We start from the raw sequence: 53,346 nt of genomic DNA, 5'->3' as shown, positions 1-53,346 counted from the left end.
GGCGCATCCGCTCGGGATCGCGGAAGCCGGTGATCTCGGCGACGCGCTCGATCGCCTCGCCCGACGACTGCACGCGCTGCCGCGCGACTTCGATCCTGAGCCGCTCGACCGCTTTCGACGGCGTCGTGCCGGTCTCCGCGATGAAGGCGCGGGTGAAATGCCGCGAACTCATCCCGGCCTTGTCGGCGAGGTTCTCGACCGTCAGCGGCGCATTGAGATGCTCGCGCGCCCAGGCGAGCAGTGGCCCGAACCGGCCGTTCGGCGTCTTCAATTCCAGCAGCGAGGAAAACTGCGACTGCCCGCCGCTGCGCCGATGATACAGCACGAGTTGCCGCGCGGTATTCTGCGCGACCTCGTCGCCATAGTCCTCGGTGATCATCGCGAGCGCGAGGTCGATGCCGGCGGTGATGCCGGCCGAACTCCAGATATTGCCGTCACGCACGAAGATCTGGTCCGGCTCGAGCTTGATCTTCGGATAAGTCTTCACGAAATGCGGCGTGCGCTGCCAATGCGTGGTGGCGCGGCGGCCGTCGAGCAGGCCCGCCTCGGCCAGCACATAGGCGCCCGAGCAGACGCTGGCGACGCGAATGCCGCGGCCGGCCATCCGCCGCACGAATGACAGCGTGGCTGGACAGGTCGCCGGCGTGCGCACACCGTTGCCGCCGGCAATGATCAACGTCGTGATCGCCGTCGATGGCTTGAAGCCGCGTGCGAGCATCTCGACACCGGACGAAGAGCGCACCGGTCCTGCCTTCACCGCAAGCGTCCTGATCGCCGGCGCGTTGTTGGCGAAGCGCGCCGCGATCTCGAAGGCCGCGATCGGCCCGGCCGCGTCGAGCAGCTGGAAGTCGGGAAAGATCAGGATGCCGATCATCGCCAAATCCTCGCGGGTGACGTTACTTTCCTGGCAGCCCCTCTCTCAGGAGCCTTCGTCCGAAAATGAGGGAAATACGCCATTTTGGACGAGATGCCATCATGACATCGTGGTTCCGTCAAGCGCTATTTGGAGCCCCCGATGACCGAACCCCTGCAGATTGGATTGCTCGTCTTCCCGAAGGTGACCCAGCTCGACCTGACCGGTCCGCTGCAGGTGTTTTCCTCGGTTCCCGGCGCCAAGGTGCATCTGATCTGGAAGCGCATCGAACCCGTTCCGACTGATTCCGTCATGGTCCTGACGCCGACCACGACCTTTGCCGATTGCCCGCAGCTCGACGTGATCTGCGTGCCCGGCGGCTTCGGCACCGACGACATGGTCGGCGACGAGGAGATGCTGGCCTTCCTGCGCAAGCAGGCCGAGGGTGCGAAATACGTCACGTCGGTCTGCACGGGATCGCTGGTGCTCGGCGCGGCCGGCCTGCTCAAGGGCTATCGCGCCACCACGCATTGGAGCTCGATTGATTTCCTGTCGGGCTTCGGGGCCATTCCGACCAGGACGCGCGTCTGCGTCGACCGCAACCGCTTCACCGGCGGCGGCGTCACCGCGGGCATCGACTTCGCGCTGACGCTGGTGTCGGAGCTCGTCGACCGCAAGACCGCGGAAGCGATCCAGCTCAGGCTCGAATACAACCCGGCCCCGCCGTTCAACGCGGGCTCGCCGGAGACCGCACCGGCCGAGATCCTCGCTTTCATGAAAGAGCGGATCGCGCCGTCGCAGGCGCGCCGCGCCGACTTGATGGGCCGTGCCGCGGCACGGCTGTCCTGACCTGATTGCCGCAAAGAAAAAGGCCGCCCGGTTTCCCGAGCGGCCCTTCCTGTCTCACGGTAGCCTCACATTTGCGGGCGATTTCAGGACGTCTGTACCGGGGGCCTATCTCCCGGCCGCATCCAACTCGGAGGCCGCTGCACATCGGGACAGTCGCGATCTGGAGCCCGATCCGACGCGATGGTTTCCCATCTCCGTAAGATGGCCCTATTGAGCCGCGAACCCGCGCCCGGCGCAAGCGGGCAGCATCGGCTGCAGCCCACCTGTCCCCGCTGTTACCGTTGTTCACAGGCGCGCGCTTGCGCTGCCGGGCGCGTGTGCGATGCACGCGCGTCGTTACGCACGTGCACGTCAGAACAACAATGCGTGAAAGTCAGCTTCCCGGCGTCCAGGCGTGATAGTCGCCGGTCGCCTTGGGGCGGCGGCCGCTCGCCAGCGTCGAGCCGGACGGGCGGTAAGCCTGCGCGGTGCCGGTCAGGTTCGGCAGATGCGGCTTCTCCCATTCGCGCGCCTGGTAGCTCTCCTCGGTCGGCGGCACATCAACCGTGTGATGCAGCCAGCCGTGCCAGCCGGCCGGAATGCGCGAGGCTTCGGCGTAACCGTTGTAGACCACCCAGCGGCGCTCGAAATGCAGCGTCGGATCGATCTCACCGCCCTTGGTGCGGTAATAACGGTTGCCCTGCTCGTCCTTGCCGACCAGTTCGCCGAATCGCGAGGTCCACAATTGCGTGCCAAAGGTCTGGCCATTCCACCAGGTGAAGAATTTCAGCAGGAATTGTTTCATGCGTGGCCGGTCGTCGGTTCGAGACTATGCGGCTCTGATGCCACCTCATTCCCCAAATGTCCAGCCGCCGCCAAGGTAGCCCCGCACCCCTCGGACAGCCCCCGGTTTATGCACCCGTTTGGCGACCAAATGACGCGCTCACGAGGAGTTTTGTTCAGCTGCCATACATGAGCCGCCGGCTACGCGAAGATGACCCACAATCAATGTGGAGCACGGGAACGTCCGACCACAGAGATGGTTAGACATTCACCGTTTTGATGGAGTCCAAAATGATTAATATGAAGGTTCTGAGCACCGCCGCGGCTCTGGCGCTTGCGCTGCCGTTGGCTGTGGCGCCGACCGTTTCGTTCGCCCAGTCTGCCGCACAGATGGGTGCGATGGGCGGCGGCGGCGGCCACGTTGGCGGCGGCGGGGGTGGTGGTGGCGGCGGCTTTGGCGGCGGCCGCGGAGGCGGAGGTGCCATGGGCGGCGGCGGTGGCGGCGGCTGGCACGGCGGCGGTGGCGGCGGTCACTGGGCCGGTGGTGGCGGCGGCGGTTGGCGCGGCGGTGGCGGCTGGCACGGCGGTTACCATCGTGGCGGCGGGTTCTGGCCCGGCGCGGTGGCCGGTGCGGTCGTCGGCGGCGCCCTCGCCTCGGGCGCGTATTACGGCTCCGGCTATGGCTACGGCCCCGGCTATTATGACGACAGCTACGGCTATTACGATGAACCGTCTGTCGCCGTGGAGGTGCCGAGTGGCGGCGGCGCCAGCTACTGCGCGCAGCGCTACAGGTCCTACGATCCTGCCTCGGGCACCTATCTCGGCTATGACGGCCGGCGGCATCCCTGCCCGTAATGAAGGCCTGAATTCTTGATTGCAAAAGGGCGGCGCCAGCGCCGCCCTTTTTTCATGTACGCAAGTCTTATGTGCGCAAGGCGACCGCGACGGCCGCGAACGTCACCACGAGCGCTGCGATGTCGCTCGTGCTGAGCGGCTCGCGCAGCATCGCCGCTGCCGCAAGCACGCCGACGACGGGGACCAGCAGCGTGCCGATCGACGCGGTCGCCGCCGGCAATCGCTCGAGCGCCGCAAACCAGCAGACATAGCAAAGGCAGAACTGGATCAGCGTCATGTAGATCATCGACGCCCAGCCGAACTGCGACAGCGTGGCGAGCTGCGGCTGCTCGATCATGATGCCGATGATTGCGATCGGCACGCAGCCGATCGCAAGCTGCCAGGCCGCGAGCGACAGCGGCGGCATCGCGAGCTTGAACGATTTGGTCAGCACCGTGCCGAGCCCGACGCAGACCGCGCCGGCGAGCGCGAACAGAATCCCCGGCAGCTTGCCGAGGCTTGCGTCGATGCCGCCGCCGCCGATCAGCACCGCGATCCCGGCGAGCGCCACCGCAAGCGCAAGCGCACGCGGCAGCGACACGCGCTCGCCGAGCACCGGCCAGGCCACCAGCGCGACCCACACCGGAATCGATATCCCGAGCACGGCCGCCTCGCTGGCCCGCAGCCAGATCAGCGCGAGGCCCATGGACGCGACCCAGCCGCCGATCGACAGTGTCGACACCAAAGCAAGCCGCAACCACATGCCGTCGGGCACGCGCAGCGTCTGTCCCCGCACCAGCGCGACCAGGCCGAGCGCAACCGCGCCGACCACGCCGCACAGCCCGCGCGCGGACAGCGGCGGCCACTCCGTGAGCAGGAACTTCATGATCGGGAAGTTGAGTCCCCAGCCGATCGAGGCGACCACCAGGAATGCGACGCCAAGCGGTGACAGCGGGGCGCGGCCGGCGATGGGAACTGCGGTCATGGACCTGTCGTAAAGGGGATGGACAAATACAGGTGATGTGTCACGGCTAGCTGGAAATCCGCTTGTCAGCAAACAGCATATGCATTCTATGATACAGACTTTCCGTCTAGGTTCCGCCTTAATTGACGAACAGGCCAAGCGAGTCGCCGGCACGCGAGGCCGTTAGAAAGAGGATGCATCGTGCCGAGCGTTCTCGTGGTCGATGACGACCCGATGGTGTGCGTTGCCATCGAGGTGTGTCTGCAACGCCAGGGCTTCGACGTGACCGTCGCCGATGGCGGCGAAGCCGGCATGCGCGCGCTCGAGCAGGCCACCTTCGACGTCATGCTGGTCGACGTCTTCATGCCGCATATGCGCGGGTTCGAGGCGATCCGCGTCTTCCACGAGCGCGCCCCCGAAATTCCCGTCATCGCGATGTCGGGCTATGCCTTCGCCAATGCCGACCGCGCGCCGGACTTCCTGCGGATGACGATCGAGCTCGGCGCGTCCGCCTGCCTGCGCAAGCCGTTCACCCCGCAGGCGCTGATTGCCGCCGTTAACGAATGTCTTGCGAAGTATGCACCTTCCGCTCGTCTTTCGAAATAATTGCTCGTACTAATCGTCGATGGCTTCCCAGCGTCTCATTCTCGGCAGCGGCCTTGCGATCCTCCTCGTCATCAGCGCGGCGTCGATCGGGTTGGACGTCAAGTCGCGCAGCGAGATTGATTCGGTCGACCGCACGCTCAGCATCCTGAAGCGCATTTCGGACGCGCGTCAGCTGCCGCGCAGCGTCGAGAGCGCGGCGCGCGGTTTCGCGCTGACCGGCGATGCGTCCTTTGCCGACGAGTTTCGCGAGCAGAGCGCAGCCCTCACCGCGGCCTTCGACGATCTGATGGCGGCGGTGACGTCGGCCCCCGAGGAGGCGCAGCTGATCACGGGCACCAGGGTCGAGGTCCAGCGTGCCATTGCGCTTGGCGCCGAGCTGATCAGGTTGCGCAGCGCGGGCGACACGGCCGGCGCCGCGGCGCTGGTCTCCGCCGGCGAGAGCCGCGCGCTGACCGACAAGGTCGGCGCGGCGCTCGACCGCCTGGTCACCGAAGAGCGCCGCCTGCTCCGGATTCGCACCGACCAGTCCAAGACCAATGGACGGCTGCTGCTGATGATCGATCTCGCCGGCGTGGCGATGATCCTGCTGCTCGCGATCGCGCTAACGGTGACGGCCCGGCGCGCCAGCCGCGAACTGCAGGGCGCGCTCAGCGCGACCAAGGCGACCAATCTGTCGCTCGAGGGCAAGGTCGCCGATCGCACCAAGGATCTCGGTGCCGCGCTCGAAGAGCTCCGCCGTTCCACCTCGGTGATGGAAACCACCTTCCGCACCATGGCGGAGGCGGTGCTGGTGATCGACAGCGCCGGCACCGTGCTGCTGTCGAACCCGGCCGCCGAGAAGATGCTGCGCTACAAGCCGGGCATGACGGTCCGGCAGCTGCGCGCCATGAGCAACGTGTTCCAGTCCGACGGCGTCACGCCGATGCAGGCCGACGACATGCCGTCGGCCAGGACGCTGCGCGGCGAGGAATTCGACGGGCTGGAATTCGTCGCCAAGCCGGTGCGCGGCGCGCCGGAGATTCACCTCGTGGTGTCGGGCCGGCCGCTGCGCGATGGCGACGACACCGTCACCGGCGCGGCGCTGATCTATCACGACATCACCGCCTCGCGCGAAACCGAGCACAAGCTGCAGCAGGCACAGAAGCTCGACGCCATCGGCAAGCTGACCGGCGGCGTCGCGCACGACTTCAACAACATGCTGACGGTCATCACCGGCACCACCGAGACGCTGGTCGACAGCCTGCGCGCCCAGCCGCAGCTCGCGAAAACCGCCGAGCTGATCGACCGCGCCGCCGAGCGCTGCCGCGAGCTGATCCAGCATCTGCTCGCCTTCGCGCGCCGCCAGCCGCTGGAGCCGCGCACCGTCGATATCAACGGCACCGTGGTCGACATCGCTAAGCTGCTGCGGCCGACGCTCGGCGAGCAGATCGAGATCAATTCGGTGCTGGCGCCCGATGTCGCCAGCGTCCATATCGATCCGTCGCAGCTTGCCAACTCGCTGCTCAACATGGCGATCAACGCCCGCGACGCGATGCCGAACGGCGGCAAGCTGCTGTTCGAGACCAGCAACATCGTGCTCGACGACGCCTATGCGGCTGTCAATCCCGACATCACGCCGGGCCGCTACGTGCTGCTCGCGGTCAGCGACACCGGCACCGGCATGTCGCACGCGGTGCAGGACAAGGTGTTCGAGCCGTTCTTCACCACCAAGGAAGTCGGCAAGGGCTCCGGCCTCGGCATGAGCATGGTCTACGGCTTCGTCAAGCAGTCCGGCGGACATATCAAGATCTACAGCGAGGAAGGCCACGGCACCACGATCAAGCTCTATCTGCCCCCTGCCCGCGGCCAGGTCGAGGTCGAGGCGCCCCCGCCGGAGCCGGTGCGGCGCGGCAGCGGAGTCATCCTGGTGGTGGAAGACGACCAGCTGGTGCGCAACTACGTCGTCACGCAGCTAGGCGCGCTCGGCTACAAGACCATCGCCGTGCCCGACGCCCGCGCCGCGCTGGCGCTGGTCGACAAGGGCGAGAAGTTCGACCTCCTGTTCACCGACGTGATCATGCCCGGCGGCATGAACGGCCGCCAGCTCGCCGACGAGGTGCAGAAACGCCGCCCCGGCATCAAGGTGCTCTACACCTCGGGCTACACCGAGAACGCGATCGTGCATCACGGCCGCCTCGACGAGGGCGTGCTGCTGCTGGCCAAGCCCTACCGCAAGGCGCAGCTCGCCAGCATGCTGCAGCAGGCGCTCGGCGAGTGATGTGAGCTACCTCGTCGCAAGCGCGACGCCGGCGAGGGTGAACAGCAGCGCGACGATCTGGCTTGGCCCCAGCGGCTCGTGCAATGCGACCGCGGACGCCACCACGCCGATGACAGGCACCGCCATGGTGCCGATCGCCGCCACCGAGGCCGGCAGGCGCGCGAGCGCGGCGAACCACGCGACATAGGCGACGCAGAACTGGATCAGCGTCGAATAGACCAGCAGCCACCAGCCGACCGTCGTGATGCGGTCGAGATGCGTGGTCTCGATCACGAGGCCGACGATCGCGATCGGCACGCAGCCGAGGCCGATCTGCCAGGCCGCGGCCGGGATCGGCGGCATCACCAGCGGATATTTCTTGGCCAGCACGGTGCCGAGCGCAAAGCCGAAGGCGCCGCCGAGCGCCATGATGATTCCCGGCAGCTTCTCCTTGCTTGCGGTGATGCCGCTGCCGCCCATGATCGCGGCGAGGCCTGCAAAGGCCATCACCAGCGCGATGGTCCGCAGCAGCGTCGGCCGTTCGCCGAGCACCGGCCAGGCCAGCAGCGAGGCCCATACCGGCATCGTGTAGGCGATCAGCGCGGCCTCGCTCGCCGGCAGCCAGAGCAGCGCCAGCCCCATCAGCACCATCCAGCCGGTGACGTTGAGCGCCGCATAGAGCACGAGCCGCGGCCACAGCCGTTTCTCGACATGCAGGCTCTGGGCGCGGATCAGCGCCAGCACCGCCAGCAGCACGGCGCCGATCACCCCGGTGGTGCCGCGCAAGGTCAGCGGCGGCAGTTCGCTGAGCAGGAACTTGGTGGACGGCCAGTTGAACCCCCAGCCCACCGAGGTGATGGCGAGGAACATCAGGCCGGCGGGCGCAAGGCGCGGCCGCGCTTGAGGCTTCTGGACTGTCATGGAACCCGGCGGGGATGTGAGTCGGCCTCACCTTGCCCGCGATTTTGTCGCCCGACCATCACGGCTCTGACATGCCTGATCCGTACTTTGCCCGTAGGCCTACGTGAGTCCCCAAAATTCAATCCGGGACCGCGAATAAAAACTTCGCCTGTGAACAGCGGGGCGAAGCTCCGATCCACAGGCGATAGGAATTTTTTTGGCTTGGGAATCCCTGAGGACTCACCGATAGTTGGCTCGATCACAGGCGCGGCACCGACCCCTGTTATCCCCCTCTTTCCACCATATTTAGTGTTTGATTCAGAAACTCGTACTAGTCCTTGACTGGCGTGACGGACATGGCCTAGCTTTCAACCTGTTCGGCGCGAGTGTGTTTGGGTCCCCGCCGGTCGCTCCCACAAGGGTTCCAAAATGACCACTCCGCCAGGCCCTCGGGCCGCGGGTGAAGGGCTTTTCTGCCCTGATTTTGGGGCCGCCGTCGGGGACGACAAACGGGCCGCGAAGGACCCGGAAACAGAGGCCGTAACCGGCCCGCAAGAAGCGTACGCGTGACGTGTCGCGTGAAGCGTTTTGGGGCGTTGTATGCATGACCCGGAGCACCCGACCAGTCGGGCGCCGCGCCGGGACGATGCCGCCGCAGGACCGGTCATACCGGTGCCCAGCGGATGAGAGAAAACAGGCCGGATCCACCGGCTGAGCTGCGGATGACGGGAGGCGTGCTGACGCGTGTTCCGGAGTCCGCGAACAGACAACATTCCGGCACCTGCGGGGAAACGTGGGGCCGGGCAGAAGAAGAGACGGGGCTCGACCATGCGAATCGAACGACGCAACACCACCAGCGGACAATCTCCCTATGCCGGGATCAATTTCCGCCTGACCACCTCAGAGATCCGCAATCCGGACGGCTCGGTCGTGTTCCGCGCCGAGAACGTCGAGGTTCCGGAGTTCTGGTCGCAGGTCGCCTCCGACGTGCTGGCGCAGAAGTATTTCCGTAAAGCGGGCGTTGCCGCGCGCCTGAAGAAGGTCGAGGAAGAGACCGTGCCGTCGTGGCTGTGGCGTTCGGTGCCGGACACCGAGGCGCTTGGCCTCCTGCCCGAGAACGAGCGCATCGTCGGCGAGACCTCGGCCAAGCAGGTGTTCGATCGCCTCGCCGGCTGCTGGACCTATTGGGGCTGGAAGGGCGGCTACTTCTCCACGGAAGAAGACGCCCTCGCCTTCTTCGACGAGCTCCGCTTCCAGCTCGCAAAACAGATGGTCGCGCCGAACTCGCCGCAATGGTTCAACACCGGACTGCATTGGGCCTATGGCGTCGATGGTCCCGGCCAGGGCCACTATTACGTCGATTGGAAGACCGGCAAGCTCACCAAGTCGAAATCGGCCTATGAGCATCCGCAGCCGCATGCCTGCTTCATCCAGGGCGTCGGCGACGACCTCGTCAACGAGGGCGGCATCATGGACCTCTGGGTGCGCGAGGCGCGCCTGTTCAAATACGGCTCCGGCACCGGCTCCAATTTCTCGAGCCTGCGCGGCGAAGGCGAAAAGCTGTCCGGCGGCGGCCGCTCAAGCGGCCTGATGAGCTTCCTCAAGATCGGCGACCGCGCCGCGGGCGCGATCAAGTCGGGCGGCACCACGCGCCGCGCCGCCAAGATGGTCGTGGTCGACGCCGATCACCCCGATATCGAGACCTATATCGACTGGAAGGTGAAGGAGGAGCAGAAGGTCGCCGCCCTCGTCACCGGCTCCAAGATCAACCAGAAGCACCTCAAGGCCGTGATGAAGGCCTGCGTGAACTGCGAAGGCAGCGGCGACGACTGCTTCGATCCCGAGAAGAACCCGGCGCTCCGCCGCGAGATCAAGCTCGCGCGCCGCGCGCTGGTGCCGGACAACTACATCAAGCGCGTCATCCAGTTCGCCAAGCAGGGCTACAAGGACATCTCGTTCGACACCTACGACACCGACTGGGATTCCGAGGCGTACCTCACCGTCTCCGGCCAGAACTCCAACAACTCGGTGTCGCTGAAGGACGATTTTCTGCGCGCGGTGGAAACGGACGGTGATTGGAATCTGGTCGGCCGCACCACCAGGAAGGTCACAAAGACGCTGAAGGCCCGCGACCTCTGGGAGAAGATCGGCTACGCCGCCTGGGCGAGCGCCGATCCCGGCCTGCACTTCAACACCACGATGAACGACTGGCACACCTGCAAGGCGTCCGGCGACATCCGCGCGTCCAATCCGTGCTCGGAATACATGTTCCTGGACGACACGGCGTGCAACCTCGCCTCGGCCAACCTGCTGACGTTCTACAGCACGACCACCAAGCGGTTCGACATCGAGTCCTACGAGCACCTCTGCCGGCTCTGGACCATCGTGCTCGAAATCTCCGTCATGATGGCCCAGTTCCCGTCGAAGGCGATCGCCGAACTGTCCTACGAATTCCGCACGCTCGGCCTCGGTTTTGCAAACATCGGCGGCCTCTTGATGACCATGGGCCTGCCCTATGACAGCAAGGAAGGCCGTTCGCTGTGCGGCGCGCTGACCGCTGTAATGACCGGCATCGCCTACAAGACCTCGGCCGAGATGGCGGCCGAGCTCGGCACCTTCCCGGGCTACAAGAAGAACGCGGCCCACATGCTGCGCGTGATCCGCAACCACCGCCGCGCCGCCCACGGCAACGCCACCGGTTACGAGGCGCTGTCGGTCAACCCGGTGCCGCTCGATCACGCCTCCTGCCCGCAGGAAGACATCGTCACCCACGCCAGGCTGGCCTGGGACGACGCGCTGGCGCTCGGCGAGGTCAACGGCTATCGCAATGCCCAGACCACCGTGGTGGCGCCGACCGGCACCATCGGCCTCGTGATGGATTGCGACACCACCGGCATCGAGCCCGACTTCGCGCTGGTCAAGTTCAAGAAGCTCGCCGGCGGCGGCTACTTCAAGATCATCAACCAGGCGGTGCCGTCGGCGCTGCGCGCGCTCGGCTATCGCGAGAGCGAGATCGCCGAGATCGAGGCCTACGCCGTCGGCCACGGCTCGCTGTCGAATGCGCCCGGCATCAACGCCTCGACCCTCAAGGCAAAAGGCTTCACCGACGAAGCCATTGCCAAGGTGGAAAAGGCGCTGCCGACCGCGTTCGACATCAAGTTCGCCTTCAACAAGTGGACCTTCGGCGAAGACTTCATCCGCGACCAGCTCGGCATCGGCGCGGAAGCGATCGCAGCCCCCGGCTTCGACCTGCTCCAGGCCGTCGGCTTCACCAAGCGCGAGATCGAGGCCGCCAACGTGCACATCTGCGGCGCGATGACGGTGGAAGGCGCGCCTCATTTGAAGGCGGAGCACTATCCCGTGTTCGACTGCGCCAACCCCTGCGGCAAAATTGGAAAACGCTACCTCTCGGTCGAGAGCCACATCAGGATGATGGCGGCCTCGCAGCCGTTCATCTCGGGCGCGATCTCCAAGACCATCAACATGCCGAACGACGCCACGGTGGAGGACTGCAAGTCCGCCTACCTGTTGTCGTGGAAGCTGGCGCTGAAGGCCAACGCGCTGTACCGCGACGGCTCGAAGCTGTCGCAGCCGCTGAACTCGCAGCTCATCGCCGACGATGAGGACGAAGACGATGCGGTCGAGGCGCTCTACGAGAAGCCGATGGCCGCGCGTGCCGCCCAGGTCTCGGAGAAGATCGTCGAGAAGCTGGTCGAGCGCATCGTCGTGATGCGCGAGCGCGAGAAGATGCCGGACCGCCGCAAGGGTTACACCCAGAAGGCCGTTGTCGGCGGCCACAAGGTCTACCTGCGCACCGGCGAATATGACGACGGCAGGCTCGGCGAGATCTTCATCGACATGCACAAGGAAGGCGCGGCGCTGCGCTCCTTCATCAACAATTTTGCGATCGCAGTATCTCTGGGTCTGCAATACGGCGTGCCGCTGGAAGAATATGTCGACGCCTTCACCTTCACCCGCTTCGAACCCGCGGGTCCCGTGCAGGGCAACGACTCCATCAAGTACGCGACCTCGATCCTCGACTATGTCTTCCGCGAGCTCGCGGTGAGCTACATGGCGCGATTCGATCTCGCCCATGTCGATCCGAACGAGTCTGGCTTCGACGCGCTCGGCAAGGGCGTCGAGGAAGGCAAGGAGCCGGATGAGGCCCCCGCCCAGCACCAGGCGACCAAGTACCTGTCGAAGGGCCTGACCCGGTCGCGCACCGACAACCTCGTCGTCATGCGCGGCGGCTCGGCCGCGGTGAGCCAGGGCGCCGACAACGCGCCCGCCGGCAACCGCGTCACCGCGCTCGCCTCCCACGGCGCAACCGCCCGCGGCGCCTCCGACACCGTCGAAGGCGCGGTCGCCCTGAAGCAGGAAGTCAGCCACGACCTCTCGCCGACCGAGAAGCTCGAGGCCCTGAACTGGAGCAAGCCCGGCACCGCCGCAGCCGCCGCCCCAAGCAAGGCGGAACGTCGCGCCGAAGCGAAGGCCAAGGGCTACGAAGGCGAGATGTGCTCGGAGTGCGGCAACTTCACGCTGGTGCGGAATGGGACCTGCATGAAGTGCGATACGTGCGGGTCCACGACGGGGTGTTCGTAGCAACAATCGCATTTACGCAGGTAAAGAAGGCCGCTCCAAGCGGCCTTCTTCTTGGCAAGGAACTCAATCTAACGTTGGATACGCCCCTATGACACTTCCTGATAGCTATACTATTAAGCCCAATTCTATACCGGCCTACTTCGATGCAATGCTTGACGCCCAACCGCCGGAACGCTTTTCGGTGAAATTTTTGGAGAATCTGGGGTTCACGTCCACCAACGATCGCTTGTTCATTGGCATCCTCAAGGACCTTGGCTTTCTCAATAGAGATGGCACTCCTCAGAATCGCTATTTCGCCTTTATGGATCGTAGCCGCTCAAAGCAGGTCGTTGCCGAAGGCATTCGCGAGGCTTTTGCGGACCTCTTCGCGATAAACACAAAGGCAAACGACTTCACGGTTGACGACGCTCGAAACAAACTCCGAACTCTCTAAAGTACCCGAAAGAATTCGTAAGACTTCGAACACGCGTATGGAGGAGGATGCAAAATCTCGCTGGCACGGAGCTCGCGGAGCTGTTGACATCAACTATTGTGATTTTGGTGACCTCTCATCGATCATCGTAACAAACTGGAATGTTTTCGAAGATCTCTTGGGCAATCTCGAATGGGCGAAGGCAACGCTCAACAGCCTAGAAAAATCGCGAAATATTATCATGCATGGTGGAGCACTTGCCAAAGAGGACATTGAACGCATTGGGATGAACATAAGAGACTGGATAAGGCAGGCCGGCTAGCCCGCCTACTCGCGGCCTGCTTACGGCAGCAAGCGTAGCCCGGAAGAGCGAAGCGACATCCGGGGCCGACACGCAGGTCCCAAAGATCAATCCCGCATATCGCTTTGCTCATGCGGGCTGCTTGCTGGCAGTGCCTGCGCCGTTGCCTACGCCGGCAGCACGATCACCTTCGTTTTGAGGGGCGTTCGCGAATAGAGGTCGATCATGTCCTGACTGAGGAGGCCGGTACAGCCGCTCGTAATACCGTTCCCGATCGTTTCGGGGGCGCTGGTGCTATAGATCGTGTAAAGCGTGTACACCCCATTTTGGTAGAGGTAGAGCACGCGCGCGCCAAGTGGATTGTCGAGACCCCCCGCCATGCCGCGAGCATATTTGCCCGCCTCCGGCTGGCGCGCGATCATCTCCTTGGGTGGCGTCCAGGTCGGCCATTCGGCTTTGCGCCCGACATAAGCCTCCCCGCTCCACCGGAACCCATCGCGGCCGACATTGGCGCCATAGCGGGTCGCGTTTCCTTCGCCTTCGATGCGGTAGACATAGTATTTGCTCGGATCGACGATGATCGTACCGGGCGCCTCATCGCTGTGGTACTTCACGGTCTTGCGAAAATATTTCGGATCGACCTTACTGACGTCGACCGCGGGGATCGGGAATTTCTCGTCGGGCACGGGCCCGTAGACCTTCTCCGCCTCGGCCAGGCTCATGTAGTCGGACGCACAACCGGCCAGGCTCAGTGCGGCGAGACCAGCAGCAGAACCGACCAGAAACGCCCGGCGGTTGAGAAGCCGCGACCGAGGCCCAGGCAGAGCGCCCTCGCCCATCGCACCGGCGTCGGCAATTCCACGGTCCATGATCATGATTTCTGATTTTCCCTTGTCCCGTTGCGCGGCCGAAGCAGACTTTGGCATACAGTAGAAGGGAAAAGAAAAGTTCTTCGTCATTGTCTGAGGTTGACCAACAGATGGTCTTGTGAATCCTTCCGAGAACAATGCGAGAACTTCGGCGGATTACGCTTCCGCCTTCGCTCCATGAGCTAAAGGTCGGCGGGTTACGCCTTCGGCTAATCCGCCCTACGCGATGGCAACAACTGATTGATCACGTTTTCATGCGATTGATCTGCGGCGCTTTGTCGGACCAAATTAGTATGGAATCACCGCCCCGCTACCCTGCCGCATTCCATGCGGAAAATGAATCGAAGGTGAAAACCCAATGAGACGCGTTGTCCAGGCTTCGCTCGGACTCCTCGCATGGAGCATTCTCCAAACCTCGCCCGCATCCGGCCAGCTCAAGGGCAACGCCGACAACATTTGTCGGAACGGATATTTCCCGCGCGAGAGCACCGACTACAGGCTGGCGAAGATCAAAGGCGCAGCCGGCGACAGGATCTATTTCCGCGGCGACGGCAACGAGCGTTGCCCCGACGACCAAGCCTGTCGTCTGAAAACTTATGTCGTTCGCAACGATGAAGTCATTGTTTCCCGGACGTCAGGCAAGTTCGCATGCAGTTGGTTTCAACCTCGCAAGGGCACTGAGACGGTCGGCTGGATCGAGATCGAAAGGCTTGCGTGGCAGGAGGACATACGAGGACCGGCAGAACGGGATTGGCTCGGCGAATGGCGTGCCTACGACAACGTCATTCGCATCTCGAAATCGAAAGAGGCAGGTCAGCTGGCCATCAAGGGCGAGGCCATTTGGGGTTCGGGCAGCCGCATCCATTCCGGCGAGCTTGATTACGAAGCAAAACCTTCAGGCGATAAGATGAAATTCGGTGACGGGACGGACGAACTCGACTGTCAGGTCACGATGCAGCTCGTCGGCAAGTTACTGGTTGTCGGCGACAACCTCCATTGCGGCGGGACAAACGTCTCATTTTCAGGTGTCTACCAAACGAGACCGACGCGATGAGTATCTCGCGGCTCGTAGGGCGGATTAGCGCAGCGTAATCCGCCCTTCGTCGCGGTAACGCCGAGCGGCGGATTACGAGGAGTCTATCATCGGACACGCGCTCCGCGCGATCCGTTGGCGAACCCACCCTACTCGTTACGTGCTTGTTCGTTTTCTCAGGCCGCCTTCGCTGCACCTCGATCGCGAAGGGATTGGTGTGAAGCTGGCAAGATCATTGCCGCTGTCAGACCGAGATCGGCGGGACGAAATCGACCCGTTGCGGACGTAGATGGGTCGGCCATAATGTCTTCTTTTCAAGGCAATTCGGTCGGAGGCGAGATGGTCGATCCGTGGCCCGCAGATGCAAAGTTTCAAATGGGTGACTATGCCGCCAAGAAAGGGCGAGCATCATGGCGCGGTCGAATCGTTGGTTGGTATCGTACGGATTTGACCAGGCTCGGATATGCGATCGAGAGCTGCTTCGAGCCCGGCTCGGTGCAGATTTACCCGGAGACGGCGATCGACGCATGGCAGCCGCCGGCCTTGGAACGTGAGTGACCGATTCTCACCCTCCTGCGACCTTCGGAAGGTTTGCTCGTGCACGAATCGGAAGCCTCGTAGCCCGGATGAGCGAAGCGATATCCGGGACCGGCATCGCCATACGCACGACCGACCCCGCATGTCGCTTCGCTCATGCGGGCTACCGCTGCCGCCCTGGCCGAGAAACAGACCGGACACCGCGCATCGCATGCGCAACAAATCGATCAGACGCCTTCAGCCACACGCAACGTGATCCGGGTCAATTCGGACGGGCGGCCGAGCCGCAAGGCAAAGCCCGGCCAGAGCGCGGTGCCGTTGTTGACGTAGAGCGTCATCCCGTCGACGTCGTAGCGGCCGGAGACGAAGCCGGCATTGGCGCGCGCGGCGAGGCGATCGATCCCCAGGATCAATCCGCCATGGGTGTGTCCGGAGAGCTGCAGGGCGACGCCGAGCCGGGCCGCCTTTCGTGCGTCGCTCGGCTGGTGGTCGAGCAGGACGACGGGCGCGCCCTTGGGGGCGCCGTCGAGAACCGCGGCAAGGTCGCGGATGGAATGCCCCCGGTGGCGCGACGCGCGGTCGGTGATCCCTGCGATCACGAGCTTGCCGGCGCCGCGCTCGAGCACGATGTGCCGGTTCTCGAGCGAGCGCAGGCCGAGCGCTTCGTAATGCGCCATCCATCCGTCATAGCCGAAGATATATTCGTGATTGCCCGAGATCACGTAGACGCCATCGGCGGCCATCAGGTCGCGCAGCGGCGCGATGTCGTTGCGCCGCGCATCAATGGTGCCGTCGATCAGATCGCCGGTAATCGCGATCAGGTCGGCGCCGAGCTTGTTCGATCGCTCGACGACGGCGCGCGCCCATGGCGCAGGAAACAGCCGGCTGATGTGAAGGTCGGTCAGTTGCAGCATGGTGTAGCCGTCGAACTGTAGCGGAAGTCCCCTTATGCCGACCTCGACATCCCTGAGCGGCGGAATGCGCATCGCCTGATGCACGCCGATCGCGGCGGCGGCGCCCGCGAGCGCAGCAAGTGCGTAGCGGACGCCGTCGGGCGCGCCGACGAAGCCGCCGTGGATCAGCGCGGCCACCAGCAGCCCGGCATCGAGCGCCAGTTGCAGCAGCGCCAGCAGCATGATCGCACCGAACGCCCAGTTGAACAGGACGACCACCGGACGCGGAAACTCCGGCGAGAATTCCGATCCCGACGACAGTCTGTTCCAGCGGTGAAACTGCAAGGCGACCAGCACCAGCAACGCGGCGACGATCTTTGCCGGGAGCGGCCAGTCGAGTGGCCAGATGAAGCGGGCCAGGATCAGCAGGCTGGTCACGCCGAATATGAGCTGGGGAATAGGTCTCGCTCCGGATCGGATCGGTTAAGGCTGTGCGGCGCCCAGCGAAGGTAGGGTGGAACGGCCGCCCGCGTAAGGCGCCAGCGTCAATAACATTTTCGGCACATTGCGCCTTGCCGAATTGCCCTGCGCGCTCGCCCGGACGAGGAAGCGACACCCAGGGCCAGCATCACAGGATGCGTACGCCGGCCCCGTATCTCGCTTCGCTCGCGCAGTCACTGCTTGCCGCGGTCTTGCGGCGCAAATGCCGGAAGCCCGATCAATCCTCGATATCGGCAATGCGTCTGAGCACGATCACGACGGCAAGGACCAGGCCGAGCACGCCGCCGGCAACGCCGGCCAGACCAGACCCGACGGCACCACCGACATCCCGGTCGGACAGAACGATCGCAACCGCTTCAGCGACAAAACCCATCCCAAGCGTCAGGGCAATGACGATTGCGACGCATTTGGAAAGTTCGACCACAAACCGAAATGCCATATCCTCCAAAGCGCCGAGCGCGCGGGCCGTGCGGCTAGCCGGACGCGGGGCGGCCTGGCCAAGTGCTCTCCGATGCCTTCTGATTGAGGCATCGGCGGAGGTATTGCCGATCAAGCGGTTCGCGCGGGGATTGTCGCTGGGATCATCGAGAGCCTCGATGTCCAGTCTGAACTCTCGCCGCAGAAGCAGCGTAACGAGCAGCGCACAAGATAAAAGTGCGGCCAGTCCTGCGTAGATGCTGATGCTACCTGCCAGAAAGATCAGAAAAAAGCCGACCCACCCAAGGGCCTCACCACAAAATTGAGCCACTGCCAATCGGGCAATGTCGGCCATGACTGTTCTCTCCAAGACTGATTTCTCTTGGGGACGAAATCCGCGAGCCTCATCGGTTTGCCCTTCGACAGTCCGCCTTCTGCACCACGGCCACTCATCTCCTGAGATGTGGAGCGTCGGTCGTCGGGCGCAATCCTTCCGTCGCAACTCCGACGGGAATTGCAAGGGCAGCGCCAAGGAGCGGCCTTTGCTCGCAGCTCGGTTGAGCGCACCTCCACCATTGAGGCCGATCAAAAGCCCAAAAACAAAACTTGAACACCGCTCATTTTCATGCCAGATATTGAACATTGTTCATTTTGTCGAGAGCCGACGATGCAAACGACCTTCCGGATGGACGGATTGACCGGTTCCGAACGGCCCGTGAAACCGTGGATGAAAGTCGCCCCGACGATCATCACGATCGGCATCATCGCGGCATTCGCGGTGCACGGGCGCATCGCGCAGCCGGCGGGCTACAACGATTTCGCCGACCACTCGGCCCTGTCAGGCATTCCCCACGCAGGCGATGTCTTGTCGAACATCGGCTTCGCCCTGGTCGCGATCTGGGGCTGGCTGGCGCTGCGCCCTCACCGCAACAGCGATCGGCTGCGCGCCGGATGGCCCGGCTACCGCCTGTTCCTGATCGGACTGTTCCTGACCGCCTTCGGGTCCGCCTTCTTTCACCTCGCTCCCGACAATGGCCGACTGACCTGGGACATGCTGCCGATCGCGCTTGCCGGCGCGGGCCTGCTGGTCGGCGTCCGCGGCGACACCCGGCCGGGATCGAAGACGAACATCGAAACGATCCTTCTCGGGCTTTACGCCGCCGCCAGCGTCGCATGGTGGGTCACCACCGACCGACATGGTGCGGGCGACCTGCGACCGTATCTGCTGCTGCAGGTCCTCCCGCTCATCCTGATCCAGCTCTGGCAGTCGATCTATCGCGCGCCGCGTGCCGACCGCATCGCATTCGCCGCCGCGATGATGTTGTACGTGCTGGCCAAGATCGCCGAGGTGCTCGACCACCAGATCGCAGACACGATTCAGTTCGTCAGCGGACACACGTTGAAGCATCTGCTCGCGACTTCAGCCACGGCCGCAATCGTCTGGGGACTGACGCGACGGATCTCCGATGGCGGCGGGCGACGGGGTCATTTCGGAATAATGGAAAAGTATCGCTGATTTGCCCGACGCGTCAAGTCGCTTTTCCGAGTGCCGGCGGCAGCCTGCACCTTTGCATGGGGTTGTTTTCGATATTTTGGATGGGCAGCTCTGCTTCCTCGATCGCATCGGGCGGATTGACCGGCAAGGCGACCGCATCCATATGCATCTGCATGAACCGGCTGCCCCCGCCGTTTCGCATCCACCTGGACACAGCCAAATACCATCGGCTCCCCGTCCCTAACGCTCCGGAGTCGCCGTGGCCGCCCTCTCCATTCTCGATCTCGTCCGCGTCACCGAGGAAACCGACGCGCGCGGCGCGCTCTATAACGCGCGCGATGTCGCCGTGCATGCGGAGGCGCTCGGCTATCGCCGCATCTGGGTGGCGGAGCATCACAACATGGCGGGCATCGCGAGCGCGGCGACGTCGGTCGTGATCGGGCACATCGCGGCGGGCACCAAGACCATCCGGGTCGGCGCCGGCGGCATCATGCTGCCGAACCACGCGCCCTACGTTATCGCCGAGCAGTTCGGCACGCTGGCGCGGCTGTTTCCCGATCGTATCGACCTCGGCCTCGGCCGCGCCCCGGGCACCGACCAGCTCACGCTGCGCGCGCTGCGCCGCACGCCGGAATCCGCCGAGAACTTTCCGCAGGACGTGCTCGAGGTGCAGGCCTTCCTCGCCGCCGCCGGTCCCAACCAGCGCATCCAGGCGGTGCCGGCCGCCGGCACCGACGTGCCGCTGTGGATTCTCGGCTCGAGCAATTTCGGCGCGATGCTGGCCGGCGAGCTCGGCCTGCCCTACGCCTTCGCCTCGCACTTTGCCCCCGAGCTGCTGATCCAGGCGCTGCAGATCTATCGCGCCCGCTTCAAGCCGTCGGAGCAGCTCGATCGCCCCTACACCATGGTCGGCGTCAACATCATCGCCGCCGACACCGACGAGGAGGCGCGGCGGCTCGCGACCACGCAGCAGATGTCGTTCACCAACATCTTCCGCGGCGCGCGCGGCCTCAGCCAGCCGCCGATCGACGACATCGAGAGCTACTGGTCGCCGGCGGAGAAGGTGCAGGCGATGCGGATGCTCGCGCGTTCCATCATCGGCTCGCCCGCGACGGTGCGCGCCGGCATCGACGCGCTGGTCGCGGAGACCGGCGCCGACGAGCTGATGATCGTGTCCGACGTCTATGATCACCAGAAGCGGCTGCGATCGTTCGAGCTGATCGCCAAGGCCGGCGCGATCGCGCCGCAGACGTAGCCTGCAGGATGGGCAGTAGCCGACACACTAACGCAGCCTCACTTCGGCGCGCCGGCGGGCGCCTGCGACTGCGCGAGCTGGCCGAGCGTCACGCTCAGCGAATTCGGCGCGTTGTCCCGCAGCATCGAAAGCTTGACCGAGCTGCCCGGCGCGCCCGCATAGACCTTCTTGGTCAGCTCGTTGGCGCTCTTGATCGGCTCGTCATTGACCGAGGTGATCACGTCCCCTCGCCTCAATCCGGCCTTCGCTGCCGGACCGCCGGTCTGCACGCCGACCACGACCGCGCCGTGCAGATTGTTCGCACCCAAGCTTTCGGCAATGCCGGGGGTGATCGATTGAATCTGCGCGCCCATCCAGCCGCGCGTGACCGAGCCCTTGTCCTTCAGCTGCGGGATCACCGTCTTCACGGTATCCGCGGGTATCGCAAACGCGACGCCGACCGAGCCGCCGGAGGGCGAGAAGATCAGGCTGTTCACGCCGATCACCTCGCCATGCGTGTTGAAGCTCGGGCCGCCGGAATCGCCGCGGTTGATCCGAGCGTCGATCTGGACGAAATCTTCCGACGACCCCGTTTCCAGGTCGCGTGCACGCGCCGAGACGATCCCCGCGGTGACGGTGTTTCCGAGACCGAATGAATTGCCGGCCGCGAGCACCCAATCGCCGGTGCGCGGCGCTTGATCCGCGAGCTTGACATAGCTGAAGTCGGTCCGCCCATCGACCTTGAGCAGGGCCAGGTCGCTGACCGGATCCTTGCCCAGGACTTTCGCCTTGTAGACCTTGTTGTCGCTGGTGCGGACATCGGCGCGGTCGCTGCCGCCGAGGACGTGATTGTTCGTCACTGCGTAGCCGTCCGCCGAGATGAAGAAGCCCGAACCGATCGAGGTCATCTCACCCAACTTCGGCAGATTGCCTGGTCCGCGCCTGCCGGGATCCGGAACGGCCCTTCCCGGCGTGTCCTGATCGGGCGAGCCATCCGGCCCGAGAGAACCGCCGGGGGAGTCACCGGGAGACGAGTCGTCGTCATCCGCCGCTGCCGCCACCTTGGCGTTGACGCCAATCACGGCCGGCCCGACCTTCTCGGCAAGGTCGGCGAACTCGCCAGGACCACCATTGCCGTGATCCGCGCGCGAATTCACTGACTGTGCGTGGGCAAGACTTGCGCTCACAAGACTAGCGCCCACCAGCAACGCCGATGTGAAGGCGGCGGTGACGAGCGACGTGCGAAGGCAGACGAAGGCCGGATTTCTCTGATTCATCTTCCGCGTCCATGTTTGGGATCAGCCGATTGCTCCTGGATGAATTGCCGGCCGGACGCGACGATCAGTGAACCGTTCCCCGCAAGCACAGGGGCGCAATGCCGAGCGACGGACGGCAACGGATAGAGGCGCAGACCGTTCCATCGGCATCCGCCGTGGACGGGCGGCTCGCCATCTTTGCGCCGCTTTGCGCATCAAATCGCCGGGTTTTTGCTTGCTTTGGCCGCCTGTGCCTCTACGGTGCGCCCGCAACGACGGAGACGATCTCGACTATGGACGCCGCAATGAACTGCCCGAAATGCAATTCCGAGCATGCCTATCAGGACGGCGTTCTCTGGGTTTGCCCGGAATGTGCCCATGAGTGGAGCAGCGATGCGGCCGCGGCCGCCAAGACCGCCCAGCAAGCGGGCGTGCGCGACGCGCACGGCAACCCGCTGACGGACGGCGACAGCGTCATCGTGATCAAGGACCTCAAGGTCAAGGGCTCGTCGTCGGTGGTCAAGGGCGGCACCAAGGTCAGGAACATCCGCCTCACCGAGGGCAGCGACGGACACAACATCGCCTGCAAGATCGACGGCATCGGCGCGATGAATCTGAAATCGGAGTTCGTCAAGAAGGCCTAGCGTAGCCCAGCTTACGCATCCGCCAATGCTTTCGCCGGTGAGGCGGCAGCCTTCGCGATGTGCCGGTTCTTGTCGTCGACCAGCACGACCCGCGGATGAAATTTGCGCGCCTCGTCGGCGTCGAAGCTGGCATAGGCGACGATGATGACCTTGTCGCCGGCCATGGCAAGCCGTGCGGCCGCGCCGTTGAGGCCGATGGTGCCCGATCCCGCCGGCGCCTCGATCACGTAGGTCGAGAAGCGCGCGCCGGTGTCGACGTTATAGATGTCGACGCGTTCATTGATGAGGAAACCGGCGGCCTCGATCAAATTGCGGTCGATCGAAATCGATCCCTCGTAATGCAAGTCCGCTTCGGTGACGTGCGCGCGATGAATCTTGCCCTTCATCAAAGTCACTTGCATCGAGACCATCCCGTATCGTTGCGTCGGAATTTTCCGCGCCGCCAATAACGGCGCGCCGCCTCCGCGTCAACGTTGTCCGGGTGTACGCTCGCTTCGAGCGCAGTTCCGCGACGATGGGTTTGTCCTGAAATCGTCGACCGCGCCGGGCTGCAATGCTCCGCGCCACCGAAATCGGAGAATGAATGCGCTGCGGCGGAGCCTTTCCGGAGCAGGCTATTATTTGTGACCCGGTAGCGAACGCCCTACTCTCGCTTGCTCGCAATCTCGTTCGCCAAGACCACTATCACCTCGCCGTCGAGGATCGGCTTCGCGACCTCAAAGAAGCGCGCCACAGCCGGCGAATTGTTGTGCCGGTCCATCGCCGCCTGATCCAGGTATCGCTCATACGTCGAAAATATCCGCGGACTGTCGACATCCTGCGAGACGTAGTAGCCGACGGTGGACGGCTCGTTGGCGCGGACATGCTCGACGACGTCGAGCAACGCCTGACGCATCGCCGGCTCATGGCCCTTCTTCGCGCGGATGATCGCCGTGATTGCCAGCATGCACTCTCTCCGGAGGTTGGTAGCCCGTAGGACGGGTTTCGTGGAGTTTATCATCGGGCCGCGCGACGCGCGGCCCCGTTGGCTCGACCCATCCTACACGCTTTTGACTGGCTCACACCCGGCTCAACGCCTGCGCGATGTCGGCCACCAGGTCGGACGGATGCTCGATCCCGATCGAGAGCCGGATTGTCGAATCCAGCACGCCGATCCGCTTGCGGATGTTGGCTGGCACGCCGGAATGCGTCATGGTGGCCGGCAGGCTCGCGAGCGACTCGGTGCCGCCGAGGCTGACTGCGAGCTTGAAGATCTGCAGCGAGTTGAGGAATTTCTCCGCCGCCTGCTGCCCGCCGACGATGTCGAACGAGAAGGTCGAACCGGCGCCGCTGCTTTGGCTCGCGAACACGCGCCCCGCAGGCGACGCCGGATCGTGATGGCCGAGATAATGCACCTGCGCCACCTTGGGATGGTCGCGCAGATAGTCGGCGACGATCCGCGCGTTGCGGTCGGCCTTTTCCATGCGCAGGCTGAGCGTTTCCAGCGAACGGCTGATCATCCAGCAGGAATGCGGATCGAGCTGGGTGCCGATCGCGCCGCGCAGCGCCTTGATGTCCTTCATCAGCTTCTTCGAGCCGAGCGCCGCGCCCGCGATCAGGTCGGAATGGCCGCCGACATATTTCGTCAGCGAGTACAGCGAGAGATCGGCGCCGTGCTCGATCGGCCGCTGAAATACCGGCCCGAGCAGCGTGTTGTCGCAGGCGATGATCGGCGTATGGCCCTGTGCCTTGCCGATCGCATCGGCGATGCGCCGCGTCAGCGCGATATCGACCAGGCCGTTGGTCGGATTGGCCGGCGTCTCGATGAAGATCATCGCGACACGGCCCTTCTTCATCGCCTCGTCGGCAGCGGCGCGGATGACACTCTCGTCGAGGCCGTCGGCAAAGCCCACGGCGTGAATCGAGAAACCCGCCAGTGTCCTGGTGAACAGCGTCTCGGTGCCGCCATAGAGCGGCTGCGAATGCAGGATCACGTCGCCGGGCCGCGCGAAGGCCAGCACCGTGGTCGAGATCGCCGACATGCCGGAGGAGAACAGCGCGCAGCTCTCGGTGCGCTCATAGATCGCAAGCCGGTCCTCGACGATCTCGCTGTTCGGATGGTTGAAGCGCGAATAGACCAGCCCCGCCCCCATGCCCTCCGGAGGCTCGCGCCGGCCCGCGACAAAGTCGAAGAAGTCCTTGCCGTCCTCGGCGGTGCGGAACACGAAGGTCGAGGTCAGGAACACGGGCGGCTTGACGGCCCCCTCCGACAGCTGCGGATCGTAGCCGTAGTTCAGCATCTGGGTTTCCGGATGCAGCAGGTGATTGCCGATATGGGTTTTGGACGGAAACGGTTTTGTCATGGCCGGTCTCCTGTTCACGGGCCGCCGCGCTGGCGGCGATTCCCGGAATGATGGGACCAGCATACCCCAGCTTTATGCCATTCAGCCAAAGCACGGCATCAGACAGTTCTGGATAACGAACGGCCGGCGTGCGCCCTGCTCCGCCGGCCGTTCCGAATTTTCACGCAGCGGTGAAGACGCGGGCTACCAGCCGCGATCCACGTTGCGCACCTCGCCGGTCCGCGCGTCGACATCGACCTTCATCCAGCGGCCGAGGCGGTCACGCCCCTCGACCTCCCACTCGTCGCCGAGGAACTGGGTGTTGGACACCGTCACGATGCCGAGACCGGTCGCGACATCGAGCGCGGCCTCCATCGAGACCTGGCTGCCGGAATCGTAGGCCATCGCCGGCGTCGCTGCGCCGATCGCCAGGGCCGCGATCGCGGGAATAATGAAACTTCGCATGGCTCACTCCTCATGGAACAGGATGTTATGCCGCATAAAACGAGCGGCGCACCCATCAGTTCCGACAACAGGAGTGCGAAGCAGCGCGAAACTTCGGCAGTTGCGGCGATTTGGTGGCGGTTCCGGTTTCATCGACGCCCGCCGTTCGCCTTGCGCGCTCTCTTCTTCCACATTCGAAATCCGCCCTCGAATGCGTTGGCGTTGTCGCCGAACCTCACCTTGGGCGGCGGGTTGTCGACCTTGTCGGCATTGCCGCCGCCGAGCACGATGTACTCGGGCTCCAGCGCGGCGGACAGCCGCGCGATGACGTCGTCGACGCTCTTGCGCCATTTCTTCCGGCCGCGCCGCTCGAGACCCGCGGCGCCGACATAATCCTCGAACGTCGCGCCCTTGCGGTACGGCAAATGACCAAGCTCCATCGGCTCGTAAACACCGTCCACGATCATCGCCGAGCCGAGGCCGGTGCCGAGGCCGAGAAACAGCATCCGCCCGCCCTGATAGCTGCCGATCGCCTGCATCAGCGCATCGTTGACGACCCTGGTCGGGCGGCCGAACGCGTGGTGAAAATCGAAGCCGGCCCAGCCGCGGCCGAGATTGTGCGGCTCGGTCAGCGGACGGTTGTGAACGACGGGTCCCGGATAACCGACCGAGATCACATCATAGGACCAGTCCTTGGTGAGCAGCTTGACCTGCCGCACCATCTCGGTCGCGGACAGAGTTGGACCCGACTCGAATTCGCGCTTGATGCGCTCCTTGTCGGTCATGACCTTCACATGCGTGCCGCCGACGTCGATCGCCAGCACAGTGCGGCGCGACGCGGGCCCGTTCGTCTTCTTGCTGGTCTTGTTGCCTGCCTTCTTGGCCATCAATCCACTCTCCTATGCGCGCCGAGTGGAGCAGAGAAACGCATCGCGCACCACAGCGACGTTCTGCATCTGACTCCAATTTGTTCGCCAAGAACGAATCGGAATCGAACAAGTCAGGAGAGTCCAAACATTAAGAAGTCGTGTGCATCATCAACGGCGCGTAGCGATTGCGCTGCGGGGCGATGTGGGGCCGTGCGCTGTCCGCACAAATTCGGCCCGTCGGCCGGACTAATCCTTTGACACGAAATCCTTCAAGCGAAGCCGGCTCCGGTGATCCGCATGCGTTTCTTCGCCCGAGGGATTGAGGCCCCGAAAATAGGTCTTTTGCCACCGCTGCTGCGTTGCCCCCGATCCCGGGTCCTGCAAGTCGGTATTGAAGGCGTTGCGGCCTTCGGACCACAGTCTGTGCTCGCGCTCGATGTCGGGCGCCTTCGATAGTGGCAACGTCTCCGGCTCGATCCGCTCAAGACTGCCACGCTCAATCGGAAAAAGATGGCAATAGGGCTCCCCCCGCTCAAATCGTATCTTTGTGTTTGAACGCGTGAATCGCCAGTTCATCGTGAAGGTGTACGGTGACCAATCCGTCTCGATGACCCCGCTCAACGGCGCAATGGCGTCTTTCGGCCTGTTGATGGGTCCGGTGACAAAAAGGTCGAAACCAGGATCGGTGCGGAACAGGCACGGGACGTGGAAGGTCAATACACCATGTCCGAAGTGACTCACAGCCGGCGCGTCGGTGCCGAGATCAGCCTTGACCCGAATGGTCTCCTTATGATTGAGCCCGTCCCAACGAGCCGAGAAGCCTGACGGACAGAGCAGTTCCCAGCCATGGGCGTTTGCAATGTTGAGTGGCAGGCAGCGGTACGCATAGCGCTGGTCGGAAGCATCCATCCAATCGCGCTCGGGCGATGCAGGCCGGATGTGAACCGCATGGCCGTCCATCGTATAGGCAATGAGCTTTGGCATCACCCAGCCTTATCGCGAGAACCAGCTGCTGCCGCTGCTTGGCGGACCAGTCAACTTATAGCTCAACCCTACGCGAACAATGTTTTCAGTCAATTTCGCCGAGTGGTCCCAAGCGTACGCGCTGAGCCCACCGATGTTCTGCGGTGCCGGGGCCATCCGATCACCGAGATCGACATAGAGATATTCGAACTTGGCGGTCCAAGGGCCGCTCACGACGGCCTCCCAGCCGACGCCCGCCGTCCAGCCCGGCTTCACACGGGAGTCGGAGCCCGCAAATCGAAAGCCACTGAAGCCGGGAAAATCTGTTGCCGTCGAAAATGCATAATCCGCATAGGCGAGGCCCGCGGTCACGTACAGCATGTTCGATTGATTGGCCAGGATTCCCAGACGCCCACGGACCGTGCCGAGGTAATTCGAGCGAAAACTGTTCTCCCAGGTGGTTGATACGCCGGCCGCGAGCGGAAACGGCCCGCGCAGCTGGGACGATTGCAGATCTGTGTAGTTGATGTCGGTTTCTAGTCCGATGACCGTCTTGTCATACTGCACGTTGCAGGAAAGGCCGCCGCCGGCAGTCAGCCCTCCCGTGTTCCGGGTACTGATCGAGCCCGCCTGTTGAGCGGCGATTTCGGGAAGGACGCCGTTACGTTGCGCGAAATCGATGATGGCGCCATTTGGATCGGAAGAGAATTGCGCCTTGGCTGAACCATACCCCGCATTCACGCCGACACTGCAGCCAGTCCAGCTGAACGGGGCGACTGGCGGCGGCGCCTTGACCGGCATATAAGCGGCCAACGCCGAGTTCGTCTCGTCGAAGCGCATCCGGAAATGCGCTTTCGCCTCCCAGGCATCGATCCCGGGTGTGAAGAATGACAAATAGCCGCCCGATAGCCATAGTTCGGCTTGCGATCCAAGTTGGGCGCGAACGCCGCCACGCAGCTGTCCATGCCAGCGCGTGAGCCCAATGTCGGTGCCGTCGATCGTGGTAACGGTATCGACAAGCTGTTGCGTGTCGTATCGCAACGTTGCCTGGACGAACGGCTGCAGTAGGAAACGCTGGTCGACCACGAAATCTCGATTGACCTCCACAGAACCTTCGACGTGGCCCCAGCTGTAGGCTTGGCCGGGGATGGGAAATCCCTGGCCGCTTGTAACGCCCCCGACGTCGTCGTGAGCATGAAAAAACGTGAACCGGGGCACGACGCGCGCCCATGGCGTATCGACAATCTGGGTCAGGCTCGCCGATAGAAACACGCGGTCGACAGGCATATTGGCACCATGGCCGAAAACGTCGAAGGCACGATCAAGCCGTGCGTAACCGAGCCAGGCATCAAACAGTGTCGTCGGGCTGACGAACCATCCCAGGTAGGGTCCGCCGCCGATTCCCGACTGATAAATCGATGCATTCAGTCCGTCGTAGGTGACTTTGGTGCTTTCAGGATTGAACGCAAAGCCGGCAACGAGATCCGGGCTGACACGGTAGTCGAGCCCGTATGTGAGTTCAGACAGCGTGCCGTACGACGTGAGTCCGACGATGCGGTCGGTGAAATTGACCTGGCGCGGTGTTACCCAAGCATGCCAACCGTGGCCGATCGACGCATAGGAAGGATTGGTGGCGATGCTTGCGTACTGGTTGAACCCCGCAAGGATCGCGTCCGAGATGAAGTAGCTGCGCGCAAAGTCCGTCCCCAACGCGCGTGCGAGGTTCGCATGCGGCATTGGCGATGGCGGCGGAGGTGGTGGCGGCGCCGGTGGTGGTGGTGGCGGCGGTGGCCCCGGCGGAGGCGGTGGCGGTGGCGGCGGTGACGGTGGCACCGGAGTGGGTGGAGGTGGAGGCGGAGGCGGAGGTGGCCCCGGCGGCCCTGGTGGCGGTGGCGGCGGCGCTATCGAACAGACCTGGTCACGGAACGCATTGACATCGTTTGATATGGATTTTTCGCCGATCAGAGGTCCTAGGACGCTGCCCCAGGCCCTGAACTTCTCATGATCGTCGAACGATGGCGGAAACACCTCGGTTGCAGTGTCCGTTCGCAGATCGAGGAAGGTAGGTCCTCCGGTAAGCGTTCCGCTCTTGCTGAAGCGCCACATGAATCCAGTCTGCGGATCGCCCTGCACGCTGCTCGCATTGATGCAATAGTCATTGGTCGCGGAGCGATAGCCGTCGAAGCCCAGATGGATTCGGTCCGCGGCGACCGCGACGTTGCCGGAAACGAGCGACGCCGCGGTCCCCAATAAGAAGGGACGAACTCGCGTCTGCCAGTATCGCTCCGTCGGAGCGGAACATGCGTGCTGTCGGTTGGATCCTACCGAGGCTTCGGTTGGCATCGTTGATGGAATCAAGGCCGAACGAGTTCGCGGTGCATCCATCCGCGGTCTCCACAAATCGGCCCCACTGCACGCTAACGCTTGGGGATGAAATATTCAGTCACATAATTGCGGCGTGATGAATTGCTACCTGAAATAGTTTCCTGATGTTGCCGCGTGGCAACGATTCACTACAATTTCCACGATAGTTCCTCGCAACCTCGCGCGATCGGCGCCGAACTCTCCGCATCGTCGCGCAAGCTATGACATAAACTGCACCTTGCTCCCGTGGGCCGCACAACGATCGCGTTCGCGATCCGACTCCAGTTTGTTCGCGCAGAACGAATCGGAATCAGGAAAATCGGCGCGATCCAGATGTTAACAACGCACATACATCGACCGCATCCGAACAATCGATGTTGTATCATGATGGGATTATTGCTCTCGGCGTGCAACACCGCGGCGCATCTCAGGCACACTGCGTTCTCCCGCATCACTGATCGATCGATGAGTCGCACCACGGCCACGTTCCCGATCCGACTCCAGTTTGTTCGCGAGGAACGAATCGGAATCGAAAAATCGACGCAAAACGATACTTAACAAGAGGTTTGCGCGATTCGATGCCGCGGCGCTTCGTACGGCGGATGAGCGCAAGCGTAATCGGACATCCACCGACGACATCACCGCGTCGGGTTACTCCGCGCCCATTATCGGCCGCGCTTCGCGCGGACCGGTCGGGTCGCCCGCCCTGCACGCTGAGCGAGCCGCCAGCCTTTGAGGTGAAGCCAGAGCGCTTCGGCGACCGGTCCGTGCGAATGCTGGCGATGACGGACTGCCGCAAGCTTTTCCTCGCGGCCCGGAAAATTCGGTCCGGCGATGCTGATCAGCCTGCCGTCCCGCAGCTCGTCCTCGACCAGCCATGCGGGCAGATGGCCCCAGGCAAGACGATGCAGGATCAGCTCCTTCTTCATCATCTGGTCCGGCACGCTACACTGATGCGCACCTTCGATCAGGAAGAAGTTTTCCGGCGACGCTCGCCGCGCCGTGTCGCGGATGATGCACTGCGCGAAGGGGCGCATCTGCTCCGGTGTGACTTTCTTCGTCCACGCAAACGGCAGAAAGCCGGGAGCGACGACCGGCACCATGGTCGTGCGCGAGAGCCTGATCTGTTCGAAGCGCGGATCGGACGGCTCCGCGCGATGAAACACCAGATCGGCGTTATCATCGATCAGGCGCTCGAGCGGTCCGCCGACCGCCTCATATTCCAGGTGCAGGCGCGTGTTGGGATAGCGGGCAAAGAACGCCGAGAGCATCTGCAGCACCGGCGGCCGCGGACACAGGTCGCCGATGACGATGCGCAGGACGACTTCTTCTCCGCCTGCAAGCTGCTCCGCATAGCCCCGCAGCAGATCGAGCTCGCGCAGCGTCACCTGCGCGCGTGCGTGAAACGTCCGGCCGGCGTCCGTCAGCCCGATACGGTATCCGCTGCGATCGAACAGCGTAAGGCCGAGCTGCTGCTCGAGCCGGGCGACAGCCGCAAACACCGACGGGTGCGACCGGTTCAGCGCCGTGCCGGCGGCCTGAAAGCTTCCCTCGGTCGCGACAGCGTCAAAGCAGCGCAAATCGTGCAGCTTGATCCGATCCATTGTCCATAAAACCTACAGAGATTGATCAATCTTAGTAATTTTTCTTCGAAGGCGCGAGTCCTAGCCTGGGTCGACGCGAAGCCTGCCGGCTTCCACCAGCACAAGGGACTGACGAGATGAGCGGCGATCGACACTTCACCACGGCGGATGGCTGCCGGATTGCGTACCGCATCGACGGTCCCGACGATCGGCCGGTGCTCGCGCTGTCGAACTCGATCGCCACCAACCTGCACATGTGGGATCGTTCGATGCCGGCCCTCAGCCGGTCGTTTCGGGTGCTCCGCTACGACACCCGCGGTCACGGCGGTTCGGACGCGCCCACGGGCGCCTACTCGATCGACCGGCTCGGCCGCGACGTGGTCGAACTGCTCGACGCCCTCGGCATCGATCGCGCACATTTCCTCGGTCTGTCGCTCGGCGGGTTCGTCGGGCAATGGCTCGGCATCTTCGCGCCTGACCGCATCGACCGCCTGATCCTCTCGAACACCTCGCCCTATCTGGCGTCCGAACTGGCGTTCGACGAGCAGATCCGCGCGGTGCTTGCGGCCAAGGACATGAATGGAATCGCAGACGGGTTCATGCGCAACTGGTTTCCGGCGACGATGCTGGCCGCGCCGAACGAGGTCGTCGACGAATTCCGCAACATGGTGCTGACCACGCCGCCGCGCGGTCTCGCCGGATGTTACGCCGCACTGCGCGACGTCGATCTCCGCCGCGCCATCTCGCTGATTGCGGCGCCGACCCTCGTCATCGGCGGCGAGAGCGACACGGTCACGCGGGCCAGCCACAGCGCTGATATCGCCGCGACAATCACCGATGCCAAGCTCGTCCTGCTGCCCGGCGTTCACATCCTCAACATCGAGCAGCCGGATCGATTCAACAGCGAGGTCGTGAGCTTCCTGGCGCTCTCCACCACATGACTGCGTAGCCCGGATGAGCGAAGCGACATCCGGGACCGCTCCAAGAGTACGTGATCAGGCCCGCATATCGCTTCGCTCGTGCGGGCTACATGGATCACGCACCACATGTTCCCCATTCGACTCCATTTTGTTCGCAAAGAACGAATCGGAATCGAGCAAATCGGCGCGAAGCGATTCTTAACAACAGGTTTGCGGATTCGATGGCGATCGGCTCTGTGGAGCGGATTAGCGCAAGCGTAATCCGCCCTCTGCCGCGTTGAGACAGCGCCGGGTTACACGGAGCTGACCCTCCCTGCGCACCGTCCAACGTCGTATTCAAGCTCCGGCCGCAGCGCGCGCATCTTCTCCGCCAGCCTTTGGCTTGCCGTCTCCTCCGCGCGCGCGAGGCGATTGACCAGCGCGACATAATCCGCATCGCTCTTGTGCTGGTTCAGCTTTGACTGGCCCTCGATCTCGTCGACGACGATGTCGATCACCCTGATCCCCGCCAGCATCGCTTCGCGCTTGCCGGGCTCCATCTGCGTCAGGTCCCAGGGCTGCTTTTGCAGCCGCGCCTCGGAGACCGCGAGCAGCGCGTCGCCATGGCCGCGGTTCTCGCCGTGATCGCGCAGATGCGCGACGCCGGACAAATGCACCGCCTCGTAGAGCCAGGTCGAAACGTTGTCGGGTGAGACATACCAGTCGTTCGAGATGTAGGTGTCATCGCCGGAGACGATCAGGAGGAAGCGCCTGACACCGTCGGCGAGCTCGACCAGCGGATTCTTCGCGGTGAGATGGATCTGCACGATCACGCGCTCGTCGCGCCGCTCGATCACGAACGGCACGTGGGACGCGCGCGGGCCGCGTGCATCGGCGGCGACGATGGCGCCGAAGCTGCGCGCGGCCGCAAAGGCGAGCGCGCGGTCTTGCTCAATGCGAAACTGGGGACGGAGGATGTGCATGGCGGCGGCGCTCGCGAGCTGGAGGGAGACGACCCAGCAAGGCTAGCGCAACTTTCGCCGGAGATCACCGCCATGCACGATCCGGCTCAGCAGATCATGGCATTGTCGCCGTGATCGCAGACACCGCCGGGCTGGTCGCGCGGCAGCGCCTCGGACTCGCCGAAATGCGGCACCGCCATGCGCGGCGGACCGCCGCTCCAGCGGCCGGCGGCGGCATGGCTCTTCGCGAGTGCGGATGGGCCCGCCGCCGGCACTCCGTGTGCCGTGGCCGACGCCGTCAGCATGGCGAGCGCGGTCAGCGCGGCCGCAATCTGTTTGATCCTGGACATCAGTTGCTCCTGTTGGATTCGGCGCGCCGGCGCATTGTTCGCCGCCCGCCGATCGGTTCGCGCTCACATCATGATCGATCGCTCTGCCGTCTTGTTCCGACGCCATGAGGCAAGCGTTTGGATGCAAGACAGTCCACCCGTGCATCTTCTTCCACGTCGATCCGACACGATCGGTTGATCGCAGCGTGACAGACGAGGTCCCGACGCGAACCGGCAAGACAAACCCGGCTGCGCCGCCTGCGACAAAACAGCCCCACGGGCAACTCAGCAAAACCTGTCGATATCAGAATAAGAAAATATTCCGCTTACTGCCCTTTGCTCGCGGCCCATGGGTGCGATCAGACAAAACATGTCGCGAGAATGCGGATGTATGACTCGCAGCGCACCACACGTTCGATGTCGTCCCGGCGAATGGAGAAAGATGCGCGCGCCGACTCCATCACCGTCATGCCGGCAGTAAAGGCGAGGGCTTTGCCCAGGAATGATCGAGCTTAGCAATGCCGCGGAATCCCAATCCGCCGTTGAACTGACGGCAACTGGCAGGTTACGCTGTCTCCACGCTCACGCCCTCCCGCTGGAAGGATTCCCCATGAACGGCAATCGATATTATGGCGTCCGCGTCGAGGGCGCGAAATACGGCGTGGGGTTCGGCTCGGCGCTGGCGATCGCGATCTCCTACACCAAGAACCATTCGATCCTGTGGGCCATCATCCACGGTATCCTGGGCTGGCTCTACGTCATCTACGCCGCACTGTTCGGGTGATGCGCACAAGATGACGATCATCTCAATCCAGTCACAGGTCGCCTGGGGCCATGTCGGCAACAGCGCCGCCAGCTTTCCGATCCAGCTGCACGGCATCGATGTCGTCGCCGTGCCGACCACGCTGCTCAGCAATCGGCCGGGCTATCCGACCATCCGCGGCCGGGTGCTCGACGTGCAGCTGGTCGCTGACCTGCTGCGCGGCATCGAGGAGCGCGGCGCGGTCGAGGCCGCGCGGCTGATCCTGTCGGGCTATCTCGGCTCGGCCGACATCGCGATGGACGTGGCCGACTTCGTCGAGCGCGCGAAGGCGACGAACCCGGCCCTGCTCTATTGCTGCGATCCCGTGCTCGGCGACCGCGACCGCGGCATGTTCGTGCGATCGGACATTCCGCCGCTGGTGCGCGACCAGCTCTGCCCGCTCGCCGACATCATCACGCCCAACCATTTCGAGTTCGAATTCCTCTGCGGCGCGCGCGTGACGACGATCGATGACGTCGTCGCGCAGGCGAGCGCGCTGATGGCGCGGGGACCTGCGACCGTCGTCATCACCAGCGCCGAGCTGGCCGGCACGCCGCACAGCGAGATCGAGACGCTGGCGATCGAGCGCACTCAATCCGACAAGACTTGCGCCTGGCGCGTGCGCACGCCGCGGGTTCCGATCAGCCCGTCCGGCACCGGAGACCTGTTCGCCGCGCTGTTCGTCGCCGCCCGCGCGCGCGGCCTTGCGACGCCGGATGCGCTCAGCCACGCTGCGTCAGGCATCCACGGCGTGCTGGAGCGCACGGCGCAGAGCGGGACCGAGGAAATGCGCATTGTCGAAAGCGCCGGCGTGATGCTTGATCCGAAGCCGCGCTTCGCGGCGGTTACCATCGCCGCATCCTGACATCCGGGACAGGTCTTCATGATCGACATCACCACCCTCCTCACCTACGCCGCCGTCGTGCTCGGCCTGTTCCTGATCCCCGGGCCGGCGGTGCTGCTGGTGCTCGCGCGTTCGGTCACCGGCGGAGCGCGCGTCGGCGTCGCGACCGGGTTCGGGATCGCGCTCGGCGATCTCGTCCACACCGCGATGGCGACATTCGGCCTCTCGGCCGTGCTGATGACCTCGGCGCTGGCGTTCTCGGTCGTGAAATATGCCGGCGTGATCTACCTGATCGTGCTCGGCGTCCGCGCCCTGTTGGAGAAGAACGACGAGCTGGATTTGCCGGCGGCGCAGCCGGTCGATCCGCGGCGTGCGTTCCGGCAGGCGATCTGGGCGGAAATGCTCAATCCGAAGACCGCGCTGTTCTTCCTCGCCTTCCTGCCGCAGTTCGTGCACCCCGGCCACGGCTCGGCGGTGGCGCAGTTCGCGACCCTCGGCCTGATCTTCGTCGTGATGAGCGCGGTCTACACCTCGCTGCTGGCGCTCGCCGCCGGCCAGATCAGCCCGTGGATCAGTCGGCATCGCCGCATCGGGCAGTGGCAGGGCCGCGTGGTCGGCACGATCTATATCGCGCTCGGTGTCCGCCTTGCGTTCCAGGAGCGCTGATGTCCCCGCTCAAGCCGCAGGCCAGCTACGACGACTTCGCCCGCCTCGATATCCGGATCGGCGAGGTCGTCGAGGTGCAGCCGTTTCCCCGCGCCCGCAATCCGTCCTACAAGGTCGGCGTCGATGTCGGCGCCGGGCGAATCATGTGGTCGAGCGCACAGATCACGAATTACGAGCCGGCGGCGCTGGTCGGCTCGCTGGTCGTGTGCATCTGCAATCTCGGGCCGAAGAACATCGCAGGTTTCACCTCGGAACTCCTGATCCTCGGCGCCAAGGACGCCAGCGGCGAGGTGATCGTGCTCGGCCCGCGCAGCGAGGTTGCGATCGGCGAGCCGATCTTCTGACGTCGGGCTGATCACGGCCGCGTGATTCAAATCGTCTGGATTCCCCGTAGTTTACCGATGGGGGATCACCCGGATTCTCCGTGCCCGCGCGCGCTGCTATTGCAACGCGCGAGAATCGCTTCGGCATGGGAATCGGAAGAATGTCCGCAGTTTTCTTTCACTGCTCCGACGACAAGCACGTCATCCTGGATCGCACCGGCGCCGCGATGGATCTGGCGGAGGCGCGCGTGTATGCGGAGCAATTGGCGCGCAGCTTTGTCATGACACCGAGCGTGGAGGACTGGCGCAACTGGGCAGTCCACGTCACCGACGACATCGGAACCGAGATCTTCGAGCTGCCGTTCACCGCCATCCTCGGCGAGCTGCACTGAGGGCATGCCATGAATGCGATGGAACTTGCCCTGCAGCCGTTGCGACGCCGCCTCGCCCGCCTCATCGCGCGCTGCGTCGCGCTGATCGATGGCGTCATCAATCCCTATCGCCCCGAATTGTACTACATGCGCGGACCAGGCCCGAAATGCCGCGCCCGGCGGCAAGCCGCACTGCGCGACTAGCTTCGCGGCATCCACAGCGAGAAAAGGCCGGCGGGCGTTACGCCACCGGCCTTCTCCTGCAGCTGCCGGTTCCCGGAGTCCGGTTCCGCTGCGATTCCACTTGGTCCTGAGCTTGCGACGACTGTTTTAATCAAATCTTAACGGCATGGCGGTGAGCTGGTTCAAAGGACTCCTTCGCCGTGCGGCGTGGCTTGTTCGTTCGTCGTGCTTGATGCGCTGCACATCGTTTTTGCGCCGATCGCACGTTGATTGTGCGCCACGCATCTTAGGGAATGCTCGACTCAGTGTTACCCTGTGATGCAAACCGAAACGGAGACTTCGGAATGCCGTACTACACCTTCGATCTCGTGGTGGGGGACGAGTTCCGCAATCAAGGAACCATCATCCTCGAAGACATCAGCCTCGCCTCCGACCGCGCCGACCAGCTCGCCAACGAGCTGTCGCAGGTCAAGCCGGAGCTGAAGGCGCGCGGCTGCGCGGTTCGCGTCACCGACATCGACCGGCGCGAGCTCTACCGCACGCCGCTCGATCCCGTGCCGCGGTGGCGCCGGGCGGGCTAGCGTCCGCAGGTTAGGGTTGCGGCGATCGCGCTCGCGCGGTCCCAGTGTCGTTGCGCGACGGCGGGGTCGCCTAGCCCGCCCGCCGTCAGCTCTGATGCGGTCCGCGCATCATCTTCAGCGCGTCCTCGATATGGCGCCAGTCGCGCGCGTCGTCGGTCTCGCCCTTGCTCTCGCAAGCCACGGCGTTCTGCGCGGCCTGGGCGATCGCCTCCGGACCGTGCTTCAACAGCATCTGCCGCGCGATGGTGTGGATTTGCATCTCGGCTAACATGGCGCTCTCCTCGGCTGTCGACTGCTGACATCAGAAACCACTGAGCGCCGCGTCTGGTTCCAGCAGCGCGCCGGGCGCGACACAATCAGCGGTTCCCACACGGTGCGGCGGCGGTTACAGAAAGAGCCATGGCGCAGAACATCTACGACGATCCCGGCTTCTTCGCCGGCTACAGCCAGCTGCCGCGGCAGGTCCGCGGACTGCTCGGCGCGCCCGAATGGCCGGCGATCCGCGCCATGCTGCCCGATGTCGCGGGCAAGCGCGTGGTCGATCTCGGCTGCGGCTTCGGCTGGGTATCGCGCTGGATGCGCAAGCAAGGCGCATCCGACGTGCTCGGCATCGACCTCTCGCAGAACATGATCGCCCGCGCCGCGGCCATGACGCAGGATGCGGCGATCACCTACGAGATCGCCGACCTCGAGACGCTCGAGCTGCCGAAATCGACATTCGATCTCGCCTACTCCGCCCTCGCCTTCCACTACATCAGGGATTTCGATCGCCTGGCGCGCATGCTGTATCGCGCGCTGGTCCCGGAGGGGCATCTGGTCTTCACCGTCGAGCATCCGGTCTACATGGCGGCCGTCCATCCGGACTGGGGGCAGGACGTAGACGGCCACAAGACCTGGCCGGTCAACCGCTACTTCATCGAAGGCGAACGCCGGACCGACTGGTATGTGAAGGGCGTGCTGAAATATCACCGCACCATCGGCACCACGCTCAACGTGTTGATCGGCGCCGGCTTCACGCTGCGCCATGTCGAGGAGTTCTGCCCGACGCGGGAGCAGGTCAAGGCCGCGCCCGAACTGGCCGACGAGCTCGAACGGCCGATGATGCTGCTTGTGTCAGCGCAACGCTAAAGCATGATCCGGAAAAGTGCGAAGCGATTTTCCGAGGAGATCATGCTCTAACTGAAGAGCTAAAGCGCGATGAAGCTTCAACCCGAACTCATCGCGCTTTGGCGTCAAGCCGCGAGCAGCTTGTCGAACTCGTCGGGCGGGTATGATTTCCCGTCCTTGTCGGTGATCACCACCTGCCACCCTTCGCTCGCCCAGACCTTGGCCTTGGCGATGATGATGAAGGTGCTCTCGCGCTCGATCCTGACCGTTTCGTTCTCGCGTTCTGCGATCATCTTGTAGGCCAACGCTTGTCCCTCGCCGACTTGGTCCATCCGGCGTTTGTTGGCAGCGGCTTTGGGCCGGATTTCGCTGGGACTGTGACAATTTGGTGGAACCGCCGGCACAGGATCCGCCAGCGCGCAACGTTCGGTCGTGCCTATGCGAGCTTTCCCATCAAGGTCGGCATATCCAGAGGTCACGGTGTCGCGAAACGCCGATTCCACGCAGGTCCAGGTCGTCACGAACGTGCGCAGGTCGCGCCAGGTACCGCTCGCGACCACGCGCATCAGGTCGGGCTGGTATTCGTGATGCAGCTTGTTGCCGGTCATCGTCGTGGTGCCCTCGCGCGGCGCATCGAGACCGACCTCGATCCGGTGCGTGCCTCTGCCGTCATCGAGCGTGCGAAGCCGTCAGTTTCTTGATTGTTGTTTGGCATGGCCGCCCTCCAAAGCAGGACGGAGGTTATGGCGCCGGCTCGCCCTGTCGACGCATGCGGCGCGCATGGCGGCCACAAGAAAAACCCCGCCCTGGAGGGACACCAAGGCGGGGAAGGTTCATTGGGTAGAAATCCACGCGCCTGGAAATGGAGAGCGCGGGGAAGTAGCGGCAACAATTCTATTTGCCGCCGTCATTCGGACAACAGGATTAAAGCGCGCGCAACGCCGGGACTTTTTCCCGATCGAGCTGGCAAAAATCCCGAACCTGGCTTGCGCCACGCTATTTACTGCACCACGTCGAGCCTGACATTCGTGATGCCCTTGCCGATCATGCCGAGCGATTGCGCCGCAGAATGCGAGACGTCGACGATGCGCCCGGGGACGTAGGGTCCGCGGTCATTGACGCGCACGGTGACCGAACGACCGCTCTTGACGTCGGTCACGCGCAGCTTGGTGCCGAATGGCAATGTCGGATGCGCGGCGGTCAACTCGCGCCCGTCGAACTTCTCGCCGCTCGCGGTCGGCTGCTCCTCGCTGTAGAAGCTCGCGACGCCCTGCGACGCAATCTTGGTGTGGCCGGTCCTGCGCGAGGCATACGGCGTATGCTTGCGCGCCGTGGCGACACGTGTGCGTGTCGCAGATGACGCAGCCCGCGTCGGCTCGATCGACGCAGGCCGGCTCGCTAGCGCCTGTGAGCGCTGGCTGACAACGGAGGACTGCGCGCACGCCGCGAGCGACGCCGCGCCGATCATCACGGCGAGCAGCCGGAGCGGCTTTCGGGCATGCGCAAACAGGATCGGGGCCGCAGCACCATGCGCGCTGCATTTGACGCCGACGTACGAGTTGACTGCATCGTCGCGTGACATGTTGCACCCCCAACTTGCGCCCCCAGCCCAAGCCGAAAATCCAACGGCCTATCAGCCGAATCCAATCGGGGCGGAACGGTGGCGGAGCGCGGTCAGACCTGCCGCACGCGATGCGATTTCCCCTCGGATGTGGTGGATGCGCCACACAACCCGGACGCTTCACCCGGAAATACCGGCTTGAAGCGCCGCACTCGGGCCGTGGATGGCCACGCCCCCTCGCCCCCGGGTTTCGGTTCCCCAAACTCCCCAACCTCTCCACCCTCTCGCCTTGCTTTGGTCAAACCGGGCTGGAGTCGTGGGGACAGGGTCAGGGGTCAATACAGAGCGTAAATTTGCCGGCCGCCCATTTGCGGTTGACCTTGGAATGAAACGGGGACCGCCATGCAATCGACACTGAAAGACGCAGATCCACACGATATTTTCGCGATCGAACCGAGCTTCGCTCCGGTACGCCCGGACAACGCCGCCGCGCCTGCCGGAAGGACAGCGCCGGGGCAGCGCGAGCCCTATTTCGGCTCGAGCCTCGCGCCTTCGTCCACACCCCCGGTCGCGGCCGTCGCTTCGGTGCCGCCGGTCACGCCAATGTCAGTGGCGGCCGAGCCGGCCTATAGCGCGCCAAGCCATGACGGCCGACTGGACGACATCAGATTGGACCGCGCGCCGCGCCCCACCAGCAAATGGGCGATCCGCGCCTTCTGGTTCTGCTTCGCGATCGCTGGCGCCATGGGCACCGCGGCGTGGCAGCACTACGGCGATCGCGCCAAGCAGATCGCCGCCGAGTGGGCGCCTCAGATCGCTGCACTGACTTCGCTGATCCCAGGCAAGGCAGCCTCCGCCTCGGATCAGGTGAGTGCGCCGCCAGCACCGGCGGCGACAACCGATCAGGCGGCAGCTGAAGCTGCACCGGCCACTCCGCCACAGGACGTCGCCACGGCCGTGCCCGCCACGGCCGCGCCGGCGCCCGCCCCTGCCGCGGCACCGGCTGCCGCAGGAGCGCCGGTTGCGCCCGCTACCGCGGCGGCACCAGCCGCAGCGGCACCCGACCAGACGCAATTGCTGCAATCGATGGCGCGCGATCTCGCGTCGATGGGACAGCAGATCGAGCAGTTGAAGACCAGCATCGATCAGCTCAAGGCCGGCCAGGATCAGTTGGCACAGCCCGTCGCGAAGACGACCGAGACCAGGGCCGTCGAGCCGCGGCCGGTCGCTCCGCCGCGCCCGCGCGCCGCGGTCACGCCGCAGGCGGCGCCGCATGCCGCCGTTGCGCCGCCACCGGTGCGCCGGCCGGCGCAGGCCTATATCCCGCCGCCTCCACCGCCTGCATCAGCAACACCGCTGCCGGCTCCCGCCGCCGCCCCGCAGGCGGTTGCGGCACCGCGGCCGGTGCAGCAGCAGTCCTCGGTTGTTGACGCGGATGATGGCGGCCCGGTGGTTCGGCCGCCGATGCCGCTGCGCTGAGCCTGACCGACCTTTAAAAAAGCTTGCGGCCGATCGCGATGACGCGATCGGCCGCAATACACTTTGTATTCGAATTACGCGCTCTGTCCCGGCGGCAGAACGACAACGGTCGCGCCCGGCTTGACCCGCTGATAAAGGTCGATCACGTCGCCATTGGTCATGCGAATGCAGCCCGACGAGATCGCCTGCCCGATATATTCGGGCTGGTTGGTGCCATGGATGCGATACAGCGTGTCCTTGTTGCCCTGGTAGAGGTAGATGCCGCGGGCGCCGAGCGGATTGGCCGGTCCACCGGCGACACGCTTCGGATACGGCCCGAGCCGCTCCTGGATATCCTGGGTCGGAACCCAATCCGGCCATTCGGCCAGGCGGCCGACGGTGGCGACGCCGGAGAAGGCCATCGCCTCCTCGCCGACGGCGACGCCGTAACGGATCGCCTTGCCGCCGGGCAGCACGTAATAGAGGTAGCGCGCGTCGGTATCGACCAGGATCGAGCCCGGCTGCTCCCGACGGGTGTACTCGACAATGTGCCGCTGGAACTGCTGCGGGATCTTGGCATCCGCATAGGGCGGATGCGCCAGCAATTGCCGATCGCGCGACGTCATCGCGACATCCGTCGCCGGCGACAGCGTCGCCTGCATGCAGCCGCCAAGCGCAAGCGATCCCACCAGCACCGCAGCAAGCCCCAACTTTGACACGATCATTCTCCCCTGCGTCAACTTGTGCCACATGCTGCCGAAATCGTGCTCAAATCGTGGCAACGAGGTTGGAACACGTCTGTTTGATCGGTTCTTTCCGTGAGTGTGTCCTGGCGGTTGCACTCGGTTCCCTTGGACGCTAGCCTCACAAAAAACGTCCAAAACCTCCGGAGGAAATTCATGCGTTACGCCCTGCTGATCGGCGGCCTGATTGTCGCAGCAACCCCTGCCCATGCCGATCCGCGCGCGGCCTATGTCACGATGGTGCTGCAGGCCTTTGCCGCCAAGGTCGAGTGCCCCGGCACCGATCTGGTTTATCAGGACCTCGTGCAGCGGGCGCAGGACATGCATCTGCCCGACGGCACCACCGAGAAGGTGCGCAAGGCGATCGCCTTCATGCATACCGGTGGCAAGATGGGCGAGAAGCAGGCCGACGACCTGATGACGGAAGTCGCGATCGCAACCCAGACCACCGACCTCGATCAGCGCCGCGCCGGCAGCATGACGACCTGGTGCCAGGACCAGAAGACGCGGCTCGCGGGCTACATCAGGACGAAGGAATAGAAAGCGTTTTCGAGCGAAGCCTGTCCCGCACTTGATGCGGGATGGGCACCGGTTCGCGTGAAGAAAACACGTCGAACGAGAATCCTCAATCGAGCTCCGGCGGCGCGAACCAGTTGGTCAGCGACAGGCCGCCATCGACCACGATCGACGCCCCGGTGACGTAACCGGAGAGCTTGTGCGAGAGCACGGCAAGCGCCATCGGCGCAAGATCGTCCGCCTGGCCAAGCCGTCCGAGCGGAATATGCTTTGCCAGCGCGGGATCGGCGACGAAGCCGCCGGCCGCGATCGCGCCGGGCACCAGCGCATTGACGCGGATGCCATAGCGGCCCCAGCTCTTGGCAAGCTCCTTCACCAGCATCGCCATGCCGGCCTTCGCGGTCGAGTAATGCGGCAGGTTGCGTGGCGTGCCGGCATGCAGCGAGGTGAGCAGCAGGAACGAGCCCGGCGTCTTCGCCGCGATCAGCCTGCGCGCCAGTTCGCGCGACAAATGAAAGCCGGCATCGAGATTGACCGCATGCATCTGCCGCCAGATCTCTTGATCGACGGCCATCGCATGATCGGCTTCGCGGCGCGGCGGCGAAGCACTGTGGACGAAATGGGTCACCTGCCCGAGCGAGGCTTGCGCATGCGCCAACAGGGCGTCGCACGCCGCGTGCTGCGCGAGATCGCCGGCCCACGCGACCGCGAGTTCGGGACGCGGCGCGGCCTTGATCGCCGCCAGAACCCTGTCCTCATACAGATCGGCAAACACCGTCCGCACACCTTCGCCGACCAGCGCCTGCGCAATGGCGCGGCCGATGCCGTTGCCCGCGCCGGTGACCAGGGCTGTCTCGCGTGCGGGATCGAACGGCGATGTGAAGAGGCTCATGATCGCGAAACTCCCGGGATTGGCAGACCTGCGCTCAGTAGGGCGGCGCCTTGCGCGCCCGCTGTGCCTTGGCGGCTTCGATCCACCAGGAAAAATCCTCGGCAAAGCGCGGAAAGGCGCGTTCGAGCGCCTTGCCGCCCTCGCCGATCGGCTTGCCCTCGGCCGACAGCGTCTGCGCGATCGGCCCCGCACCGATCGTGCTCGATACCACCACCATGCCCATCTCGGACAGCGTACCGTGCCAGGCGGTCGCGGCACGCACGCCGGCGAACCGCCCGGCCGAATAGCTTGCGATCGCCGCGGGACGCCAGAACCATTCCTCGAGGAAATGGTCGGTCAGGTTCTTCAGCCCGGGCTGAATGCCCCAATTGTATTCGCCGGTGACGAACAGGAAGCCGTCGGCGTCGCGGATTTTTCCGGCGAGCGTTTCGAGCACGGCCGGCGCCTGCCCCTTGGGATGTTCCTTGTACATCCGGTCGAGCATCGGCAGGCCGACCTCCTTGGCATCGATCAACTCGACATCGTTGCCGCGGGCACGAAGACCGTCGACGACGAAGTGTGCCAGCCGGATGCCCATGCGATTCGAGCGGTAGGAGCCGTAGAACACGAGAATGCGGTGGGTCATGACAAGCCGATCCTAGCACGCTGCGGCAACAGCGTCCTGCGGTGCGGCGCGCGGCCAGCCGCCTCGCGCAAGTGTTAACCGGCATTCCGGCTCGCTTCGCCGGCATTAAGCAATTCGTCGCAGGCCCTTCGCCGTGGCCAAAAATCGCCAGATTTGTTTTCTGGATATGTTTTCGCTTCGAGAAGGAGGAACCGACATGCGGATCGCAAAGCTGGTTTTCGCAGGCTCGCTCGCAGCCATCGCCGCCGTTGCCACGCCCGCGCTGGGCAAGAGTACCGAGCGGCAGAAGGCCGACGACAAATCCACGACCACCACTTCGTCCGGCTGCCAGGCCTATCAGCAGGCCGCCGATGGCACCTGGAACCAGCTCCCCTGCGGCGAAGCGGGCTCGAACGGCGCCACCCAGCACCGCCCCGCGGCCAAGGGTGCTGACGACGACGAGCACTGACGTGTCACGCCCTGCCGCCACGCGCGGCCGGGCGACGCGGCGCCTTCGACTTTCGGACCAAACGGCCGGGGCCGTTGCGGCGGCTCCCGCATCATAAACCCAAGCTTAATGCACGCCCGCTACGGTTGAGGCCTCCCCTCTCTCGTCAAGAATGGCGCGCATCCCATGAAAATCGGTACTCTCCTGACGGCCGCGATCGTCTCATTGTCCGCGGTCGGCGGCGGACTGGCGGCCTATGTCGCGGTGACCAAGTACCAGACCATGGACAAGGTCTCGACCGCGCAGAGCCGGCTCGAAATCGTCCGCGCCGTCGGCGACATCCCGCGCTACATGAACTCCGAACGCGGCATGTCCACCAACCTCTTGTTCAGCACCGGTGCGATCGACCAGAAGCAGATCACCGATCTCGACAAGCTGCGCAAGCTGACCGACGGCGCGCTCGCCAAGGTCAATCAGGTCCGCGCCACGCTGCCCGGCTCGCTCGACGACGGCGAAGCGGTTGCGAGCGCGATCGATGCGCTGAAGGCCAAGTTCGCCGCGCTCCGCGACGCGATCGAGAAGGCGATCGCAGGTCCGGTCGATGCCCGCCGTCCGGCGGCAACCAAGATCGTCGCCGACAACTCCGTCTTCAACGCCGGCGTCACCGTGCTGCTCGACGAGCAGGTGCGCCGCCTCGCCGGCCTTGACGGCAACGCCTACCGCCAGGCCAGCTACGCCAATGTCGCCTGGACGCTGCGCGACACCGGCGGCCTCAATGCCAGCCTGCACAAGGCGCTGGTCGGCGCCAAGCGCGTCGCGACCGAACAGGAAAAGCTGGAGCTGTTCCGCAGCACCGGCCGCACCGAGCAGATCCTCTCGACGCTGCAGGAGTTGCGCAACAATCCGGCGACATCAGCCAATGTCCTGACGGCGCTGGGCAAGATGCAGGCCGACTACGTCGAGCGTTTCGGCAAGGCGCTGAAGCTCGCCAAGGAAGGCGCGATCTCCGGCAAGTATGAGCAAGACGTCGAGACCTATTACGCCGAATCCCAGATCGGCCTCGCCTCCATCATCACCGTGCGCGACGCATTCTACGAGAATGCCGAGCAAGGCCTTGCGGGCGCCTATTCGTCGGCGCGCTTCAGCTTCGTGGTGGCGCTGATCGGGCTGCTCGCGGTCGTTGCCGTCAGTGCCGGCCTGATCGTCATGGTCCGCCGCCGCATCCTCAACCCGATCGCGGCCCTCACCGGCCGGATGTCGCGTCTTGCCGCGGGCGAAGTTGCCGAGACGATCCCGGGCGCCGCGCGCAAGGACGAGATCGGCGCGATGGCCGCCGCCGTGCAGGTGTTCAAGGACAACAAGATCGAAGCCGATCGCCTCGCTGCCGAGAAGGAAGCCGAGAACGACGTCAAGATGCGCCGCGCCCGCGTGCTCGACGATCTGACCCGCGCCTTCGAAGCCAAGGTCACCGAGCTGGTCGGCGGATTGTCCGCGGCATCCTCGGTGATGGAGGACACGGCGCAATCGATGTCGGCCACCGCCGCCGCCACCAACCGCCAAGCCGCAATCGTCGCCGCGGCGTCCGATCAGACCTCGACCAACGTGCAGACGGTGGCGAGCGCCACCGAGGAGCTGACCTCCTCGATTTCGGAGATCGCCCGCCAGGTCGCGACCTCGACCGAGATCGCCGCGCGCGCGGTCGATCATGCCCGGCGTACCGGCGACACCGCGCGCTCGCTGGCCGAGGGCGCGCAGAAGATCGGCGACGTCGTGACGCTGATCCAGAGCATCGCGGCACAGACCAATCTGCTCGCGCTCAACGCCACCATCGAGGCGGCCCGCGCCGGCGAGGCCGGCCGCGGCTTTGCCGTGGTCGCGTCCGAGGTGAAGTCGCTGGCCGGCCAGACCGCGAAGGCAACCACGGAGATCTCCGAACAGATCACCGCGATCCAGACCGCGAGCGACGAGACCGTGACGGCGATCCGGAGCGTCATCGACGTCATCACCGAGATCGACCAGATCGGCACCGCGATTGCCGCCGCGATCGAGGAACAGGGCTCGGCGACCAAGGAGATCTCGCGCAGTGTTCAGGAAGCCGCGCGCGGCACCCAGGAGGTCAATTCCAACATCTCCGGCGTGCAGCGCGCCGCCGACGACACCGGCGGCGCCGCGAACCAGGTGCTGGGCGCGGCCGAACAGCTCTCGACGCAGTCCAAGGACCTCGCCGGCCAGGTCAACCGCTTCCTGTCCGACGTGCGGGCGGCGTAACCGAGAGCACGTGGCGACCACGTGGCAGGTTTTCTCCTCGTCATTGCGAGGAGCGCCAGCGACGAAGCAATCCATGTCTCCACTGCGGCACGATGGATTGCTTCGCTTGCGCTCGCAATGACGGGTTTGCTTGAGGGCCGCGCGCCCTGCTAGCCGCCGCGCAACCCAAGCACGCGGCGGGCGATCGCCTGGCGATGGACCTCGCTCGGGCCTTCGTAGACCCGCATCAGGCGGGCCTTCTGCCACAGCGCGTTCAGCGGCAATTCCAGCGTCACGCCGAGCGCGCCGAGCGTCTGCATGGCGTGGTCGCAGGCGTCATAGGCCATCTCGGTCGCGAACACCTTGATCATCGAGGCCTCGTGGCGGATGTCCTCGCCGCGGTCGGTCTTGTCGGCGGCCTCGCGCACCATCAGCCGGCACGCATGCATGCGCGTGGAGATATCGGCGATCCACCACTGGATCGCCTGGCGCTCGGCGAGCTTGACGCCGAACGTCTCGCGCTGTTTGGCGTGCTCGCACATCATGTCGAGCGCACGCTTGGTGATGCCGACGCAGGTCGATCCCATCTCGAGCCGCCGCGTGCGCAGCCGCAGCTGCATCGGCGCGTAGCCCTTGCCGACCTCGCCCAGCACGGAGTCCTTCGGGATGCGGCAGTCCTCGAACACGATCTCATAGGTCGAGCCGCCGCCGACCATCGGAATCTCGCGCTCGATGATGAAGCCCGCCGTGCCCTTCTCGACGATGAAGGAGGTGATGCCGCCCTGGCGCTGATCGTTGCCGACCCGCGCCATCACGATGATGAAGTCGGCGGCGCGCGCATTGCTGATCCAGATCTTGCGGCCGTTGAGCACCCACTGTTCGCCTTCGAGCACCGCGCGCGTCTTCATGCCCGCGGGATCGCCGCCGGCTCCGGGCTCGGAGATCGCGATCGCCGAGGCCATCCGGCCTTCGATATAGGGCTGCAGATATTTCTTCTTCTGCGCGTCGGTACCGACCGCCTGCAGCATGCGCAGGTTCGGCGAGTCCGGCGGCAGCACGAACGGCACGCAACTGCGGCCGAGTTCTTCGTGCACCGCAGCCATCGTGCGCGTCGGCAGGTCGTGGCCACCGAGATCCTCGGGCGCATCGAGGCCCCAGAGGCCGAGCTCCTTCGAGACGTCGCGCAGCCGCTTGCGCTGTTCCGACGTGAGCTCGGGGTGATCGCTGCCGGGCAGCTTCGATTTCAGATAGTGCGGCTCGAGCGGGATCAGTTCGCGATCGACGAATCTCGCGACGGTCTCGCGGATCATAGCTGTCTGTTCATCGTCGCTCATCTGGGATTCCTCGCCCGCGCTGTTGTGCTTCAAAAAACCAGTAGCGCATTTTTTACCGGCGAGAATAGCGGAAACGCGCAGCCGTGCTCACGCTCGCGCGATGGTTTCACGGCGCGGAATTCAATATCCCGCGGCGTGGTCGGCGCGTACGCAAATGCGCCGGACACGCCTGTGCATCGCGCAACCGAGCGTGCCGCACGAGGTTGTTCCCCTGAACAAGCGAACGACGCGGCGCTAATCGGCAAAGCCGACGTAGCGGACAAAATCGTTGTTGGCCTCGCGGTCGGAGCGTACCGCATTGGCGGCAAAGCCGTCGTCGGGATAGCCCATTGCGACGCAGGTCATGATCACCTCGTCTTCCGGGATGTCGGCGACCTCGCGCACGATGTCGGAGCGCATGATGCCCTGGCCGTTGATCACGCTGCCAAGGCCGCGATCCCAGGCTGCGAGCACGATGCCGTAGCAGAGCGCGCCGAGATCGAAATGGCAGACCGCGCCCGGATCGAGGATCCGGTCGTAGGTCAGGACCAGCGACACCGGAGCATCGAACTGGCGGAAGCCGCGCAGCACCCAATCCTGCCGCATCGGCTTGTCATCGCGGGCGATCCCCATCGCCCCGAACAGCTTCTTGGCGATGTCGACCTGGCGGCCGCGATGCACGCCCTGGTACTCGCCGTGGCTGACGATGTCGCGCTTCACCTTGGCACCGGCGACCATCTCTTCCATGTTGCGGCGGCGCACTTCCTCCAGCGGCGCCCCGGTCCGGACGTGAACGTGCCAGGGCTGGGTGTTCATCGAGGACGGCGCGCGCTTGGCCACCTCGATGATCTCCTCGACGGTCGCCCGCGACACCGGCTGCTTCTTGAACCCGCGCACGCTTTTGCGTGACTGTACCAGCGTCTCGAATTCCATTCCGCGCTTCCCCGATTTTGTTCCGCGCTGCACGCGGAATTTCCTTGATCTGATCGGGTTATTTTATCGACAAAATCGGCCATGGGAACTTGATCGGGCCAAGAATCCCGTATCCAATCCGGCCACTGGTTTGGTTTAGGGAGAACCCAGATGAAGCGGATTTTCTTGGCGGCCGTGATCGCGACCTTTGCCGCCGGTTCGGCATTTGCACAGGACGCCTCCTGCGAGACGAAAGCCGTCGGCAAGGACGGCAAGCCGCTGGCCGGCGCGGCCAAGACCTCGTTCATGAAGAAGTGCACGACGGACGCCTGCGAGACCAAGGCAGTCGGCTCCGACGGCAAGAAGCTCGCCGGCGCGGCCAAGACCTCGTTCATGAAGAAGTGCCAGAGCGGCGCCTGAGCCTCTCGCCGACGCCTTTTCACCCCTCATCGGGACAGACTTCAATCGGGACAAACCATCGGGTCGCGCAGGGCGCGGCCCGAACGGCTATTGGCCGGTGGATCGCCCCTGATCGGCGGGCGCCCTCAGAACGATACGCCGACCCGCACACCCCTGCTCCAAACCCGCCGGCAACGCTTCCGGGTGTTGCCATGAAACATTTCGAAACGCTCCGGCAATTGGGTCGGCTTGGCAAATTCCAGGCAGGCCCCGCCGGCGGAATAGTCCACCAGCCGGCACTCGATCAGCGGCGCCTTCGGTTCAAGCTGGAGCTTGACCACACTGGACACGCATCCGCTCGGACGAACACGCGCAAATCTCCGGGGATGCATTGCCGTCGCCTCTGGTGAAATCGTACCCACAGGCTCGTCGGCGGCCGTTAAGATTCCGTTCAGATCGATGGTTACGAACCGTGTCCGCGGGACGGATCGGCGCGGGTGGCGCCCGGACGGCGCGAGGCGGCCAGTGTTTCGGATGGCGCTTCCCCGAACTGCGACCGATAGCTGCGCGAAAAATCGCTCAAGTGCCAAAATCCGTAGGCCAGCGCGCACATCTTGACGCTGGGCGCACCGGCCAGCAGTTGCTGGCGCACCAGCCAGAGCCGGCGCAACCGCAAATAGCGATGCAGGCTGACGCCCCGGTAGCGCTGGATGGCGTCATGCAGCGTGCGCACCGACACGCCGATCTGCCTGGCCAGTTCGCCGCTGTAGATCGGGTGCGCCACGTCGCCTGCCAGAATTGCGCGCGCGTCGTTGAAGACCTTGAACTGGCGCGTCGTGTTGGCCCGCGTCGTCCACTTGGCCGGCACGATCTCGGCGAAGGCGTTGTCGATCGCCGCAAGCAGCGTCTCCTTGATCGACTCGCCGCTAGCGAACGGGGCATCCTCGGTCGGCTGCGAGGTCACGAGCAGGATGTGCCTTACCACTTCACGCAGCCGATCCTGCGCGCGTTGAGAAATTTCGTGAATGCTGAAATGAAGACCCGGCTGCGGCCAGCCGCGGTCGACAATCTCCGGCGTAAACATCACCGAGGCATATTGGCGGGGCGTCTCCTCCACCGACGAGTAGAACGCGCCGCCGCCACCGAGCACGATGACCGCGCGATCGCGCTCGACGCCGTTGAAGCGGATCGGGACCCCGTCATCCATCGTGAAGCCGACCGCAGTGGTGTGCGGCGCAAGCTGTGCGTCGACGATCCGCGGAAAGGACTGCGTGTAGTTGAGCTCGCATCCCGGCAAACTCAGGATGACCTGCTCGGCCGAAATCTTCCGCGCAAGTGGCGTGAAATCAACATCCAGATTTCGGATCGAACTCCGGAATGCATCAACATCGTCAAAACGAAAGACTCTCGGCACCGGTAATGGCGCCGTCAAATGACCGCTCCCGTGAAATGCTCTTGAAAAATTGCGCGCGACGCGGCGCCTTGCGCGCCGGCCGCATCAATAAATTCCATGCACAAAATGCGAATCGTCCAATAGGTTCAATCAGGAAAAATGCGGTCCGTTCGTCGAACCGGACAATCCGCCAATGTAACGCGGCTGCCGAATTTCGATAGTCTTTAGCGGGATATCCACCGCCGCAATCGGCCCTCCCCATCAATTTCTATACCCCTATTAAAGATTCGAGGAGCAAATTGGCATCGGGAACGATGATGTTCCTCGTCGCGGACCATTTTAGAGACCGCAATGACAGTTATTGCCTCGCCCGATCTTATTGCCAAACTCGACTATGTCTTGAAAGCTGGCTCGCCCGACCTCCGCACGCGCATGCTGCAGGAGGTGGCCGGGTTGTTTCTCGAAGACGCTCACCGCCTCAGCGCGCACCACGTCGAGATGTTCGACGGCATCCTGGTCCGCCTGACCGAGAACGTCGAACTGCGGACCCTGACCACGCTCAGCCGCTCGTTTGCCGATTTGCGCTTGGTGCCGCGGGAACTCGCGCGCCGTCTGGCCAACCATGACGACGCCGATGTCGCCGCTCCGATCCTGCGCAAATGCGAATGCCTCCCCGATGCCGACCTGATCGACATCGCCTGGATGCGGGCCGAGGGACACCTCTGCGCGATCGCAGGACGCAAGGCCGTCAATGCGGAGCTCACGGACATTCTCCTGATGCGAGGCGACAGCAGCGTGCTTCGGGTCCTCGCGCGCAATCCCGGCGCTGAACTGACCGGCGCGGGCCTCGCCATGATGATCGATGCTGCCGAGCGCGACGACGACATCGCCGACGGATTGATCTCGCGCAAGGATCTACCTCGCCGCGTTCTTGCCGACCTCGTTATGCGGTCCACGCCGCGCCAGCAGGCCCGGCTGCTCAAGCTTGCGCGGCCCGATCTTCAGGACACGATCCGCGCTGCAATCGATGCCAGCGCAGCCCGCGCCTCCGCGACCCCACCAGCCACAATCGACGATGCGGAGGCGCGGGCCACGGTAACGACGAAGCGCTCCCGGGCAGGAAGCGCTCCCAGGCAGTGTGAGTGATGCAATGACGTATGGTGACCGCAGGGCGGAACGCGTCAGGCTCGAGACGCGCTATCCCGTCAATCTCATGGGTGTCGACGGCACGTGGCGGCGGAGTTGCATCCTGCTCGACGTCTCGCAGAGCGGGGCCCGGCTCGAGGTCGACGGATCGCTCGATGTGCTGAAGGCCCAGGAGTTCTTCCTGGTGCTGTCCTCGCGTGGACTGGCCTTCCGCCGCTGCGAGCTCGTTCGCGTCGACGGTGCCGAGATCGGCGTGAGGTTCATCGAAGAGAGACGGCGAACGGGACGCCCCGTCATTCCAAGGTGAGGATTGCAAAATGAGGATTGGCGCAACCGGCCCGAAGGGAAGTTGACGACATGACCGTACAGAGAGCGACCAACATCAGGGTATCGACCGCCTCCGCCGCACCGTTGCGCGGGACCATCGAGATCGACTGCGCCGGCAGCGTCGCGACGTTTGCGATCGACGAGGAAATGGCGCATCGCCTGTGCGCCGATCTGGAACGGTTTCTGACCCAGGTCCCGCGCCGGACCCGCGCAGCGCGGTGACCTTGAGCTGCCGACTGTCGCGCGCCTACTCCCGCTTGAAGCGATAGTCGAAGCGATCGCCATCTGCCTTGATCAGGCCGACCGTCGGGGCCGGAAAATGGATCGGCAGGATCAGCGTGTCGGTCTCGGCAACGGAGGCAAAGAATTTCCGCCGCGATATCGCCGACTGCTTCGGATCCCAATCGGGTTCGGCCGACCATTCCGGTTCGCGGCACTGGATTGCATGGTGCATCAGGTCTCCGGCGACCACCGCGCGCTGCCCCTTCGAGAAGATGTTGATGCAGCAATGGCAGGGCGAATGGCCCGGGGTCGGCGTCAGCGTCACGGTGTCGTCGAGCGCGTAGTCGTCGTCGACCAGGAGCGCCTGCCCGGCCTCGACGATCGGCAGGCAATTGTCGCGGAACACCGTACCGGGCGGATTGGCGCCCTTGGCGTTCTCGGCCTCCCAGGCCGCATACTCGCCCTTGTGGAAGACGTATTTCGCGTTCGGGAAGGTCGGCACCCAGCGCCCGTCGCGCAGCGTCGTATTCCAGCCGGTGTGGTCGATGTGCAGATGGGTGCAGAACACATAATCGATCTGCTCATAGGAGATGCCGAGCGCGAACAGCTCGTTGCGCCAGCGCTCCTTGCCCGGGAAGTCGAACGGCCTCGGGTGGCCCTTGTCCTCGCCGGTGCAGGTATCGACCAGGATGGTGTAACGCGGCGTCCGCACCACGAAGGTCTGATAGGTGATCATCATCATGCCGCGCGCGGCGTCGAAGACCTCCGGCTCCATCGTCTTCAGATGATGCTTGAACACATCGTCGTTGTAGGTCGGGAAGAAATCCTGCGGCCGCCGCCACGGTCCTTCGCGCTCGATCACCGCGTCGATCGTGATGTCGCCGATCCTGATCTGCTTCATGGTTGTTTCGCTCCCGGTTTTTTGTAAAGCGTAGCGGGCGGCACCTCGCCTCACAAGCCGAGCGCCGTGCAGCACGCCATGCGGCTTTGCATTGCTGGAGGGAAACAACCATGCCGCAATTCATCCGAAATCCTGCTCATGCTGCGGGAATGACCCATTGCGCGATTCCGATCGTCCTCCTGAAGCTCACGACATTGCCGACAGCGGCGGCAGCCGCGCCCGACACCGTTTTCTTTCCGAGCGCCGACGGCAAGACCGAGATCGTCGGCTACCTGTTCAGGCCGCAAACGCCGGGCCCGTACCCTGCCATCGTGCTGCTGCACGGCCGCGGCGGCCCCTATTCGACCAACGTCAACAAGGACTGCACGCTGGTGTCGCGAACCAATCCGTCGGCGGCCTGCAATGCCGGCAGCCTGTCCAAGCGCCACGCGATGTGGCGACAGTATTGGGCCGAC

General features: G+C 64.3%; 61 protein-coding genes and 1 pseudogene (2 of these 62 running past the window's edge). 31 read left to right on the top strand and 31 right to left on the bottom strand.

What is annotated here, in order from left to right; translation table 11 throughout:
* On the bottom strand, positions 1 to 874 hold the 5' portion of the coding sequence (locus tag ACZBJS_RS20075) for a GlxA family transcriptional regulator (protein ID WP_316395786.1). It extends 65 nt beyond the left edge of the window; 874 of the gene's 939 nt are visible here — the first part of the coding sequence; the start codon lies at positions 872 to 874; its stop codon lies off the left edge, out of view.
* A gap of 141 nt (positions 875 to 1,015) precedes the next feature.
* Here ACZBJS_RS20075 and ACZBJS_RS20070 point away from each other — a divergent pair, with 141 nt between their 5' ends.
* Entirely contained in the window at positions 1,016 to 1,702 is a 687-nt protein-coding gene (locus ACZBJS_RS20070) for a DJ-1/PfpI family protein (RefSeq protein ID WP_057019976.1), read from the top strand.
* Between the two features lie 373 nt (positions 1,703 to 2,075).
* On the opposite strand, the gene ACZBJS_RS20065 is transcribed toward ACZBJS_RS20070, so the two are convergent.
* The gene (locus tag ACZBJS_RS20065) at positions 2,076 to 2,486 is read right to left on the bottom strand and encodes an NADH:ubiquinone oxidoreductase subunit NDUFA12 (RefSeq protein ID WP_463439052.1); all 411 of its coding nucleotides are present in this window, start codon (positions 2,484 to 2,486) and stop codon (positions 2,076 to 2,078) included.
* Positions 2,487 to 2,755: 269 nt separating this feature from the next.
* Here ACZBJS_RS20065 and ACZBJS_RS20060 point away from each other — a divergent pair, with 269 nt between their 5' ends.
* A complete protein-coding gene (locus ACZBJS_RS20060; protein ID WP_463439051.1) occupies positions 2,756 to 3,319 on the top strand; it encodes a BA14K family protein in 564 nt (187 codons plus the stop codon).
* A 67-nt stretch (positions 3,320 to 3,386) separates the two neighbouring features.
* Here ACZBJS_RS20060 and ACZBJS_RS20055 read toward each other — a convergent pair whose 3' ends face one another.
* Positions 3,387 to 4,283, bottom strand: coding sequence for a DMT family transporter (locus ACZBJS_RS20055; protein ID WP_057019974.1), 897 nt, complete (start codon positions 4,281 to 4,283; stop codon positions 3,387 to 3,389).
* 180 nt (positions 4,284 to 4,463) lie between these two features.
* On the opposite strand from ACZBJS_RS20055, the gene ACZBJS_RS20050 reads away from it, so the two are divergent.
* Positions 4,464 to 4,868: a response regulator gene (locus ACZBJS_RS20050; protein WP_229193549.1), complete on the top strand. Its 405-nt coding sequence runs from the start codon at positions 4,464 to 4,466 to the stop codon at positions 4,866 to 4,868.
* 19 nt (positions 4,869 to 4,887) lie between these two features.
* Positions 4,888 to 7,125: a CHASE3 domain-containing protein gene (locus ACZBJS_RS20045; protein ID WP_463439050.1), complete on the top strand. Its 2,238-nt coding sequence runs from the start codon at positions 4,888 to 4,890 to the stop codon at positions 7,123 to 7,125.
* Between the two features lie 6 nt (positions 7,126 to 7,131).
* Here ACZBJS_RS20045 and ACZBJS_RS20040 read toward each other — a convergent pair whose 3' ends face one another.
* The gene (locus ACZBJS_RS20040; protein ID WP_253639897.1) at positions 7,132 to 8,025 is read right to left on the bottom strand and encodes a DMT family transporter; all 894 of its coding nucleotides are present in this window, start codon (positions 8,023 to 8,025) and stop codon (positions 7,132 to 7,134) included.
* 807 nt (positions 8,026 to 8,832) lie between these two features.
* Here ACZBJS_RS20040 and ACZBJS_RS20035 point away from each other — a divergent pair.
* The 3 genes from ACZBJS_RS20035 (at position 8,833) to ACZBJS_RS20025 (ending at position 13,340) form a co-directional block, all read left to right on the top strand.
* On the top strand, positions 8,833 to 12,606 hold the full coding sequence (locus tag ACZBJS_RS20035) for a vitamin B12-dependent ribonucleotide reductase (protein WP_463439049.1): 3,774 nt from the start codon (positions 8,833 to 8,835) through the stop codon (positions 12,604 to 12,606).
* A gap of 88 nt (positions 12,607 to 12,694) precedes the next feature.
* Complete coding sequence (locus ACZBJS_RS20030) at positions 12,695 to 13,039, top strand: DUF5343 domain-containing protein (protein WP_463439048.1); 345 nt, start codon at positions 12,695 to 12,697, stop codon at positions 13,037 to 13,039.
* 37 nt (positions 13,040 to 13,076) lie between these two features.
* Positions 13,077 to 13,340: a Swt1 family HEPN domain-containing protein gene (locus tag ACZBJS_RS20025; protein ID WP_463439047.1), complete on the top strand. Its 264-nt coding sequence runs from the start codon at positions 13,077 to 13,079 to the stop codon at positions 13,338 to 13,340.
* A 146-nt stretch (positions 13,341 to 13,486) separates the two neighbouring features.
* Here ACZBJS_RS20025 and ACZBJS_RS20020 read toward each other — a convergent pair whose 3' ends face one another.
* Complete coding sequence (locus ACZBJS_RS20020) at positions 13,487 to 14,194, bottom strand: L,D-transpeptidase (protein WP_168859022.1); 708 nt, start codon at positions 14,192 to 14,194, stop codon at positions 13,487 to 13,489.
* A 352-nt stretch (positions 14,195 to 14,546) separates the two neighbouring features.
* Here ACZBJS_RS20020 and ACZBJS_RS20015 point away from each other — a divergent pair, with 352 nt between their 5' ends.
* On the top strand, positions 14,547 to 15,242 hold the full coding sequence (locus tag ACZBJS_RS20015; RefSeq protein ID WP_463439046.1) for a hypothetical protein: 696 nt from the start codon (positions 14,547 to 14,549) through the stop codon (positions 15,240 to 15,242).
* Between the two features lie 282 nt (positions 15,243 to 15,524).
* Positions 15,525 to 15,779 carry a hypothetical protein gene (locus tag ACZBJS_RS20010; RefSeq protein WP_463439045.1) on the top strand — a complete coding sequence of 85 codons (255 nt, stop codon included), beginning with the start codon at positions 15,525 to 15,527 and terminating at the stop codon, positions 15,777 to 15,779.
* 206 nt (positions 15,780 to 15,985) lie between these two features.
* Here the strand turns inward: ACZBJS_RS20010 and ACZBJS_RS20005 are convergent, their stop codons facing one another.
* On the bottom strand, positions 15,986 to 17,110 hold the full coding sequence (locus ACZBJS_RS20005; RefSeq protein WP_463439062.1) for a metallophosphoesterase: 1,125 nt from the start codon (positions 17,108 to 17,110) through the stop codon (positions 15,986 to 15,988).
* A 259-nt stretch (positions 17,111 to 17,369) separates the two neighbouring features.
* Positions 17,370 to 17,924 (bottom strand): hypothetical protein, encoded by a 555-nt coding sequence (locus ACZBJS_RS20000; protein ID WP_463439044.1) that lies wholly within the window; start codon positions 17,922 to 17,924, stop codon positions 17,370 to 17,372.
* Between the two features lie 372 nt (positions 17,925 to 18,296).
* On the opposite strand from ACZBJS_RS20000, the gene ACZBJS_RS19995 reads away from it, so the two are divergent.
* Positions 18,297 to 19,085 carry a hypothetical protein gene (locus ACZBJS_RS19995; RefSeq protein ID WP_463439043.1) on the top strand — a complete coding sequence of 263 codons (789 nt, stop codon included), beginning with the start codon at positions 18,297 to 18,299 and terminating at the stop codon, positions 19,083 to 19,085.
* A gap of 13 nt (positions 19,086 to 19,098) precedes the next feature.
* Here ACZBJS_RS19995 and ACZBJS_RS19990 read toward each other — a convergent pair whose 3' ends face one another.
* On the bottom strand, positions 19,099 to 19,239 hold the full coding sequence (locus tag ACZBJS_RS19990; RefSeq protein ID WP_316395795.1) for a hypothetical protein: 141 nt from the start codon (positions 19,237 to 19,239) through the stop codon (positions 19,099 to 19,101).
* An 84-nt stretch (positions 19,240 to 19,323) separates the two neighbouring features.
* On the opposite strand from ACZBJS_RS19990, the gene ACZBJS_RS19985 reads away from it, so the two are divergent.
* The gene (locus ACZBJS_RS19985; RefSeq protein WP_316395796.1) at positions 19,324 to 20,319 is read left to right on the top strand and encodes an LLM class flavin-dependent oxidoreductase; all 996 of its coding nucleotides are present in this window, start codon (positions 19,324 to 19,326) and stop codon (positions 20,317 to 20,319) included.
* A 38-nt stretch (positions 20,320 to 20,357) separates the two neighbouring features.
* Here ACZBJS_RS19985 and ACZBJS_RS19980 read toward each other — a convergent pair whose 3' ends face one another.
* A complete protein-coding gene (locus ACZBJS_RS19980; protein ID WP_316395797.1) occupies positions 20,358 to 21,575 on the bottom strand; it encodes a S1C family serine protease in 1,218 nt (405 codons plus the stop codon).
* A gap of 272 nt (positions 21,576 to 21,847) precedes the next feature.
* On the opposite strand from ACZBJS_RS19980, the gene ACZBJS_RS19975 reads away from it, so the two are divergent.
* Positions 21,848 to 22,198, top strand: a complete 351-nt coding sequence (locus ACZBJS_RS19975; RefSeq protein WP_057019964.1) for a zinc ribbon domain-containing protein YjdM — start codon at positions 21,848 to 21,850, stop codon at positions 22,196 to 22,198.
* Between the two features lie 11 nt (positions 22,199 to 22,209).
* Here ACZBJS_RS19975 and panD read toward each other — a convergent pair whose 3' ends face one another.
* The 7 genes from panD to ACZBJS_RS19940 all read right to left on the bottom strand — a co-directional run bounded on the left by panD (position 22,210) and on the right by ACZBJS_RS19940 (position 28,532).
* Complete coding sequence (gene panD / locus ACZBJS_RS19970; protein ID WP_316395798.1) at positions 22,210 to 22,599, bottom strand: aspartate 1-decarboxylase; 390 nt, start codon at positions 22,597 to 22,599, stop codon at positions 22,210 to 22,212.
* A gap of 242 nt (positions 22,600 to 22,841) precedes the next feature.
* Entirely contained in the window at positions 22,842 to 23,144 is a 303-nt protein-coding gene (locus ACZBJS_RS19965) for a putative quinol monooxygenase (protein ID WP_310884722.1), read from the bottom strand.
* Positions 23,145 to 23,256: 112 nt separating this feature from the next.
* Positions 23,257 to 24,540, bottom strand: a complete 1,284-nt coding sequence (locus ACZBJS_RS19960; protein WP_316395799.1) for a cystathionine gamma-synthase family protein — start codon at positions 24,538 to 24,540, stop codon at positions 23,257 to 23,259.
* Positions 24,541 to 24,723: 183 nt separating this feature from the next.
* Positions 24,724 to 24,984 (bottom strand): PepSY domain-containing protein, encoded by a 261-nt coding sequence (locus ACZBJS_RS19955; RefSeq protein WP_057019961.1) that lies wholly within the window; start codon positions 24,982 to 24,984, stop codon positions 24,724 to 24,726.
* 128 nt (positions 24,985 to 25,112) lie between these two features.
* Positions 25,113 to 25,850 carry an ROK family protein gene (locus tag ACZBJS_RS19950; RefSeq protein ID WP_316395800.1) on the bottom strand — a complete coding sequence of 246 codons (738 nt, stop codon included), beginning with the start codon at positions 25,848 to 25,850 and terminating at the stop codon, positions 25,113 to 25,115.
* A gap of 228 nt (positions 25,851 to 26,078) precedes the next feature.
* A complete protein-coding gene (locus ACZBJS_RS19945) occupies positions 26,079 to 26,816 on the bottom strand; it encodes a DUF6065 family protein (protein WP_141342626.1) in 738 nt (245 codons plus the stop codon).
* A gap of 9 nt (positions 26,817 to 26,825) precedes the next feature.
* Positions 26,826 to 28,532, bottom strand: a complete 1,707-nt coding sequence (locus ACZBJS_RS19940) for an autotransporter domain-containing protein (RefSeq protein WP_463439042.1) — start codon at positions 28,530 to 28,532, stop codon at positions 26,826 to 26,828.
* 5 nt (positions 28,533 to 28,537) lie between these two features.
* On the opposite strand from ACZBJS_RS19940, the gene ACZBJS_RS19935 reads away from it, so the two are divergent.
* A complete protein-coding gene (locus ACZBJS_RS19935; RefSeq protein WP_463439041.1) occupies positions 28,538 to 28,729 on the top strand; it encodes a hypothetical protein in 192 nt (63 codons plus the stop codon).
* Positions 28,730 to 29,824: 1,095 nt separating this feature from the next.
* On the opposite strand, the gene ACZBJS_RS19930 is transcribed toward ACZBJS_RS19935, so the two are convergent.
* On the bottom strand, positions 29,825 to 30,547 hold the full coding sequence (locus ACZBJS_RS19930) for a substrate-binding domain-containing protein (RefSeq protein WP_463439061.1): 723 nt from the start codon (positions 30,545 to 30,547) through the stop codon (positions 29,825 to 29,827).
* Between the two features lie 81 nt (positions 30,548 to 30,628).
* Positions 30,629 to 30,763: pseudogene (locus ACZBJS_RS19925) on the bottom strand (helix-turn-helix domain-containing protein); the annotation flags it as partial.
* A 116-nt stretch (positions 30,764 to 30,879) separates the two neighbouring features.
* Between ACZBJS_RS19925 and ACZBJS_RS19920 the strand changes: the two are divergent.
* Positions 30,880 to 31,683: an alpha/beta fold hydrolase gene (locus ACZBJS_RS19920; protein WP_310884727.1), complete on the top strand. Its 804-nt coding sequence runs from the start codon at positions 30,880 to 30,882 to the stop codon at positions 31,681 to 31,683.
* Between the two features lie 272 nt (positions 31,684 to 31,955).
* Here ACZBJS_RS19920 and ACZBJS_RS19915 read toward each other — a convergent pair whose 3' ends face one another.
* Positions 31,956 to 32,624, bottom strand: a complete 669-nt coding sequence (locus ACZBJS_RS19915) for an FMN-binding negative transcriptional regulator (protein ID WP_316395804.1) — start codon at positions 32,622 to 32,624, stop codon at positions 31,956 to 31,958.
* Positions 32,625 to 32,710: 86 nt separating this feature from the next.
* On the bottom strand, positions 32,711 to 32,953 hold the full coding sequence (locus ACZBJS_RS19910; protein WP_316395805.1) for a hypothetical protein: 243 nt from the start codon (positions 32,951 to 32,953) through the stop codon (positions 32,711 to 32,713).
* 589 nt (positions 32,954 to 33,542) lie between these two features.
* Here ACZBJS_RS19910 and ACZBJS_RS19905 point away from each other — a divergent pair.
* From ACZBJS_RS19905 to ACZBJS_RS19875, 7 genes are all read left to right on the top strand, one after another.
* The gene (locus ACZBJS_RS19905) at positions 33,543 to 33,716 is read left to right on the top strand and encodes a hypothetical protein (protein ID WP_016840760.1); all 174 of its coding nucleotides are present in this window, start codon (positions 33,543 to 33,545) and stop codon (positions 33,714 to 33,716) included.
* Positions 33,717 to 33,726: 10 nt separating this feature from the next.
* The gene (gene pdxY, locus ACZBJS_RS19900; protein WP_316395807.1) at positions 33,727 to 34,599 is read left to right on the top strand and encodes a pyridoxal kinase PdxY; all 873 of its coding nucleotides are present in this window, start codon (positions 33,727 to 33,729) and stop codon (positions 34,597 to 34,599) included.
* An 18-nt stretch (positions 34,600 to 34,617) separates the two neighbouring features.
* On the top strand, positions 34,618 to 35,244 hold the full coding sequence (locus tag ACZBJS_RS19895) for a LysE family translocator (RefSeq protein ID WP_316395808.1): 627 nt from the start codon (positions 34,618 to 34,620) through the stop codon (positions 35,242 to 35,244).
* Entirely contained in the window at positions 35,244 to 35,588 is a 345-nt protein-coding gene (locus tag ACZBJS_RS19890; RefSeq protein WP_225163046.1) for a tRNA-binding protein, read from the top strand. Before ACZBJS_RS19895 ends, ACZBJS_RS19890 begins: the two co-directional genes overlap by 1 nt.
* A 140-nt stretch (positions 35,589 to 35,728) precedes the next feature.
* Complete coding sequence (locus ACZBJS_RS19885) at positions 35,729 to 35,959, top strand: DUF6894 family protein (RefSeq protein WP_028332292.1); 231 nt, start codon at positions 35,729 to 35,731, stop codon at positions 35,957 to 35,959.
* A gap of 9 nt (positions 35,960 to 35,968) precedes the next feature.
* Positions 35,969 to 36,142: a hypothetical protein gene (locus ACZBJS_RS19880; protein WP_229193178.1), complete on the top strand. Its 174-nt coding sequence runs from the start codon at positions 35,969 to 35,971 to the stop codon at positions 36,140 to 36,142.
* A 323-nt stretch (positions 36,143 to 36,465) separates the two neighbouring features.
* Positions 36,466 to 36,702: a hypothetical protein gene (locus ACZBJS_RS19875; protein ID WP_016840755.1), complete on the top strand. Its 237-nt coding sequence runs from the start codon at positions 36,466 to 36,468 to the stop codon at positions 36,700 to 36,702.
* Between the two features lie 85 nt (positions 36,703 to 36,787).
* Here ACZBJS_RS19875 and ACZBJS_RS19870 read toward each other — a convergent pair whose 3' ends face one another.
* Entirely contained in the window at positions 36,788 to 36,973 is a 186-nt protein-coding gene (locus tag ACZBJS_RS19870) for a hypothetical protein (protein ID WP_016840754.1), read from the bottom strand.
* Positions 36,974 to 37,101: 128 nt separating this feature from the next.
* Between ACZBJS_RS19870 and ACZBJS_RS19865 the strand changes: the two genes are divergently transcribed.
* Positions 37,102 to 37,830, top strand: coding sequence for a class I SAM-dependent methyltransferase (locus ACZBJS_RS19865; protein ID WP_229193177.1), 729 nt, complete (start codon positions 37,102 to 37,104; stop codon positions 37,828 to 37,830).
* 104 nt (positions 37,831 to 37,934) lie between these two features.
* Here ACZBJS_RS19865 and ACZBJS_RS19860 read toward each other — a convergent pair whose 3' ends face one another.
* Complete coding sequence (locus ACZBJS_RS19860) at positions 37,935 to 38,417, bottom strand: hypothetical protein (RefSeq protein WP_316395809.1); 483 nt, start codon at positions 38,415 to 38,417, stop codon at positions 37,935 to 37,937.
* A 392-nt stretch (positions 38,418 to 38,809) separates the two neighbouring features.
* A complete protein-coding gene (locus ACZBJS_RS19855; RefSeq protein ID WP_141343298.1) occupies positions 38,810 to 39,391 on the bottom strand; it encodes a septal ring lytic transglycosylase RlpA family protein in 582 nt (193 codons plus the stop codon).
* A 381-nt stretch (positions 39,392 to 39,772) separates the two neighbouring features.
* On the opposite strand from ACZBJS_RS19855, the gene ACZBJS_RS19850 reads away from it, so the two are divergent.
* Positions 39,773 to 40,849 carry a hypothetical protein gene (locus ACZBJS_RS19850; protein ID WP_463439040.1) on the top strand — a complete coding sequence of 359 codons (1,077 nt, stop codon included), beginning with the start codon at positions 39,773 to 39,775 and terminating at the stop codon, positions 40,847 to 40,849.
* A 74-nt stretch (positions 40,850 to 40,923) separates the two neighbouring features.
* Here the strand turns inward: ACZBJS_RS19850 and ACZBJS_RS19845 are convergent, their stop codons facing one another.
* Positions 40,924 to 41,553 (bottom strand): L,D-transpeptidase, encoded by a 630-nt coding sequence (locus tag ACZBJS_RS19845; RefSeq protein WP_016843930.1) that lies wholly within the window; start codon positions 41,551 to 41,553, stop codon positions 40,924 to 40,926.
* 174 nt (positions 41,554 to 41,727) lie between these two features.
* Between ACZBJS_RS19845 and ACZBJS_RS19840 the strand changes: the two genes are divergently transcribed.
* Positions 41,728 to 42,111 (top strand): hypothetical protein, encoded by a 384-nt coding sequence (locus tag ACZBJS_RS19840; RefSeq protein ID WP_016843931.1) that lies wholly within the window; start codon positions 41,728 to 41,730, stop codon positions 42,109 to 42,111.
* 85 nt (positions 42,112 to 42,196) lie between these two features.
* Here the strand turns inward: ACZBJS_RS19840 and ACZBJS_RS19835 are convergent, their stop codons facing one another.
* The gene (locus tag ACZBJS_RS19835) at positions 42,197 to 42,979 is read right to left on the bottom strand and encodes an SDR family NAD(P)-dependent oxidoreductase (RefSeq protein WP_316395811.1); all 783 of its coding nucleotides are present in this window, start codon (positions 42,977 to 42,979) and stop codon (positions 42,197 to 42,199) included.
* A 34-nt stretch (positions 42,980 to 43,013) separates the two neighbouring features.
* Entirely contained in the window at positions 43,014 to 43,604 is a 591-nt protein-coding gene (locus ACZBJS_RS19830; protein WP_463439039.1) for an NADPH-dependent FMN reductase, read from the bottom strand.
* 196 nt (positions 43,605 to 43,800) lie between these two features.
* On the opposite strand from ACZBJS_RS19830, the gene ACZBJS_RS19825 reads away from it, so the two are divergent.
* Complete coding sequence (locus tag ACZBJS_RS19825; RefSeq protein WP_057019943.1) at positions 43,801 to 44,052, top strand: hypothetical protein; 252 nt, start codon at positions 43,801 to 43,803, stop codon at positions 44,050 to 44,052.
* A gap of 165 nt (positions 44,053 to 44,217) precedes the next feature.
* Complete coding sequence (locus ACZBJS_RS19820; RefSeq protein ID WP_076832096.1) at positions 44,218 to 46,299, top strand: methyl-accepting chemotaxis protein; 2,082 nt, start codon at positions 44,218 to 44,220, stop codon at positions 46,297 to 46,299.
* A 149-nt stretch (positions 46,300 to 46,448) separates the two neighbouring features.
* Here the strand turns inward: ACZBJS_RS19820 and ACZBJS_RS19815 are convergent, their stop codons facing one another.
* Both ACZBJS_RS19815 and ACZBJS_RS19810 read right to left on the bottom strand, forming a co-directional pair.
* Positions 46,449 to 47,612, bottom strand: a complete 1,164-nt coding sequence (locus ACZBJS_RS19815; protein ID WP_016843936.1) for an acyl-CoA dehydrogenase family protein — start codon at positions 47,610 to 47,612, stop codon at positions 46,449 to 46,451.
* Between the two features lie 234 nt (positions 47,613 to 47,846).
* The gene (locus tag ACZBJS_RS19810) at positions 47,847 to 48,524 is read right to left on the bottom strand and encodes a nitroreductase (RefSeq protein ID WP_463439038.1); all 678 of its coding nucleotides are present in this window, start codon (positions 48,522 to 48,524) and stop codon (positions 47,847 to 47,849) included.
* A gap of 150 nt (positions 48,525 to 48,674) precedes the next feature.
* On the opposite strand from ACZBJS_RS19810, the gene ACZBJS_RS19805 reads away from it, so the two are divergent.
* Entirely contained in the window at positions 48,675 to 48,923 is a 249-nt protein-coding gene (locus tag ACZBJS_RS19805) for a hypothetical protein (protein ID WP_021079659.1), read from the top strand.
* Between the two features lie 125 nt (positions 48,924 to 49,048).
* Here ACZBJS_RS19805 and ACZBJS_RS19800 read toward each other — a convergent pair whose 3' ends face one another.
* Together ACZBJS_RS19800 and ACZBJS_RS19795 are read right to left on the bottom strand one after the other, a co-directional pair.
* Positions 49,049 to 49,294 carry a hypothetical protein gene (locus ACZBJS_RS19800; RefSeq protein WP_076832093.1) on the bottom strand — a complete coding sequence of 82 codons (246 nt, stop codon included), beginning with the start codon at positions 49,292 to 49,294 and terminating at the stop codon, positions 49,049 to 49,051.
* A 71-nt stretch (positions 49,295 to 49,365) separates the two neighbouring features.
* Positions 49,366 to 50,334 carry an AraC family transcriptional regulator gene (locus tag ACZBJS_RS19795; protein ID WP_316395812.1) on the bottom strand — a complete coding sequence of 323 codons (969 nt, stop codon included), beginning with the start codon at positions 50,332 to 50,334 and terminating at the stop codon, positions 49,366 to 49,368.
* 393 nt (positions 50,335 to 50,727) lie between these two features.
* Between ACZBJS_RS19795 and ACZBJS_RS19790 the strand changes: the two genes are divergently transcribed.
* Genes ACZBJS_RS19790 through ACZBJS_RS19780 form a run of 3 tightly spaced genes read left to right on the top strand, consistent with a single transcriptional unit; the run spans position 50,728 to position 51,990 of the window.
* A complete protein-coding gene (locus tag ACZBJS_RS19790) occupies positions 50,728 to 51,441 on the top strand; it encodes a DUF2336 domain-containing protein (protein ID WP_316395813.1) in 714 nt (237 codons plus the stop codon).
* A 4-nt stretch (positions 51,442 to 51,445) separates the two neighbouring features.
* On the top strand, positions 51,446 to 51,748 hold the full coding sequence (locus ACZBJS_RS19785) for a PilZ domain-containing protein (RefSeq protein ID WP_316395814.1): 303 nt from the start codon (positions 51,446 to 51,448) through the stop codon (positions 51,746 to 51,748).
* Positions 51,749 to 51,798: 50 nt separating this feature from the next.
* The gene (locus ACZBJS_RS19780) at positions 51,799 to 51,990 is read left to right on the top strand and encodes a hypothetical protein (RefSeq protein WP_057019937.1); all 192 of its coding nucleotides are present in this window, start codon (positions 51,799 to 51,801) and stop codon (positions 51,988 to 51,990) included.
* 25 nt (positions 51,991 to 52,015) lie between these two features.
* On the opposite strand, the gene ACZBJS_RS19775 is transcribed toward ACZBJS_RS19780, so the two are convergent.
* Positions 52,016 to 52,891, bottom strand: coding sequence for an MBL fold metallo-hydrolase (locus ACZBJS_RS19775; protein ID WP_463439037.1), 876 nt, complete (start codon positions 52,889 to 52,891; stop codon positions 52,016 to 52,018).
* A 110-nt stretch (positions 52,892 to 53,001) separates the two neighbouring features.
* Between ACZBJS_RS19775 and ACZBJS_RS19770 the strand changes: the two genes are divergently transcribed.
* Positions 53,002 to 53,346 carry the start of a dienelactone hydrolase family protein gene (locus ACZBJS_RS19770; RefSeq protein ID WP_463439036.1) on the top strand. It continues 567 nt past the right edge of the window, so the window shows 345 of its 912 coding nt (coding positions 1-345); it begins with the start codon at positions 53,002 to 53,004; its stop codon lies off the right edge, out of view.

It is taken from the genome of Bradyrhizobium sp. KZN70725, from assembly GCF_055264925.1.
The sequence above is the reverse complement of the archived record's forward strand: the minus strand, read 5'-3'. Positions and strand labels throughout refer to the sequence as shown.

Bases quoted from the DNA above. Each gene is read 5' to 3' on its own strand.
- ACZBJS_RS20070 (WP_057019976.1), top strand. From the start codon at position 1,016: ATGACCGAACCCCTGCAGATTGGATTGCTCGTCTTCCCGAAGGTGACC.
- ACZBJS_RS20065 (WP_463439052.1), bottom strand. From the start codon at position 2,486: ATGAAACAATTCCTGCTGAAATTCTTCACCTGGTGGAATGGCCAGACC.
- ACZBJS_RS20060 (WP_463439051.1), top strand. From the start codon at position 2,756: ATGATTAATATGAAGGTTCTGAGCACCGCCGCGGCTCTGGCGCTTGCG.
- ACZBJS_RS20055 (WP_057019974.1), bottom strand. From the start codon at position 4,283: ATGACCGCAGTTCCCATCGCCGGCCGCGCCCCGCTGTCACCGCTTGGC.
- ACZBJS_RS20045 (WP_463439050.1), top strand. From the start codon at position 4,888: ATGGCTTCCCAGCGTCTCATTCTCGGCAGCGGCCTTGCGATCCTCCTC.
- ACZBJS_RS20040 (WP_253639897.1), bottom strand. From the start codon at position 8,025: ATGACAGTCCAGAAGCCTCAAGCGCGGCCGCGCCTTGCGCCCGCCGGC.
- ACZBJS_RS20035 (WP_463439049.1), top strand. From the start codon at position 8,833: ATGCGAATCGAACGACGCAACACCACCAGCGGACAATCTCCCTATGCC.
- ACZBJS_RS20030 (WP_463439048.1), top strand. From the start codon at position 12,695: ATGACACTTCCTGATAGCTATACTATTAAGCCCAATTCTATACCGGCC.
- ACZBJS_RS20025 (WP_463439047.1), top strand. From the start codon at position 13,077: ATGGAGGAGGATGCAAAATCTCGCTGGCACGGAGCTCGCGGAGCTGTT.
- ACZBJS_RS20020 (WP_168859022.1), bottom strand. From the start codon at position 14,194: ATGATCATGGACCGTGGAATTGCCGACGCCGGTGCGATGGGCGAGGGC.
- ACZBJS_RS20015 (WP_463439046.1), top strand. From the start codon at position 14,547: ATGAGACGCGTTGTCCAGGCTTCGCTCGGACTCCTCGCATGGAGCATT.
- ACZBJS_RS20010 (WP_463439045.1), top strand. From the start codon at position 15,525: ATGTCTTCTTTTCAAGGCAATTCGGTCGGAGGCGAGATGGTCGATCCG.
- ACZBJS_RS20000 (WP_463439044.1), bottom strand. From the start codon at position 17,924: ATGGCCGACATTGCCCGATTGGCAGTGGCTCAATTTTGTGGTGAGGCC.
- ACZBJS_RS19995 (WP_463439043.1), top strand. From the start codon at position 18,297: ATGAAAGTCGCCCCGACGATCATCACGATCGGCATCATCGCGGCATTC.
- ACZBJS_RS19990 (WP_316395795.1), bottom strand. From the start codon at position 19,239: ATGCAGATGCATATGGATGCGGTCGCCTTGCCGGTCAATCCGCCCGAT.
- ACZBJS_RS19980 (WP_316395797.1), bottom strand. From the start codon at position 21,575: ATGAATCAGAGAAATCCGGCCTTCGTCTGCCTTCGCACGTCGCTCGTC.
- ACZBJS_RS19975 (WP_057019964.1), top strand. From the start codon at position 21,848: ATGGACGCCGCAATGAACTGCCCGAAATGCAATTCCGAGCATGCCTAT.
- panD (WP_316395798.1), bottom strand. From the start codon at position 22,599: ATGCAAGTGACTTTGATGAAGGGCAAGATTCATCGCGCGCACGTCACC.
- ACZBJS_RS19965 (WP_310884722.1), bottom strand. From the start codon at position 23,144: ATGCTGGCAATCACGGCGATCATCCGCGCGAAGAAGGGCCATGAGCCG.
- ACZBJS_RS19960 (WP_316395799.1), bottom strand. From the start codon at position 24,540: ATGACAAAACCGTTTCCGTCCAAAACCCATATCGGCAATCACCTGCTG.
- ACZBJS_RS19955 (WP_057019961.1), bottom strand. From the start codon at position 24,984: ATGCGAAGTTTCATTATTCCCGCGATCGCGGCCCTGGCGATCGGCGCA.
- ACZBJS_RS19950 (WP_316395800.1), bottom strand. From the start codon at position 25,850: ATGGCCAAGAAGGCAGGCAACAAGACCAGCAAGAAGACGAACGGGCCC.
- ACZBJS_RS19945 (WP_141342626.1), bottom strand. From the start codon at position 26,816: ATGCCAAAGCTCATTGCCTATACGATGGACGGCCATGCGGTTCACATC.
- ACZBJS_RS19940 (WP_463439042.1), bottom strand. From the start codon at position 28,532: ATGCCGCATGCGAACCTCGCACGCGCGTTGGGGACGGACTTTGCGCGC.
- ACZBJS_RS19935 (WP_463439041.1), top strand. From the start codon at position 28,538: ATGGCGGCGGAGGTGGTGGCGGCGCCGGTGGTGGTGGTGGCGGCGGTG.
- ACZBJS_RS19920 (WP_310884727.1), top strand. From the start codon at position 30,880: ATGAGCGGCGATCGACACTTCACCACGGCGGATGGCTGCCGGATTGCG.
- ACZBJS_RS19915 (WP_316395804.1), bottom strand. From the start codon at position 32,624: ATGCACATCCTCCGTCCCCAGTTTCGCATTGAGCAAGACCGCGCGCTC.
- ACZBJS_RS19910 (WP_316395805.1), bottom strand. From the start codon at position 32,953: ATGTCCAGGATCAAACAGATTGCGGCCGCGCTGACCGCGCTCGCCATG.
- ACZBJS_RS19905 (WP_016840760.1), top strand. From the start codon at position 33,543: ATGAACGGCAATCGATATTATGGCGTCCGCGTCGAGGGCGCGAAATAC.
- pdxY (WP_316395807.1), top strand. From the start codon at position 33,727: ATGACGATCATCTCAATCCAGTCACAGGTCGCCTGGGGCCATGTCGGC.
- ACZBJS_RS19895 (WP_316395808.1), top strand. From the start codon at position 34,618: ATGATCGACATCACCACCCTCCTCACCTACGCCGCCGTCGTGCTCGGC.
- ACZBJS_RS19890 (WP_225163046.1), top strand. From the start codon at position 35,244: ATGTCCCCGCTCAAGCCGCAGGCCAGCTACGACGACTTCGCCCGCCTC.
- ACZBJS_RS19885 (WP_028332292.1), top strand. From the start codon at position 35,729: ATGTCCGCAGTTTTCTTTCACTGCTCCGACGACAAGCACGTCATCCTG.
- ACZBJS_RS19880 (WP_229193178.1), top strand. From the start codon at position 35,969: ATGAATGCGATGGAACTTGCCCTGCAGCCGTTGCGACGCCGCCTCGCC.
- ACZBJS_RS19875 (WP_016840755.1), top strand. From the start codon at position 36,466: ATGCCGTACTACACCTTCGATCTCGTGGTGGGGGACGAGTTCCGCAAT.
- ACZBJS_RS19870 (WP_016840754.1), bottom strand. From the start codon at position 36,973: ATGTTAGCCGAGATGCAAATCCACACCATCGCGCGGCAGATGCTGTTG.
- ACZBJS_RS19865 (WP_229193177.1), top strand. From the start codon at position 37,102: ATGGCGCAGAACATCTACGACGATCCCGGCTTCTTCGCCGGCTACAGC.
- ACZBJS_RS19860 (WP_316395809.1), bottom strand. From the start codon at position 38,417: ATGACCGGCAACAAGCTGCATCACGAATACCAGCCCGACCTGATGCGC.
- ACZBJS_RS19855 (WP_141343298.1), bottom strand. From the start codon at position 39,391: ATGTCACGCGACGATGCAGTCAACTCGTACGTCGGCGTCAAATGCAGC.
- ACZBJS_RS19850 (WP_463439040.1), top strand. From the start codon at position 39,773: ATGCAATCGACACTGAAAGACGCAGATCCACACGATATTTTCGCGATC.
- ACZBJS_RS19845 (WP_016843930.1), bottom strand. From the start codon at position 41,553: ATGATCGTGTCAAAGTTGGGGCTTGCTGCGGTGCTGGTGGGATCGCTT.
- ACZBJS_RS19840 (WP_016843931.1), top strand. From the start codon at position 41,728: ATGCGTTACGCCCTGCTGATCGGCGGCCTGATTGTCGCAGCAACCCCT.
- ACZBJS_RS19835 (WP_316395811.1), bottom strand. From the start codon at position 42,979: ATGAGCCTCTTCACATCGCCGTTCGATCCCGCACGCGAGACAGCCCTG.
- ACZBJS_RS19830 (WP_463439039.1), bottom strand. From the start codon at position 43,604: ATGACCCACCGCATTCTCGTGTTCTACGGCTCCTACCGCTCGAATCGC.
- ACZBJS_RS19825 (WP_057019943.1), top strand. From the start codon at position 43,801: ATGCGGATCGCAAAGCTGGTTTTCGCAGGCTCGCTCGCAGCCATCGCC.
- ACZBJS_RS19820 (WP_076832096.1), top strand. From the start codon at position 44,218: ATGAAAATCGGTACTCTCCTGACGGCCGCGATCGTCTCATTGTCCGCG.
- ACZBJS_RS19815 (WP_016843936.1), bottom strand. From the start codon at position 47,612: ATGAGCGACGATGAACAGACAGCTATGATCCGCGAGACCGTCGCGAGA.
- ACZBJS_RS19810 (WP_463439038.1), bottom strand. From the start codon at position 48,524: ATGGAATTCGAGACGCTGGTACAGTCACGCAAAAGCGTGCGCGGGTTC.
- ACZBJS_RS19805 (WP_021079659.1), top strand. From the start codon at position 48,675: ATGAAGCGGATTTTCTTGGCGGCCGTGATCGCGACCTTTGCCGCCGGT.
- ACZBJS_RS19800 (WP_076832093.1), bottom strand. From the start codon at position 49,294: ATGCATCCCCGGAGATTTGCGCGTGTTCGTCCGAGCGGATGCGTGTCC.
- ACZBJS_RS19790 (WP_316395813.1), top strand. From the start codon at position 50,728: ATGCTGCAGGAGGTGGCCGGGTTGTTTCTCGAAGACGCTCACCGCCTC.
- ACZBJS_RS19785 (WP_316395814.1), top strand. From the start codon at position 51,446: ATGACGTATGGTGACCGCAGGGCGGAACGCGTCAGGCTCGAGACGCGC.
- ACZBJS_RS19780 (WP_057019937.1), top strand. From the start codon at position 51,799: ATGACCGTACAGAGAGCGACCAACATCAGGGTATCGACCGCCTCCGCC.
- ACZBJS_RS19775 (WP_463439037.1), bottom strand. From the start codon at position 52,891: ATGAAGCAGATCAGGATCGGCGACATCACGATCGACGCGGTGATCGAG.